The organism is Binatus sp. (SeqCode), assembly GCF_049584895.1.
Classification (GTDB): domain Bacteria; phylum Desulfobacterota; class Binatia; order Binatales; family Binataceae; genus Binatus.
This window is the reverse complement of sequence record NZ_JBAUYR010000029.1, coordinates 115,344-170,063: the sequence shown is the minus strand read 5'-3', so window position 1 is coordinate 170,063 and position 54,720 is coordinate 115,344. Positions and strand designations below refer to the sequence as shown.

Genomic DNA, 54,720 nt, shown 5'->3' with positions numbered 1-54,720 from the left:
AGATAAATCACTCGCGCGATCTTCTTCCCGCGCGAATCGCGGGCGGCTACCGAATGCTTTCGATCTCCGATCCGCGCACTCCCATGCCGCTCCCGATGCAGGACCCCGACGGCAACGACATCGAGCTGGTACCCACCGGCCAGCGCGGCATCAATCAGATCGAAATCCAAATCGGCGTAACCGACGAAGCTGCTTTCGAAAAGTTTTATGCAGAGGCATTGCAGGCCGATCGACTTAGCGCCGGCCGTTTCAAGCTCGGCGAAACTGTGATCAGCTTAAATCGCGATCCCGCGGCCATACGCGCGCCTAAAGCGCAGTCAGCTAGCGCGACCGACGTGGTCGCATCGATGCGCGCAGTCGGGATGCGTTACATTACGGTACAGGTGCGCGACGTAGACGCGGAGCATCGACGCTTCATGTCGATGGGCGTGTGGGAAGGCGCGGCGCCGGTTTCGCTCGGCGCAGTCGCGCGGATCTCATTCATCCGCGACCCCGACGGCAACTTCATTGAGATTTCGCAGCGGGCGTCGTTGACGGGGCCGATCCCGCAGTAGCAGGAGACGGGGCCGCGAAAGGTCCGGCTGACGGGGCTCCTCCCTGATCGGTGCCCGGCACTGCGGGTGCGATCGGCGGTTCCGATACCAGCAGCCCGAGAACCACCGGCACCAGCGACAGATGCGACGGCGGCACGGGACCGATGGCCTTGTCAACGATCTTCTTGAGCTTCCCGCCTGAATAGTTTTCACGCGCGACAATCAGCGGGACGTAACTGTCCTGCGGCGACGCGCTCCCGTGCCATGAATGATACGGCCCTGAGAAGTAATAGCGATCCTGGATCGGACGGTTCAGTCCAGATTTTGTGAGCAGCAGGATGTCGCCGCTCCGATCGCCCCAGGGTCCCACGCTTAGCCATCGCATCCGCCGGTCGAGCTGGATCAAGTCGGGCCGCGGATGGAACAGAAGGTATTCCCAAATCGGCACCAGCCCATGGCCGTCGAAGATTTCGAACTCGTTGGTATCTTTCCCCGGCGGAGTCGGAACCCGCGCAAAGATCAAATCCAGCTTGCCTTTCATATATGCATTAGGCCTGCCGATTTTGTTCGAGTTGTAGAACGCGCGCGCGACCGGCAGCACGTCCTGCTTGTATCTGGGCGGACGCTTCCAATCGCAAGTCGTGCCGGCATTGGGACAGGTCGAGCGGTCGGCCAGGTAGACGTAGCCGATCGCGCCCTGATACGCGAATGCGGCCTGGTAGTCCTGTTCGTTGGCGCCCGGATTCAGCACGAATTTTCGCGGTCGGAATCCCGCGGCCTTGACAACTGCGGCCGGTCCCACGTCCGGATCGGCTCCCAGCGCGTGCTGCGGATCCCTCAAGACGGGAGTATGACCGTGATCGGCAATGATCATGACGTAAGTCTGATCGAGAATGCCGTAGTCTTTGTAGGCCGCGAGAACTTGAGCGACGAGAGGATCGGTTACCCGTTCGAGGTAGCTGACTTCCATCGGCAACGGATCGGCGGCAACATGCGTGGACAAATCGATTCCCGGAAAATATACAACTTGAATTTTCGGAACGCCGTGCTTCTCCATCGAATCGAGCAGCTTGGGCACCGAATCCTGGTCCATCTTCTCGTAGATGTCGGCTTTGCCGGGCGCATTCTCACCGCCACCCTTCGCGATGAATTCCGTGTACAGCTCGACCATCGAGACCGGATCGATGACCGTGAAATAATCTGCCCCTCGATAGACCGCGTTCAGCGAGACTGCGGATTTAACTCCAGCCTGTTGGAACAGTGTCGGGCTCTTGAGCTGCTTGCCGACCAACCCGTCCATGATCATGGCCTTGTTGTCGTCCATTTCTGAGACAGACACGGGCGCCGGCGCGTAAAATTTCATCTCCTCGCGCGCGAACCATTCGTTGCCAGACACCGAATTCCAGGCCGTCGGCGCGCCGGTGAAAATCGCCGACCAGGCGGCAATCGTGGTCGAAGGCAGGATGGTCACAGTGTTCGGCACCGAGTAAGCGTGCTCGTACAATCCGCCGCTTCCCTCGGGCTTGCCAAGCATCGCGGCCATGGCAGGTGCCTGGCCAGAGTTAATCGCTTCCATCAACTGATTGATGCCGACCCCGTCAAAAGCGAAGACCAGGACGTACGGCCCCGGCTCGACCGGCCGAAGATGGTGTTTGACTTGCTTTTCGCCGCCGCTCATCAGAAATTTGACCGTACTGCAGGAAGCCAGGGTGAGCATTGCGACGCAGGTCGAAATCAGTGCGCAGCGGATGAGGTTTGAGACAGGTTTGTGGCGCATCATTTTGATTCTGAAACTCTAACTCAGCACTTCAGTCGGAAAAAGGAAAAACCTGACCGGCGTAAGGCTTGCGGCGGGAGTCGAATCAGTGCACGTATTTTTCGTACTGCCGCGCGAAAAAGCGCCCCGTCGATCCGGGAAAGGAATTTCGCGGAGCGAGGCGTACGCCGTGCGACGTTTCCACCGAGCCAATCGCTTTTGCGATCGGCTCGGCAGTCTTATTCACGTCCGGGAAATTGCGGCGATTACGCCCAGCGGGAGCGCGGGCGGTTGCGGGTCGAGCGATTGCGTGCGCCCGACGAACGGAACACCGTCACCGGCTTGGGTGCGTGAATTTCGATTTTCTCGAAACCCTCGACGTGCTCGCGATCGAGCGCGTTGCCCAGCGTCCGTTCCAGCCGCGCCAGGTTGACGCGCTCCTCCTGCGTGACCAGGCTGATCGCTTCACCCGCCTTGCCCATCCGCGCCGTGCGACCGATGCGATGGATATAGCCCTCGGTCTCGTCGGGCAGGTCGAAGTTAATCACGTGCGAAACGTCAGGGATGTCGAGTCCGCGCGCGGCCACGTCGGTCGCGACCATCACGCGAAACTTGTGTGATCGGAATCCCGCCAGCGCCGCGTTGCGCTGGCTCTGTGAGCGGTCGCCATGAATCTGCACCGCCTTGATATTGGCGCGTATCAGCAGCTTGGCGACCCGGTCCGCGCGGCTCTTGGTGCGCGTGAAAACGATCGCGCTCTCGACCTCGGGACGCTTTAGAATCTCGAGCAGCACCGGCCCCTTGTTCTCGAGCGTTACCGGATAAATCGACTGGCGAATCTGTGACGGCGGCGCGGCTTTGGTGCCGCCGACCGTGACGCGCTCCGGGTTGGTCAGAAATTCGCGCGCGATCATCTCGGGACCAGACGCCATCGTCGCCGAGAACATCATGGTCTGGCGATTCTTCGGCACCATCTTCATGACCCGGCGCAACTGCGGCAGGAAGCCCATGTCGAGCAGGCGGTCGGCCTCGTCGATTATCACGACTTCAATTTTGTCGAGCTTGACGATGCCGCGCTCGATAAAATCGATAAGCCGTCCGGGACACGCGACCAGCACCTGCGCGCCCTTGCGAATCGCGTCGATTTGATGACGCTCGGACTCGCCACCAACGACAGTCGCGCAGCGCATGTGAGTATGACGAGCGATCAAATCGAACTCGCGCGCAGCCTGCGCAGCGAGCTCTCGCGTCGGCATGATCACCAGCGCGGCGAGATGCTTCGTGTGCTTGCGATGCAGCCTGTCTATGGTCGGGATCAGAAAGGCCGCGGTCTTGCCGCTGCCGGTTTCAGCCGTGGCAACCACGTCGCGCCCGGTAAGCGCAACCGGGATAGCTCCGGCCTGGACCGGGGTCGCTGTATGATGACCGCGGTCTTTAATTGAACGATGGATCTCGGGCGATACGGAAAATTCAGAAAACGACAAACAGTATCCTATGGTTCAGTCCCCCGGATTCCAGTTCAGAAAAAAACCGAACTTATGGGTCTGATGAGTTGAGAGGGTGGCGTCACGGAATCCGACGCGCGCATAAAGTCACGATTGACTTGGCAAGAGGGTACAGGAATCAGTGAAGCGACACAATGGCCCTCACGGCCAGCGCGAGGAACTTGATTGTATGTGAAACCCCTCCTGGGTTTCACGCTTCCCTGGGCAGGGGTGACCCCTGCACCCAGTATCCATACTAGGATGCGGGACTTCGTCCCTGTTAGAACTCTCCTTCGTGTCGTTCAGAGCGAAGCGGGGGATCCGCGCTCTTATCTTTCTCTCCAACGTCAGCGACTGGCGACAGAGTCGCCAGTCGCGGGAAAGCACCGCCCACCAAGTTCGAACAGGGACCCTACGAGTACTCAGGGTAAACTCCGTCTCGCATCCTTCCTTCCTAACACCACGGTGCAGGGTTTAACCCTGCCCAGGGAAGCGTGAAACCCAGGAGGGTTTCACTTAAATAAAGTTCCTTCTCTAGAACTTCCCATGCCTCCCAACTCCCGACGCAAATCTCTCCGCCCCTGCGCGCGTCTCGCCCGATTCTATCGTCGCAATTCCATAGCGGTACTCATTCTTAAGCGCGTCGTCGAGCGGCAATGTCCACGCCTCGTACGCGGACATCCGATCTCCGCGCATGCATCTTTGCGGGAAGCTGGCGATCTGCTTGGCGAGTTCGCGTGCAACTGCCAGCGCAGAACCCGGATCGACCACGCGATTCGCCAGGCCCATCGTGAACGCCTCTTCGCCGGAGACGCCGCGGCCCGTGAGGATCATATCCATCGCGCGGCTCATTCCTATCAGCCGCGGCAGTCGAATCGTGCCTCCATCGCAGAGCGGCACTCCGAAGCGCCTGCAATACACGCCGAAGGTCGCATCGCGCGCGGCGACCCGCAGATCGCACCACAGCGCGAGCTCGATTCCGCCCGCTACGGCGAAGCCTTCGACCGCCGCGATCACTGGCTTGCTCAGCAGCATCCGCGTGCATCCGAGCGGACCGTCGCCATTTTCGGTCACGCGATTGCCGCGACTTGTCGCGACCGCTTTCAGATCCGCGCCGGCGCAAAACGTTCCGCCCGCGCCCGTGAGAATCGCCACAGAGAGCGCAACGTCAGCGTCGAAGCGGCGAAACGCCTCGGCGAGCGCTGCCGCGGTTGGTTGATCGACAGCGTTGCGCGCCTCTGGCCGGTTGATAGTGACGATTGCGATTTCGTTTTCGATTGCGAACTCGACCAGGCTCATCGAATGACCTCCGCCGCTGAACTGCGATCTCTAAAAAACCTTTTTCAAAATCTTGCGCGTCGAGGAACGGAGACGCACAACGCCGGAATCCAAAGTGCGATGGCTCTCGAAACCGCTGTGCGCGAACACCTCCAGCATCTGACGGTTCTCGCCGAGCACATCGGCCTCGAATTCCGTGACCCCGTTCGCATCCGCGATGAGACTAAGATGCTCGAGCAGCAGCGTGCCGATGCCGCGGCCCTGGAACCCGTCGAGAATCGCGAACGCAACCTCTGCGCGAGTTGGATCAGCGCCGCAAATGTAACGACCGACGCCGATGAAGCGCTCGCGTCCATTCTCAATCAGCGTCGCCGCGAGACCGACATGATTCCTGAAATCGAGCTCGGTGAGGCGCTTCAGATCCTGCGGCGACAAGTCGCGCCTGATCCCCATGAATCGAAAATAGACAGACTTTTCGCTGAGTCCTTTGAAATGATCATGCAGGCGCTCCTGATCGTCGGGCCGAATCGCGCGAATTCGGATCGCGGTGCCGTCCAGCATCTCTGCATCGACGCAATATTTGCGCGCGTCGCTGAGCATGTTGCGATCATCCATATCGGCCTTCGAGTATACCGCGATTCCATCTACCAGTGGGGCGGGCCGCCGTGCCCGCCGCGCGATTCCGCTTGGAATCTTGCGCGAGTTTCGCTAATCCGAACAGCAGCGGCGCAACGATGAGCGAATTCACAATCAAGGACAAGACTGCGATTGCCGGGCTCGGCGAGACGCAATACTACAAACGCGGCGCTGCTCCGGTCAGCGAATTCCGGCTAGCGCTCGAAGCGATACAGCGCGCGGCCGACGACGCCGGCATTCCGGTGACCGCGATCGACGGCATCGCGTCGTACAGCAACGACCGCAACGATTCGGTCCGCGTCGCGACCGCGCTCGGACTGCCAGAGTTGCGCTTCACCAACATGTTCTGGGGAGGAGGCGGCGGTGGAGGCTCCGGCGCGATAGGCAACGCCGCGGCCGCAATCGTCGCCGGCTTCGCGACTACAGTCGTCGTGTATCGAGCGCTGGCGCAGGGCCAGTTCGGCCGCTTCGGCGCGACACCGCCAATGCGCACGATTTCCGGCCCCATCGCGTACACCTGGCCGTACGGGATGTCGACGCCGGCGCAATGGATCGCGCTGCGCACGCGCCGCTTCATGCACGATCACCACATCACGCAGGACCCGCTCGCCGCGATCGCTATGGCCTGCTATCACCACGCCCAATCGAATCCGCGCGCGATCATGTACGGCCGGCCGCTCACGCGCCAGGCCTACGACGAATCGCGATGGATCGTCGAGCCGTTTCATCTTTACGACTGCTGCCTCGAGAACGACGGCGCCGCCGCAGTGATCCTCACCAGCGCCGAGCGCGCGCGCGACCTCAAGCAGAAGCCCGCGTACGTGATGGCGTCGGCACAGGGCTCCGACTTCCGCCAGGGTGCCGCAGCCGAAAACGGTCCCGACTATGCGACCTCGAACTTCAAGACGCTCGCGCCGCACCTGTACGCGATGGCGGGCATCGAGCCCAAGGACGTCGACGTCGCGCAGGTCTACGAAAATTTCACCGGCGCCGTGATGACCAGCATCGTCGAGCACGGCTTCTGCCATCCCGACGAAGTGATGGACTTCTGCACCTTCGAGAATCTGACAGCGACCAACGGCAAGCTGCCAATCAACACCAGCGGAGGAAACCTCGCCGAATGCTACATGCACGGCCTCGAACTGATCATCGAAGCAGCGCGCCAGATCCGCGGCACGTCCACCTGCCAGGTCAAAGACGCTGAAATCTCGATGGTCGTGTCGGGCCCGATGGTCGCGCCGGTGAGCGATCTGATCCTGCGCAGGTGAGTGCGATGGCAACTGAATCAAAAACCTACTTGCCCTCGGGGATGCCGGCGCCCGAAGCGACGCGCGACGGATTGGATCGAGAATTCTGGGAAGCGGCGAAGCGTCACGAGCTGGTCGTGCAGAAATGCAATTCATGCGGCACGTTCCAGTTCGGCCCCGAGTGGATCTGCCACAAGTGCCACACGTTTGACCTCGGATGGCATCGCGTCTCCGGCCGCGGCCGCGTCTACAGCTGGGAGCGCGTCTGGCACCCAGCGCATCCCGCCCTAAAATCCGCCTGCCCCTATCTGGTGGTAGTGGTAGAACTCCCCGACGCCGGCAACGTCCGCATGGTGGGCAACCTGCTAGGCGACCCAAAGATTGACGTCCCCTTCGACGCCGCAGTCGAGGCAGTCTTCGAGGATCACCCCGAAGGCTTCACCCTGATTCAGTGGAAGCTAGCGAATTGCTGACTGGACATCGTTCGCTCGATGTGGTGGATCGGAAATCAATGCCGCCGCGAGTCAACTACGATCACATCGCCCCCAGCTACGACGCGCGCTATGCGCCCGGCGCATATGACGACATGCAAGAGGCATTGCGCGCTTTCATCATGCCGGAGAACCCGGAGCGCGTACTCGAAGTGGGTTGCGGCACTGGCCATTGGCTCGATGTGCTTCGCGATCTGGTACCGAACATCTTCGGACTCGACTACTCGCTCGAGATGCTGAACAAAGCGCGTGCTAAGGATCCACACGGCTGCCTGCTCAGAGCAACGGCCGAGCTGGCGCCATTTCGCGATCGCACGTTCGACGTGATCTTTTGCATCAACGCTATTCATCACTTCGAACGCGTTGACGAGTTCGTCGCGGGAGCGCGGAGGCTCCTCCGTCCGGGTGGATCGCTGGCCATTTTTGGAATGGATCCGCATCACGGAGGCGATTCGTGGTGTGTTTACGACTTTTTCCCCGAGACGAGGACGATCGATCTTGCTCGCTATCCCTCGTCGGGAAAAATCGCGGACGCGATGCTGCGGGCCGGATTCGATAGCGTCGAATGTCGGGTGAGCGGTCGTTTCGCCGCAAGCCGTGTGGGTCAAGCGGTTTTCGACGATCCGGAGCTACAGCGCAGAGGATGTTCGCAGATGGCGTTGCTAACCGACGTGCAATACGCGGCAGGAATCCAGCGAATAAAGTCTGCGATCAGAAATGCTGGATCGGACGAACCGCCAGTCTTCAAAGCCGACATCGCGATGATTATGCAATGTGGGCGCGTCAGTCGGCGATCGATCTGAACGGACGCGGCGGTGTAACTTACGTCTTGTCCGGTTCGTCGGACTTAACGAACTTAAGCGACGCGGAATTCATGCAATATCGCAAACCCGTTGGGCGCGGGCCGTCGTCGAAGACGTGGCCGAGATGCGCGTCGCATTGCGCGCACATCACCTCGGTGCGCTTCATGAAAAATGAGCGGTCGGTTTTGGTCTCGATGTTCTCGGGCGCGATCGGCTGATAGAAGCTCGGCCATCCCGTGCCCGATTCGAATTTCGTATCGGAGCTGAACAGCGCGTTGCCGCAGCAGATGCATCGATAGAGACCCTTGTCGTGATTCTCGGCGTACAGGTTCTGGAACGGGCGCTCGGTACCCTTTTTGCGCGTGACCTCGTACTGCTCCGGGGTCAGCTCTTTGCGCCATTCCTCGTCCGTCTTAACGAGTTTATCTACCATCACGAGTCCCTTTCTCTGGCCGGCATCGGTGAACTCAACGATCGATACTTTGACTATACCCGACGCGCCCGAATCCGGCGAATCCCCGGACTCATTCGCGCTGAGGCCTCTCTCAGCGTAACCGAATGCGATGATCGCAGGAATCGCGGCAATCGCGGCAACGAACGCACGCCGCCCGATGATATGCGCGTTCTGACTGTTCGAATGACTATTGTTTTCCGCCAACTTCGGATCCGTTGTCTTGATCATTGCATAATAGAAAACAGCATCGAAGCCCGCGCGGTTCCCGGAAGGATGGTCACGGCGGGATCGCGAGCCGCGGTGATTTGTCCTTCGATGCCATCGCCGTGTCATAGCATCAGCTCGATTTCCAAATCGAATATTTCGGCGGCCAGGTGCCGTGACCGCCCGGGTACTTCGCATGCATCACGCTTTCGATGCGGAACTCGAACGGGAGGTCGTCGCCGGTCGAGGTCATACCGCGGCTGACGCAATCGTTGCGAACTTTTTCCTCGATAGCCTTGTCGTCGATAAATGCCGCGCGGCCCATCACGAGGAACTCGTCATCAACATCGACCGGCGGAAAGGTGTGTAGCGCGTAACGGCCGTCGCGCTTCAAATCGCCGCGCTTGGGACTAGGCCCGATGAGCGCATAAAGATGCCCGTCGACAATAGTGGGGCAAATCGGATGCAGCCGAGGCGCCCCGTCCTTGCGCAGCGTCGCAAGAAACGCAAGCCCAACCCCGAACTGATACAGCATCTGCCGCCCAGCCGCCGCAATATCAGGCGCATCGGCCTCGAACTCATTCCAGGTCGCCATGGGGATTTGTCCTCCTTGAAGCGACCTATTTTCGCTATTTCTTCGCTTAAGTCAAGCCTTCAATTCTTCCGTGGGACGAAGTATTGGGTGCCCGTGCCGGCGCGATCGATTTCGCGGATTAGTTGGCCCAGGTCTTCGGGGTTGGCGACGAAGTCGATCTCCGTCGTGTCGACCACCAGCAGCGGCGCTTCGTCGTAGTAGAAAAAGAAATCGCGGTAGGCCGATGACACTCGCTCGAGGTAGTCGAAGCTGATGTGCCTCTCGAAATCGCGGTTGCGCTTGCGCAGGCGCTCGGCCAGCACCTCGATAGTCGCGCGCACATAGACGACCAGGTCGGGCTTGGCCATTTGGGCGTCAAGCAGCTTGTAGACGTTGTCGTAGAGCTTGAGTTCGTCGGGCGCGAGGTTCATCGCGGCGAAAATTTTATCCTTGGCGAACAGGTAGTCGGCGACCGTGGCCTGAGTGAAGAGATCCTGCTGCTTCAGTTCGCGCTGCTGATTGTGGCGGGTCAGCAGGAAATAAAGCTGTGCAGGAAACGCGTACTTGTCGGGGTCCTGGTAGAAGCGCGGCAGGAACGGATTGTTGTCGGCGTCCTCGAGCATCAGGCGCGCGCCGAGTTCGCGCGCGAGCGCCTGCGCGAGACTAGTTTTGCCAACCCCGATTGGGCCTTCGACTGCGATATAGCCGCGCCGGCGCATCGGGGGCGATTGTCGCACTAGCTCATCGCAGTCGCGAACGTGGATTTTCACTTTTTCACTGTTTCACTACCCACGCCTCTCACTTACGATGATGCTTCTTGGCCATGTCGCGGAGCTTGCGGACCTGGTCGTCGGGCGCACCGCCGCGCTCTTCCAGGTCAGCGGCCGTATCGTAGTCAGGCGGAGTCCTGCTGAGATAGATCTGCGCCAATTGGAGGTTGGCGACCTTGTTGTCGGGATAGTCGCCGATCACGTCATTGAACAGCTTGAAGTTTGCGTCAGGCGTGCCCGCGTCCTTGGCGGCCTCAGTGATCTTATTCATCATCGGGTCGGCGTCGGGGCCGAGCGTGTCCATTTTGTGCGCTCTCGCCAGCAGCATCTCGACGCGGATGCCCTGTTCGTAGGTGGTAATCGCATCGGGGTACTTCTTATCCGTCATTTGCTGATCGCCGACTTTTTCGATAATCGGGACAGAATCGGAGAGCGCGCTCAACGCTTTCTGCTGCGCTGTGGCAATCCTGCTGGTCGTGATGATGTCCTTAAGCTGAGCGACGCCCTCGGTGACCTGGCCCGCCTTGATCTTGTCGAGCGCCTGGCCCGACGAATTCGCCATGTCTTGGAGTTGTTTGTAGAGCCGGGCCTGGTCGAGGAGTTTCTGATCGGTGGGATCGAGCGCCGAGGCGGCCATGTATTCCTTGGCGGCGCCTTCCTCATCGCCGAGTGCCTGATCTATATGCGCGAGCGACTTGTGCGCGTCGAGATTGTTGGGGTCGGCTTTTATTGAGAGCTCGAGTTCTTTTTTGGCGCCGTCGAGATCGCGCTTTTCGAACAGATCTTCAGCTGCGTAGAGATGTTTCTTGGACTCCGACTGACATCCGCTGACGAAGGGGATTGCCAGCAGGACCGGCAGTATCAGCGCGCGCGCGATAGCTGTTCGCATCGGAAAGTTCCTCTCAGGGTTCGTCGAAATCCGGATGAGTCTGCAAGCAATGGCGCGGAATTGTCAAGGCGGGACGAGCGAACCGGAGTCGTGGATGATGCGCACAACCTAACCCCTAACCCCTTCCCATGGTGGGAAGGGGAACCACAAAACCATGGAGATCGTCGCGTCCTATCCCCCTAGCCCCCTTTACAGAATGGAAAGGGGGAAACGTCACAGATCAGTCGGCGGGCATTGGGAGGGGGAAATGCACGCGCTCCTTGGCGACGCTCAGCAGCTCGACCTCGGCGCCGGAACGGGCAAATGCGCCGATGATTTCCTCGACCAGCCATTCCGGCGACGACGCGCTTGCGGTCAGGCCGAGCGCGCGCACCCCTTCGAGCATCGAGGGCTCGACGTCTGCGATCGAATCGACCAGGAACGCGCGCGCACCGCGCATCCGCGCAACCTCGACCAGCCGGTTCGCATTCGAGCTTTGCTTGGAGCCGACGACCAGCACCGCGTCGCTGACCTGCACCAGTTCCTTGACCGCGTTCTGGCGGTTCTGGGTCGCGTAGCAGATGTCGTCCGTCTTCGGCGCCTGCATCGTGGGGAAACGCTCCTTGAGCGTCTCCATGATCTCGCGCGTGTCGTCGACGCTGAGCGTAGTCTGCGTGACTGCCGCGATACGGTCGCCATTCTCGACCGCGACCGTGCGCGCCTCCGCGACGCTGCCCACCAGCACTACTTTGCCGGGCGCAACTCCTAGGGTGCCCTTCACTTCCTCGTGGCCGGCGTGGCCAATCAGGATAACCGTGCGGCCCTCGTCGTCGTACTTTTTGACTTCGAGATGAACCTTGGTGACGAGCGGGCAGGTGGCGTCGATAACCCGCAGTTCGCGATCCTTGGCGCGGTCCCATTCGCTGGGCGCAACCCCATGAGCGCTGAAGATGACGCGCTGGCCGGTGGGCACCTCGTCGAGACTCTCGACAAAAATCGCGCCCTCGCGCTCCAGTGCCTCGAGCACGAAGCGGTTGTGCACGATCTGATGACGCACGTAGAGCGGACGTCCGTAGGAGCGGAGCGCGCTGCGGACAGCCTCGACGGCACGATCGACTCCGGCGCAGAACCCGCGTGGCTCAGCCAGGATAATTTTTTCGACAGAAGTAACGCTCAACGCCATGCTCCATTTGTAACTGTTAACTGTCCGGTCGGTCAACGAGGGGTTTCGGGAACCCCTCAATGCCAGAGAATTCCTTGGAAGGGTTATCTACAAGCCCGGAATCAGTTGTCATCCTGAGTGAAGCGAGCGACGCGAGCGCAGCGAAGGATCTCGGACAGCTTCGCGGCAGCGAAGCCGGCACCGGTTCTAAAAATCGCGTAGCGGTCCTTTTGCTTGATGTCGCCAGCACAAGAGTCGATTCTCATTGGATGCAGCATCGCAAAACCGGAACCGGCGGTGCTTACGCCCCGCTGTCCGGAGGCCATAAGCCAGTTCCTGCCGCTCGCGTTGCTCGCTTCGTCAGGATGACAACAAAAACATACTAAGTGTCGAGCTCGGGCGGATGCGAGGTTTGGCAGCCGATCCAGACTTCGCCGCCTTCGAAATGCTCTTTTTTCCAGATGGGGACGATTTCCTTGAGACGATCGATCGCGAAGCGGCATGCTTCAAAGGCCTCGGCGCGATGCGGCGCTGAGACTGCAATCGCGACCGACGTCTCGCCGATTTCGACGACGCCGATGCGATGCGCGATCGCGATGCGCGTGATCTTCCATCGCACTCCTGCCTCGACAGCGAGCTTGCGCATTTCGGATAGCGCCATCGGCTCGTAGGCCTCGTACTCGAGGCGAATCACGACGCGTCCGGCGTTGTCGCGGCGAGTCGTGCCGGTGAACGATACGATCGCACCGGCGGCAGGATCGGCGACCTCGCGCTCCAGCGCCGGGACGTCGATTCGGTTGCGGCCGATTGTAATTTTGCCGACGTAAGCAGGAGTCCCGGCGCCTCCGCTGACCGGCGGAATAAACGCTATCTCGTCGCCCTTGCGTGGTTTGAAGTTGCCCTCGACATATTCCTGGTTGACGGCGAAGCCTACAGAATCGCGATGACCGCCGAGTTCGGGAAACTCGACGACCAGCTGCCGCCAGATGTCGCCGACGGTGGTGCCGTCGGGAAAGTCGCGCGTCAACTCGGCTGTATGCGCGCGCTCACGCAGCGTCGCGAACAGTTTGATCGTGAACTTGTTCATTGGTTCATTTGCTCAGCAGATAAGTGATGTGCCCGAGCTGGGGGATGAGCAGCTTCTCCATCGCGAGCCGGCACGCGGCGGGAGAGCCGGGAAGCGCAGCGATAAACTTGCCGTGACGGACGCCGGCAATCGCACGGCTCATCATCGCCGCCGCGCCGATTTCATTGAACGACAGCATCCGGAACAATTCGCCGAATCCTTCGAGCTCCTTGTCGAGCAGCGATTTCACGACTTCGGTAGTGCCGTCGCGCGCGGTGATGCCGGTACCGCCGTTGACGATAATCGCGTCGAGATTTTCCAGGTTAGTGACGATCGCGGCAGAAATCTTCTCGGAATCGTCGGGCTGGATTTCGTAATAAGCCACCAGGTGACCGGCGTCCTGCAGTAAAGTACGGATGACCTTGCCGCTCTCGTCGGTCTCGGGAGTGCGCGTATCGCTGGCGGTGATCACGCCGACCTTGAGATTCTCTCGCGCGTGTTTTTCGTGCTCGTGGACTGACATACGGATTAGAATTACACAATCCTCGGTGGCATTATAAGCAGTCCGCATCCGCGATGCTCGCCATCACCGGAACCTCAAGATGACTACCGCGACCAGCCGAACTGGGGGTTTCTTCAGTCCGAAAATTCTATTGATCGTCTTCGCGGTCATCGCGATTCTGTATGTAGGGCATCGTATCGGCGCCGGGCCGTGGTTGACCAACGCACTCGACTGGATTCGCGGACTGGGCGCACTGGCGCCAGTCGCATTCATCGCAATTTACATCGCTGCGTGCGTCGCGTTTCTTCCCGGATCGATCCTCACGATCGGCGCCGGCGTGATTTTCGGAGTGGTGCGCGGATCGATCTACGTCTCGATCGCGGCAACGCTCGGCGCCACCGCGGCGTTCCTGGTGGGCCGCTACCTCGCGCGCGGATGGGTCAGCGAAAAACTCGAAGGCAACGCGAAGTTCAAAGCGATCGACGAAGCGGTCGGCAAGGAGGGATGGAAAATAGTCATCCTCACGCGGCTGTCTCCCGTGTTCCCATTCAACCTGCTCAACTACGCGTACGGGCTGACGCGGGTGACGCTGCGCGACTACTTTTTCGCGTCGTGGGCCGGGATGATTCCCGGCACGATTCTCTACGTCTATATCGGATCGCTCAGCGGCGACCTCGCGCGCGCGGCCGGCGGCAGCGCTCATCGCACGCCGGCGGGATGGGCGCTCACGGCAGTCGGCTTCGTCGCGACAGTCACGGTCGCAGTGTACGCAACGCGAATCGGCGCACGCGCGCTGCGCGAAAAGACTTAGCAGACATAAAAGGACACCTCGATGCCATCGCACGCGCTGAAGCATGAGCCGCTCGACGCATACAACCTCGCGCTTACGGAAAATTTGCATCCGACCGGATGGGTCAATCCCACGCCTGCCGACCGCTACAACATGGTGGTGATTGGCGCCGGCACGGCGGGCCTCGTGACTGCCGCAGGCGCTGCGATTCTGGGTGCGAAGGTAGCGCTCGTCGAGCGCGATTACATGGGCGGCGATTGCCTGAACTTCGGATGCGTCCCGTCGAAGGCGCTGATCCGATCGGCGCGCGCCGCGGCCGCGGTTCGCGACGCGGGCCGTTTCGGCGTCGAGGTCCCGCCAGGGATGCGCGTGAATTTCGCCGCCGTGATGGAGCGGATGCGCAAGTTGCGGGCCGAGCTCAGCCCGACCGACTCGGCCAATCGTTTCCGCGGGTTAGGCGTCGACGTATTCATCGGCGATGGACGCTTCGTCGCGCCTGACGTGGTCGAGGTCGATGGCAAGCGGCTCAAATTCAAGAAGGCCGCAATCACAACTGGAGCGCGCGCCGCCTCATTGCCGATCCCGGGACTTGCCGAGGCCGGTTACCTGACCAACGAAACGGTTTTCTCGCTGACTGAATTGCCAAGTCGAATCGCCGTGATCGGCGCCGGACCGATCGGATGCGAACTGGCGCAGACGTTTGCACGATTCGGCGCGCAGGTTTTTTTATTGGAAGTCGCGCCGCAGATCCTGATTCGCGAGGATCGCGACGCGGCCGAACGAGTCGAGCGCGCAATCGTCCGCGATGGTGTCGAGATCATCACGGGATGCAAAATTCACGGCGTCGGGTTGCGCGGCAATGAAAAAACACTCGCGATCGAGCGCGACGGCGTCCGCCGCGAGATTGACGTTGACCTAATACTGATCGGCGTCGGCCGAGTGCCCACGGTCGAAGGGTTGAATCTCGAAGCCGCGATGATCGAATACGACAAGCAAAACGGCGTGAAGGTTGACGACCACCTGCGCACCACAAATCCGCTGGTGTACGCCGGCGGCGACGTCGCGTCGCCATACAAATTTACTCACCTGTCGGACGCGCACGCGCGCATCATCATCCGCAACGCACTATTTTTCGGGCGCCAGCGCGCGAGCCAACTGATTATTCCGTGGTGTACTTATACCGATCCCGAAATCGCGCACGTCGGACTATACGAAGCCGAGGCGAAGCAGCGCGGAATCTCGGTCGCGACCTATACCCAGGAACTGAAAGAGGTCGATCGCGCGGTGCTGGACGGAGAAACCGAGGGCTTCGTGAAGGTGCTGGTGAAAGATGGCAGCGACAAAATTGTCGGCGCGACGATCGTTGCGAGCCACGCCGGCGAGATTATCTCCGAGCTGACGACCGCTATCAAAGCTGGGGTAGGACTGGGCACTCTCGGCGACGTGATTCATCCATACCCGACGCAGGCTGACGCGATTCGCCGCGCCGCCGGCCTGTATACTCGCACGCGGCTGACGCCGTTCGTCGCGGGCCTGATGAAGCGATGGTTCGCGTTCACGCGATGAACGAAAATCAGCTGCGGAGCTAGCGCAGCCGCAGGTTGAATGCCTGCCGCCCCTTCTCGCCCGCGCGCACGTCGAACTGAACTTCGTTGCCCTCGCGCAGGTCGTCGAAATAGACCTTGGGGGACAGCGCCGATCGATGGAAAAAAACCTCGTCGCCGCCGTCGTCCGCGATGATGAAGCCGAAGCCCTTGTCCTTGACTACCTTCTTGATTGTTCCGAACACGCGATCCTCCGCCGAACGATGTTGCGTCGCGCCTTGAGCTTACGACGCTGACAATTTAAGTAAAGAGCGAACTCATACGAGGCGCAGTCATGCTCAAGGCCGTCACGCTCAAGGAAATTGAAAGAATCTTCGCGGTGATCGATCCGATGGGAATCTCGCGGGAAGCGGTCGAGATTCCGCTGCGCACCGAGCATCCGGGACGCGTTTCGATTTTGAAAAACGGAAAACTCGAGATAGTTGTCGAGCGCGACGGCGACTTCGAGGATTGGATCACGGGTCTCGAGGCGCAGATTCGCGACCTGATGAAGCCGGAGGAGGACTAAGCTCGATCAGGACTGCACCGTGATCTACAGACTGCCCCTCCTCGACACGAACATGTTTCACCATCGCCGCAGTCTCAGCCGCTAGCGTCGTTTCCATTTTCATCGCTTCGATCACGACCAGCGGCTGCCCCGCCTCGACGATGTCGCCGTCGCGGACCATCACCTTGAGCACTTTGCCCGGCATCGGCGCGGTGATTTCCGCCGCGGCAAGTCCGCGCACTCGGCGCCGCGCAGCCGCTTCCGCCGGTTTGAACTCGAATGACGCCGGCCCAACTGAAACGAGAATCGAATCCATTCGCCGCGCGCCGAAAATCGGGTAGCGGCGCCCATTGATCGCAAGAATCCCGCCTCCATCCGTATTCGGCGTGAACTCCGCGACAATTTCCCTGTCACCGATACGCACACGAATCGCGCTGCCGTCGCGCGAGATCACCTCGGCGTCGATTTCGTGCGGGGGGCCACCGGCACGGATGAGCTTCATCGCCGCGATCCCCACAGCTCGAAGTTGTTAAGCGCGTCCCACGGCGAACGCCGCTCGTTACTGTTTGGCGGCATCGCAGCGTTTCCGATTTGCGAATCGCCGGCGGTAATCACCGAAGCGACAATCGCCGCATCGATTTCAGACCGGCCGATCTCCCAACCTGAAAAGAATGAGTCGATGAAGTGTGTCGACAGTTGCACGTCGCGAAATTGATCGCTCGCAACGATGTCGCGCAGGTACGCCGCGTTGTTCGTCACGCCCAGCAAGGCGAAGTCGTCGAGCGCGTTGACGAGGCGGGCGCGCGCCTCCTCGCGATTCGCGCCGTAACAGATCAGCTTGCCGAGCAGGCCGTCGTACCATGGCGTTACTTCGGCGCCGGGGGTCAGATGCGAATCGAAACGCACGCCCGGCCCGCCCGGGACGCTCAGATGAAGCACGGTTCCGGTCGCGGGACGGAAGTCATGCTCGGGATCCTCGGCGTTAATTCGGCATTCGATCGCAACGCCGCGTGGCGCCGCAGGCTCCGATACCTTACCGCCCGAGGCAATTCGCAATTGCTCGCATACCAGATCGCATCCGAAACGCATTTCGGTTACCGGATGCTCGACCTGCAGGCGCGCATTCACTTCGAGGAAGTAAAAATTGTTGCCCTCGACCAGGAATTCGACGGTGCCGGCGTTGGTGTAGTGAGCCGCACGCGCGAGTTTCAGCGCGGCGTCGATCATCTTCGTGCGCATCTCGCGGGAGAGTCCGGGCGCGGGCGATTCCTCGACGATCTTCTGATGCCGCCGCTGGATTGAGCAGTCGCGTTCGCCAAGTGCGACCACACTCCCGTGTTCGTCGCCAAGAATTTGTATTTCGATATGTCGCGGATGCGCGAGATACTTCTCGATGAATATTCGGCCGTCGCCGAATGCCGCAGCCGCTTCACGCGCAGCCGCTTCCAGAGCGGTCTCGAGCTGCGACGCGTCGGCAACGACGCGCATCCCGCGTCCACCTCCACCGGCGGCAGCTTTGATCAAGATTGGATAGCTGACCTGCGCGGCAAAATCGCGCGCTGCGGATATTTCCGCGGTCTCGATTCCCGGCACCACCGGAACGCCAGCCGCGACTGCGATTCGCCGTGCCGCGACTTTGTTGCCGAGGGCAGCCATAACATCCGGCCGCGGCCCGACAAAAACGATCTGAGCATCGACGGCAGCTTGCGCGAACTCGGGACGCTCGGACAGAAATCCGTAACCCGGGTGAATCGCGTCGGCGTCCGATTGTTTTGCCGCAGCGACAATCGCCGCGATGTTGAGATAGCTCTTCGCCGCCTCTGCTGGTCCGATGAGAATAGCCTCGTCAGCCGCGACGACGTGTGCACTTTTCGCGTCCGCCACCGAATAGACCGCGACCGTCTTGAGGCCGAACACGCGCGCGCTGCGGATTATCCGAAGCGCAATCTCGCCGCGATTTGCGACGAGTAATTTCGTGAGGGGCGCCATCGACTCGACGAAGTTAGCACAATCAATTGCAACCGGCGCGCCCGTCGTATAATTCCCGATGACGCGCCCGCGCATCGCATCGCATGAACCGCTATTTCGAGGATTTCACCGCCGGCCAGACTTTCAAGCATTGGCCCGGCCGCACGATCACCGACTTCGACAACACCTGGTTCACGCTCATGACGATGAACACCAACCCGCTTCACTTCGACGCCGCTTACGCCGCGACCACGCAGCACGGCCGCCCTCTAGTCAACGGGCTGCTCGTGATGGCGACGGTGGTCGGGATGAGCGTGAAGGACGTGAGCGAGAATGCGATTGCGAATCTCGAATACGAATCAGTGCGTCACACCGGCCCGACCTTCGCCGGCGACACGCTTTACGCGGAAACGAAAGTGCTCGAGACGACCGCGTCGAAATCGAAAAGCGACCGCGGCGTAATTTATGTCGAGACTCGCGGCCTCAATCAACGCGGCGAGGAGATAATGATCCTGCGCCGCAAAATTCTTGTACCGCGCCGTCCCGCTTGAGCCGTAGCGTTATGGATCAGCTCTACTTCGTCGTTCACACGCATTGGGATCGCGAATGGTATCAGCCGTTTCAGCAGATGCGCGCGCGGCTGGTCGCGATGGCCGATCGCATGATTCCGCTGGTCGAGCGCGGCACCATCCCGTCGTTTCACTTCGACGGACAGACAATAGTGCTCGACGACTACCTCGAGATGCGCCCGCGCGCCGAGTCGCGGCTGCGCAATCTGATTCGCGCCAGCAAAATCCAGGTCGGGCCGTGGTACGTGCTCGCCGACAGCTTCCTGGTGAGCGGCGAGTCGCTGATTCGCAATCTCGAAATTGGGATGGCGATCGCGCGACGCTTCGGCCGCCCGCTCGACGTCGGCTATCTTCCCGATCAGTTCGGGCATATCGCGCAGATGCCGCAAATCCTCGCCGGCTTCGGGTTCACGACCGCGGTGCTGTGGCGCGGAGTCGGCGCGGACGTGAATCGCAATCGCTTTACCTGGGAGGCGCTCGACGGCAGTTCGGTGCTGACGGTCTATCTGCCCAACGGCTATTCCAACGGCGCGAATCTGCCGCTCGAATCAGTCGACAGCTTCGTCGCGCGCGCCGAGCAGATCGCGCGCCGCGAGCGCGACTTCGCCGCGGGCACCCCGATCCTGGTGATGAACGGTACCGATCACGCCCCGCCCGACGCGCGACTCTCGGAGCGAATCAACCAGGCGCGAGAGATTTCCGCGATGACCTTCGAGATCGGCTCGCTCGAGACTTACGTGCACCGACTCGCGGAGCTTCCGCTCGACGGCACCCCGCAGCATCGTGGCGAACTGCGCTCGCCCTTGCGATCGCATCTGCTGCCCGGCGTAACCTCCGCGCGCACCTGGATCAAGCATCGCGACTTCGAGAATTGCCGCGAGCTCGAGCGCTACGCCGATCCGCTCGCCGCCCTTGCCAACGCGCTCGGACGCGGCGCGGGGCTCGACGCATTCCTCGAGATGGCGTGGCGCACTGAAATTCAGAACCATCCTCACGATTCGATTTGCGGATGCTCGGTCGACCAGGTGCACGTCGACATGCGCTATCGATTCGATCAGGCTGCGATGCTCGCCGAAACCGCGGTGCGGCGCGCCTCCGCCGCATGCCTCAACGTTCGCAACCTCGACGCGTCCGAACTCGCGGTCTTCAATCCGTCGCTCGTTCGCGGCGCGCTCGTCACCGGCGAGAGGGAAGCCGCCGACCCGGGCGCGCGCTACGGCGTCGAGACAGCAGATGGCCGACGCATCCCGGTCGCCGTCGACAATGCTCGCGAGCAGCGCGCGGTCGATTCCGAGATGCCGGCGGCCGAGTTCAAATCGATCATTGGCAGCTTGAGCCAGCCGTCGGTGTTCGGCCGCACGGTAAATCGTTACGAGATCGCGACCACGCCCGACGGCCGCCCGCAGGTGAACCTTTTTATGAGCCGCGCCGCGTTCAGCGATCTCGATCTCGCGGAATTCCAGCACGCGATTCGCACCCGCATCTCCGATTCGGGTTCGATCCGCATCCATGCGACCAGCGCCGCGCGATGCGCCATCAGTTTCGTCGTCGACGATCTCGCGCAAACCGGATTCAGCTTCTATCGCCTCGTTCGCGACGATTCTTTTGTCGTGCCGGCGAGTCCCGAGGTCGTCACGTCGATTGAGAACGAGTTTTTCCGCCTGACGCCGACGCCGCGCGGCCTGGGGATTAGCGATTTGAAGCGCAATGCGGCGATGGAACTGTATTTCGAAGACGACGGCGATCGCGGCGACGAGTACAACTACGATCCCGTCGGAGACGGCGCGCCAATCGTAACGCCCGCCTCGATCTCCGCGAGCGTTATCGACAACGGCCCGGTACGCAGTCGCATCAAGCTCGCGATGACGTTCGAGGTGCCCGCTTCTTTGACGGCAGATCGACGCGCGCGATCGTCGGAACACGCGAATCTCGACGTCGTTCTCACCGCGACGCTCTATCAGGGTCTCGATCGAATCGACTTTATAGCCGACATCACGAATCGCTCGAGCGACCATCGCCTGCGTGCCGCTCTGCGCACGCCGGTCACCGCCGCCGACGCCGTCTACGACACCAGTTTCGGCGTGATCCGCCGGCCGCTCGCGCCATCGGAACCGCGCGGCACCGAGGACATCTATCCCACCGTGCCTCATCGTACGTTCACCGCGGTCGAGGGCGCCGAGTTCTCTGCCGCGCTCGCGAGCCGCGGCATCCTCGAGGTCGAGGCGCGTCCCGAGCCTGCGGGCGAGACAACGATTCTCCTGACTCTGCTCCGATGCGTTGGATGGCTGTCGCGCTCCGACCTCGCGACCCGCCGCGGTGGCGCCGGGCCGGAGCTGGAGACGCCAGACGCGCAGGAATTGGGTGCGCATCGCTTCGAATTCGCAGTCGCGACCTTTCGCGGCAGCTATCTCGACAGCGACTTGCTGCAACGCGTCGAGGCGTACACTTCGCCACCGCGCATTTTTTCCGGCCGTCGCGACGACCGCGACGCCGCCGCGATGTTGCTGAGCTGCAACAATTCCCACGTAATTTTTTCCACCGCCCGCCCGCTCGCTCGTACGAATTGTTACAAAGTGCGCGCCTACAGCGCGTCGCCGACGCCCGAGATCGCTCGTTTCGCCTTCTGCGCCAGTGGGCGCGCGCGTCTGGTCGATCTGGCAGGACGTCCCGTGAAGCGCGCCGGCCTTAAGCGCTCGCGCGATGGTGCGATCACGCTCGAGCTCAAGCCGTTCGAGCTCGTCACCTTCGAAGTGCGCCCGCGGGCTCGATGACGCTGAAGATTTTTTCCAAATAGATCGTCATAAAGATTGATCGACGGCGCGATTCGAATATGGTGTTTAATCCGAGTTTTGAATTCGGTCGTGCAGTCGGGGAATTGAAACGAAAAAAATCATCGTGCGTAACTATTGACGAGCGAAACCAGTGAACACTGACTCCGGGAGCGCCACCGAATCATGAGCGACAAAATCACGGTCCGTACCGTGTACGATTTCCCCGTCGCCGCTCACTTGTGCGACGACAGAACCGTGCGTTACGTCAAACTGGTGCGCCGCAGCGGCCAGCAACCAGAAGGCACCTGCCCGCTGTGCAAGACTTCGTTTCTGTATCGAAAGCCCAAAGCTTCGAAGACCGCTCGCCACGTCGACGGTGAGGGCATCGTCCACTTTTAGATCCTTTTTGAGAATCGATTCCGCTATTTCGCGCGAGGGGTGCCGTCCTGCTCGGCGCCATGCTTTTTCACCAGCATGATCGGCGGACCTTTGTAGAAGCGTGCCGCTTCGTCACCGACGAAAGTCATCCCGTCATTCGGATCGAACCACGCATGCAGCCTGGGCACGAAGGCCGCGACGATCATATTTAGCAATCCAAAGTCCGGCCGCACTTCGACCCGCATCGCCTCCGCGCCATAGCTGGTCCAGACCGCATTTCCCGGATCGATATTCACGCTGATCGCAAATATCTTCGGCCCCGGCGCGCAGCTGAAGACGTGCAGCGGACGACTAACGCCTCGGTCGCCCGCCCGCAGGAAATTCCGAATCGGAATCACAATGCTCGCGCCCGCCCAGGTGTCTTCCGGGACGCTCAACACTTCGGACTGCTCACTCTTTTGACCGGCTGAGTTGTCGACGCAGGTCCCGGCGCCTGACTTCACGTCCAGGTGCGCGCGTCTCAGAATCGATTTGTCGACATTGTAGAACGTGTGATCGAATTCCGTCAGCTTCGGCTGCCCGCCCGACGCCACCTCGATATGCGCGATCTCGACGTCGGTCTGACCGTCAAAGTATCCATTCTCGCCGCGCAGCACCGCGCCGTCGCGGGTACTTTCGACGCGGTAACGCGCCTGCCCGATCGCGACGCCGGTGCCGGGAGTGACAATCGAAAAACTGGTCGTCGGAAATCTGAGCGCCTCCGCCGAAAACGCGGGCCGCGCCCACGCCGCTGTCATCACTATCCCGATCGTCGCGACCAGCCATCTCAAACCACTGCCTCGATTCATCCTGTCTTCCAATCGTCCCGTCGCACCCGCGATACCTTCTCCTCAAATAGGGCTCTTGCCAATGCGCCCGCTGTCTGGGACCTTGGTCGCGACCTGAGCCACTGTAGTTCAATTGTCTTTACGACGATGGAGCAAAACAACCCCGCCGATGCTTGATACGATCTTCGGCGCGAACCCCGACCTCAAGCGCGTGCAGTCGCGATGCGCCCGCGCTCTGTTCCGTGCCGGCATCAGCGCCAACGCCGCGACGATTCTCGCCGCCGTGGCCGGCATCGCATCTGGCCTCGCGTTCGCGAGCGCGCGCGGGACGTTCGCGATCGCCGCACTCGCAATCAGCGCCGCCTTCGACGCCCTCGACGGCACCATCGCCCGCGAATGCGCCGCGCCCAGCCCGCTTGGCGGCGTGCTCGACCTGTCCGCCGACCGCATCGTCGAGGCCTGCGTAATCGTCGGCATCGCCTGGCGCGATCCCGCCCTCTATTTTCCAGCGCTAGTCCTGGTAGCAACGTGGTACGTGAACATCACGATATTTCTGGCGGTAGGCGCCGCACTTGAAGGTCCTGGCGCAAAACTAATCGAGTACCCACCCGGAATCCTCGAACGCACCGAAGCAATAATCTTCTTCATAGTCTTAGGCCTGCTGGAAACGACGTCGATAACCCGCGCGATAGCCCCGATGCTCTGCTATGCGATGGCAGCGCTCGAGATAGTCACCGGCGCACAGCGGCTCCTGTTCGGCGTAAGGATGTTGCGATCACAATGAATAAGAATGCCACATCTCGAAAAGTGGCAAGGCCCTCTCTTCCATCGCCACCAATCGCTGCCAGGAAACCACACCAGGTCCTATCGCCTAATGGGCCCCGCGACGATAGCTACTACTGGCTGCGAGACGACACTCGAAAGTCGAAAGAGGTCTTGAACTACCTCAATGACGAAAATGCCTACGCTAACTCCTTTCTAGCTCCTACGCAGGCGCTTCAGGATGAGCTATTCGAAGAGCTCGTCGGGCGTATCAAGCAGGACGATGCTTCTGTGCCGGTCCTGCGCCGCGGATGGTGGTACTACACCCGCTATGAGACCGGCCGCGAGTATCCAATCTATGCTCGAAGGCGTCGCACGATGAGCGCGCCCGAGCATGTGATGCTCGACGGCAATACGTTAGCGGCGGGAAAAACCTTCTATCAAATCGGCGCGTGGTCGGTGAGCCCGAACGGACGCATGCTCGCCTATGCCGAAGATGATGTAGGTCGTCGCCAGTACAAACTTAGGGTGAAGAATCTCGACACCGGCAAGGTGCTGGCAGATACCGTGTCCAACATCGAACCTAACCTGGTTTGGGCTAACGACAATAAGACTCTGCTGTACGTCGAGAAAGATCCCGTAACCTTGCTGAGCGTGAGAGTCCGCAAGCACGTAGTCGGCGCTGATCCTGTGAAAGATAAACTTGTGTATGAGGAACGCGATCACAGCTATTACCTGCGTCTCACGCGGAGTAAGTCCGAGAAGTACTTGTTCATCGTGCTTAGAAGCACTTTGCAAAGTGAATGGCACTACGCCAATGCTGACGATCCTAAGCTGAAATTCAGAACCGTGATTCCGCGTGAGCCGAATCATGAGTACCAGGTGGCTCATATAGGTCGCGATTTTGTCCTGCGCACCAACTGGGAGGCCCCGAATTATCGCCTGGTTCGGGCGCCCATCGCCAAGGTCGCCGACAAGCGAACCTGGAAAGACGTTATACCGGCGCGCGACGATGCCTTCTTGCAATCCTTTGAGGTGTTCAGGAACTACGTCGCAGTGAACGAGCGCTCCGGCGGCCTGATGAAGCTGCACGTGCGATCCTGGAACGGAAAGAGAGACTACGTCATAGCTTCCGCGGAGCCTTCGTACACCACCCAGTTGATGCCGACCCCCGGGATCGAGTCGGCCAAAGTCCGCTACATCTATACGTCGCTGACCACACAAAGAACGACCTATGAGTACGACATGACCTCCGATCGAAAGACTGTGCTTAAGACGGAGCCGGTTCTCGGGGGATTCGGTTCCGCCAATTACCGGACCGAGTATCTGCATGCGACCGCGAGCGACGGTGCCTTGATTCCTATCTCCATTGCGTACCGCGTAGGAACGAAGCGCGATGGAACCGCGCCTCTTTACCAGTACGCTTACGGCTCCTACGGCTTATCTACCGATCCGGCATTCATCCCGAACTGGGTAAGCCTTATGGATCGTGGATTCGTCGTTGCAATCGCCCACGTCCGCGGCGGACAGGAGATGGGCCGCGCCTGGTATGACGAGGGCAGACTGCTTAACAAGAAAAACACGTTCACCGATTTCATCGCAGTAACCCGTCACCTGGTACGCGAGAAATATGCCGCACGAGACAAAGTGTTCGCGCAGGGCGGGAGTGCGGGCGGTCTGCTGATGGGCGCGATCGCGAACCTGGCGCCGAGTGATTATCGCGGCGTCGTAGCCAACGTGCCATTCGTGGATATCGTGACTACAATGCTGGATGAATCGATCCCGCTAACCACCAACGAGTTCGACGAATGGGGCAATCCAAAGGACAAGGTCTTCTACGACTACATGATGTCCTACTCACCCTATGACAACGTCATAGCCAAGTCCTATCCGGCGATGCTCGTAACCAGCGGCCTATGGGACTCCCAGGTGCCATACTGGGAGGCCGCCAAGTGGGTAGCAAAGCTGCGCGCCGTGAAGACCGATAGGCACCCACTGCTGTTCAAGATCAACATGCAAGCCGGCCACGGCGGTAAATCCGGCCGCTTCGAGCGGCTACGCGAAACAGCGATCGAGTATCAGTTCATCCTGACTAGCCTTACGAGCTAGCGCTACTCTCCTATTCCACCGTCACTGACTTCGCGAGGTTGCGCGGCTGATCGACATCGGTCCCTCGCTCTGACGCTATATGGTAGGCGAGCAACTGCAGCGGCACCGTCATCAGTACCGGCGTCAGCATCCTGTTAGTCTCCGGCACTTCGATAATTTCCGCGGCGCCGCTTTTCAGCTCCGCGGTCGCGTGATTGGTCACCGCGATTATCCGGCCATTGCGCGATTCGACCTCCTTCAGATTCGACATCGACTTTTCGAACAGGTCGTCGTTGGGAATTATCACCACCACCGGCATCTTGTCGTCGATAAGCGCGATCGGCCCATGCTTCATCTCGCCCGCCGAGTAACCCTCGGCGTGGATATAGGAAATTTCCTTCAGCTTCAGCGCGCCCTCGAGCGCAATCGGGTAATTGATCCCTCGGCCAAGGAAAAGGAAGTCCTTCGCCTGTGCGTACTTGCGCGCGATCTGCTGAATATTCGGCTCACTCTCGAAGATAGTTTTGATTTGCCCGGGAATCGCGAGCGCCGGCTGTAGCAGTTGTGCGGCAACGGACTCCGACAAACGTCCCATCCGTGCCGCCAGATGAATCGCGAACAGATAGTAGGCCTCGAGCTGCGTGAGAAAGCATTTGGTGGTAGTGACGCTCGTCTCCGGACCGCATCGCGTGTACAACTGCGCGTCCGCCTTGCGCGCGATCGACGAATCCACCGTATTGGTGATCGCGAGCAGGTGCGCGCCGCGCGCGCGCCCTTCTTCCATCGCCGCGATAGTGTCCGCAGTCTCGCCCGACTGCGACACCGCGATGATCATCGTGCGGTCATCGATCGGCGGCCGCCGATAGCGGAACTCGGACGAGTAATCGACCTCGACCGGAATTCCCGCGAGGTCCTCGATCATGAACTTGCCCACCAGCGCTGTGATCCACGACGCGCCCGCACCCAGCATCACGATTCGCCCGATCGCCGCAGGACCGCCCGCCGGCAGCAGCTCGCCCTCGAACCGCACTGTCGACGAGGCGCCGTCAGCGCGTCCTGCCATCGTGTCGATCCACGCCTGCGGCTGGTCGTTGATTTCCTTGCGCAGGTAATGCCGAAAGCCGCCCTTGGTCGCGGCGACAGCGTCCCATTCGACTTGACGCGGCGCGCGAGTCACCTCGGTGCCGTCGAACTTCATCAGCCGAATTGCGGTGGCGGTGACCTCGGCCAGCTCGCCGTCCTCGAGCACCATCGCGCGGCGCGTGTGTTCGAGAATCGCGGGAATATCCGACGCGATAAAATTCTCGCCGACGCCCAGTCCCAGCACCAGCGGCGTCGCAGTCTTGGCCGCGACCAGCGTCCCCGGCTCGGTTTCCGACAGCACGACGATCGAGAACGATCCGCGCAGCCGCTGGACAGCCTCGCGCACAGCCTCGATCAGGCCACGACCGCCCTTGAGCTTCTCTTCAATCAGATGCGAGATCAGTTCGGTGTCGGTCTCGGAGCTGAGCTTGTGGCCGCGCGCAAGCAGCTCGGCGCGCAGCTCGATGAAGTTCTCGACGATGCCGTTATGAATGACCGCGACCGGGCCGGCTTTGTGCGGATGCGCATTTTCCTCAGACGGGCGGCCGTGCGTGGCCCATCGCGTGTGCCCGATTCCTATGTGGCCTTGCAGAGGCGAGTCAGCCAACAGCATCCGCAGGTTCTCGAGCTTGCCCTTGGCGCGCCGAATTTCGAGCTTGCCGCTCTCGACGATAGTCGCGACCCCGGCCGAATCGTAGCCGCGATACTCCAACCGTCCCAGCCCCCCGAGCAGGATCGGGTAGGCCTCGCTCGGCCCAACGTATCCGATTATTCCGCACATACTCGTTCGCTCCTTTCCCCGCGATTGCAGGGACGGTTACAAAGTTTTCCGAACGCACTGACGGAGCGAACCGATAGGGAAATAATCTGTCAGGAGAGTTTAGAAAATCACGTCAGAGCCGGATGCTCTGCCACTCGAGGCGGGCTTTGTCGCGCGGTCACCCGCGCGGTTTAACCTTTTCACCTCTATCGACTGTGGAACCGGGAAGCCATCCGCCGAATCTTTCGATACTGCTTCCACCTCGTCAACTCATGCGATGAACATGAGTCCTGGCGCTACTCTCATTCTATATTTTCAATCGCCTCGCCCCTCAACTCATTCGGTTGATTATTCTCGCTCATCCGAACGAGTTCAAGCGACGCCTTTGGTCGGTAGGCCTGCCCACTTGGGATAGGTGCGTTCAAAGAGTTAAGATGCGCTCGCAGCAAGCGCCTCGCGCGGAACGGCGACAACAGGTAATACAGTCGCGCGCGCGAACGCGCATCCGCTTTTCTCCACAACTACAGCTCAAGGAGCCCGGGTGACTGCGGCCTTTCCTCTCATCGGATACTCGTAAACAACCTTCAGCAACATTTCCGCGAAGTCGATTATTTCTCGCGCCTCCGGACTGGTTTTGATAACGATCTCGTGGTTTGCTTCATTGCCTTCGGTCCTGAGTTTGTCTACCCAATCGCTTGCGCCCGCGGGGACGAAGTGATTGTCACCCAGAAATTTCACGTAATTCTGGAATGTGTCTCCCGCTTTCGCCCCTTTCTCTACCGCGACGTGCATCAGCAACTTGCGACACGACATAACTGCGGCCGTGGGTGCTCCTGCACCTACTGCTGTCCGAGATTCCTCGTATAGCTTTTCAATGTCAGGGGGCAGATGCTTGACGGTATTCCCATAACTTACTCCGGGAACTTGGTCGCCTCCGGCTAAGAGAGTTGGTCCGCTGCATTCCGGGCATACGCGCAGAGCGCCATGCGGCATGCCTGCCGCTCTTGTGTTGCCATCCCATCCCTTCTCGCTCGCAACTTGATTTCCGCAATATGCGCAAACAAAAGTGCGCGACCCTACCGAGGCTACGTTCACCCACGTAACATTAAGTATTTTTTTCATAGGTTCACGTTTAGTTATGAGATAAAGCGACCTAGAGGATCTGAGCAGCATCAACATCACGTTGGTGCTGCGTTTCATCGGCGTCAGAATTCAAAACTGACTCACGACCATCTAATCTTAATGCTCTTTCTTGCGCCTTAAGCTGCCGTCGGGGCTGTCGTTGTGGCGCTTGCGCCATGACGCCATCCAGCCGACTTTTTCGCGCTGCGGGTGATGCGACATCACGAGTGAGCCGTCCGGCACCTCGCGAATAATCGTCGTGCCCGACGCGACGTACACATCGCTGCCGACCTTCACCGGCGCGACCAGCTGCGTGTCGCATCCGACCATGCAGCGGTCGCCGATTTCCGTGTGATGCTTGTCGTAGCCGTCGTAGTTCACGGTGATAACGCCGCATCCGACGTTGGTGTCGGCGCCGATGGTAGCGTCGCCGAGGTAGCTCAGATGGCTGGCCTTGGTGCCGCGGCCGAGGCGGGCCTTCTTGGTCTCGACAAAGTTGCCGATGCGATTGTGTCCTAGAAGTTCGGTACCCGCGCGCAGGTTGGCGAACGGCCCGATCTCCGATTCCTCTCCAATGACACAATCTTCGGCGCGCACTCCCAGCTTCAGATGGCATCGCGGGCCAATCGTGACGTTGCTGAGCCACGCGGTGCCGTCGATTCGCACGCCCTCGCCGAGCTTGCACGCGCCGAGAATCTGAACATTGGGACCGATGACGCAGTCAGGCGCGATTTCCGCTTGCTCGGAGATGTAGGCGGTCGCCGGATCGACAATCGTCACGCCTGCCTGCATTAACTTTCGGTTAACGGCGGCACGAATTTCCGCTTCCATATTTGCCAGCTCCTCGCGCGAGTTGATCCCGGCAAACTCCGCCGGGTCGTCAGCAACCCACGCTTCGACTTTTTCGCGACGTGCGCGCGCAATCGCGACGATATCGGTCAGGTAGTACTCATCCTGGGCGTTGGCCGGCTTCAATTCCGCGAGCGCAGAACGAAGCAGGGCGCTATCGACAAGGTAAAAGCCGGTGTTGATTTCCTTGATGGCGCGCTCGACGGGAGACGCGTCGCGGAACTCGACGATTTTCTCGAGGCTACCGGCCGCATCGCGAATCACGCGCCCGTAGGCGGATGGATCCTCGAGAATGATGCTGATGAACGAGAGCTTCGTGCCGCGCTTTCGATGCGCGTCCAGAAACGCGCGCAGCGTCGACGACTTGATGGCCGGCATGTCGCCATAAGTAATCAGCACATCACCGCTAAAGTTCGCAGGAAGCTGATCTAGCGCGCATCGTGCTGCGTCTCCGGTGCCGCGCTGTGGCTCCTGGAGCGCGAATCGCGCTCGGGGCGAGGTTATCGCCGCTTCGACTTCGCGAGCCTGGTGCCCGACGACGATCACGATTGGATCGGGATGTAGTGCAGCGACGGCGCGAACTGCGCGAGCGATCATCGGCTCGCCGCCAAGCTCGTGCAGGACTTTGGCGCGCTTCGATCGCATCCGGGTCCCCTTGCCGGCGGCGAGGATGATCGCGGCGACGTTACTCGTAGTCATCGAAGTTCGAGACTTTCCACGTGTCGGCGTCCTTGCGCGCCGTGATCAGCCAGTTGCGATTGAAGGTGCCGCCTTCGGGCACATCGATAGTCGCGCGAAACAGGAACTCGATATGGTCGGTGGCATCGCGCTCGGCGGTGAGTTTGTAGTGCACCACCGGCTTGCGCGTGTTCGCGTCGATTTTCTGATTGCCGATCAGCGTCATCTCATGATGAAGCTTGTCGAGCGCGAGCCCGGTGCAGAACGGCTCCGCCGCCTTGAGATCGATCGCTACATAGTATTGGTCGATGAAGCGATCGACGACGCCGCGCGCGCTGTTGGCGGGATGGCATCCCGTGGCGACGATAGAGGCGAACGTCGCAACGAAAACAAGCTGCGCGCATCGATCACGAAAGATGAACATCCGCGATGTCATGATTTTTTCTTGAACAGAGCCTCCAGCTTGTCCTGCGCGCCGGTCCTTTTCGCTGCCGGCTTGGCCGCAGTGTCACTCGGGATGAAATATTCGCAGAAGTTGAATCGTTCCTTATCCACCACCCGCTCCGCCATCGGCTCGCGACAACTGTTGTTGTACGCCGGATCGTAGAATCCGCAATTCCGACACGAGTGGATCGCGCGCCCGCATCCCGGACACTCGTCGCGAAAACCGACGCGCTCTCCCGTGACGACTTCTATCTTCGTTGCGCAATGCCAACAGTTCATAGCGCGGCGGCGAGTTCTTCGTGCGGCATGGTGCTCCGCGGGACTGGAATGCAAGGGGCTTGGAAATGCACGCTTTTTCGGCCGAATCGCCGCTGCTAGCATAGCCGCTCGAATGGACGCGCGCGAGATGATGGGAGCCGCGGTCGAGGCGTTTACCGACGCACTGAAAAAAGCCTCGCGCGCCGCAGACAATACGGTGACGAACTATCGCCGCGACCTGCTCGCGTTCCGAAGTTTCCTGCTCGATCGCGCTGCCGTTCTCGGCAAGCGCGTCGACGAGATCGACGTCACGAGCATCACTGCGGATCACATCCGCAGCTACCTGGCTGAATTGATGAAAAACAAAGCCGCTCGCGCCACCGTTCAGCGCCGCCTCAGCGCGATCAAGGCCTTCTTTCGATATCGCGAGACTACCATTGGTGCCGCGAGTCCCGCGCGCACGATTCGCTCTCCCAAGAATGAGCGGCGCCTGCCGTCAATCCTGCAAGAGGACGAAGTTCGCCGCCTGCTCGAATTCTCTTCGACACCCGACGACTCGACCACGCCTGCTGCGCTGCGCGATCGAGCAATCTTCGAGACCCTGTATTCCTCCGGTCTCCGCGTCGGCGAGCTGGTCGGTCTCAACTGGCGCGATATCGATGAAGAGCTCGGCATGGTCATGATCCGCGCGGGCAAGGGCAACAAGGATCGCCTCGTACCCCTCGGCGAGCCCGCCCTCGACGCCTTGAAAAAGTGGAAGACCGCGATGCCGATTGCGTGGGAGCACGACGGTCCCGTGATCACCAATCTTCGCGGCGGACGCCTCACCACCCGCAGCGTCGAGATGCTCCTTCAGCGCCGAATCGAGGCGGCCGGCCTCACCGCCGGCCTCACTCCCCATGGGCTGCGTCACTCCTTCGCAACGCATATGCTTGGTAATGGTGCCGACCTGCGCTCGATACAGGAGATGCTCGGGCATGCGAGCCTCGCCACGACGCAGCGGTATACTCATGTCAGCGTGAATCATTTGAAAGAGGTTTATCGACGTGCCTTCCCACGAGTCTGACCGGGGTATCGAGCCGGGTGCCGAGTTTCGTCACACCACGATTCTGAGCGTGCGCCACGGAGGGCACGTTGTAATCGCGGGTGATGGGCAGGTGAGCGTTGGTCAAACGATCATGAAGAGCAAGGCCAAGAAAGTGCGCCGGCTGCATCAGGATCGCGTCCTGGCTGGCTTCGCGGGATCGACCGCCGACGCGCTGACTCTGTTCGACAAGTTCGAATCCAAGCTGCAGGAATATAATGGAGTGCTGCGGCGCGCCGCCGTCGAGCTGGCCAAAGATTGGCGCACCGATCGAATCCTCCGCCGGCTTGAGGCGATGCTCGTAGTCGCGGACAAGGAAAGCTCACTGCTTATTTCGGGCGTCGGCGACGTGCTAGAGCCCGACGATGGAATCCTGGCGATTGGATCCGGCGGCAACTATGCGCTCTCAGCCGCGCGCGCGTTGATTCGTCACGGCTCCGGGATGACGGCGCGCCAAATCGCCGAGGGCGCGATGAAAATCGCGTCGGAAGTCTGCGTTTACACCAACGACGAATTCGTCTTCGAGGAATTGTAGCCACAACACCTGCGGGAAGTTTTCATCCGATGGCAGTTCCACAAGTGATGACACCGCGCGAGATCGTCTCCGAGCTCGACCGCTACATCGTCGGGCAGCATGACGCCAAGCGGGCAGTTGCGATCGCGTTGCGCAATCGATGGCGGCGGCAGAATGTCGCGCCCGACTTGCGCGACGAAATCGCGCCTAAGAATATCCTGATGATCGGTCCCACCGGCGTCGGCAAGACCGAAATCGCGCGGCGTCTCGCGCGCCTGGCGCAGGCCCCGTTCGTCAAGGTCGAGGCCTCGCGTTACACCGAGGTCGGTTACGTCGGCCGCGACGTCGAGTCGATGATTCGCGACCTCGCCGAATGTGCGGTCAAGATGGTGCGCGACGAAGCGCGCGATCGCGTCGCGGTCAAGGCGCGCGAGAACGCCGAGGAGCGCCTGCTCGATATCCTGTTCCCGGCGCCGACCAAAGTTCGCCGTCCCGCGGGTATCACGCCCGAGGGCAATATCGAGGCGGTCGACAACAACTCGCACAAAGACACGCGCGAGAAGTTGCGCAAGCTGCTCAACGGCGGCCATCTCGACGATCGCGAAGTCGAGCTCGAAGTCAGCGCCAACGCCGTCCCGAACATCGAGGTCTTCACCCCCCAGGGCATGGAAGAGATGGGCCTCAACATGAAGGATCTGATGAATCAGCTCATGCCCAAGAAGACGCGCACGCGCAAAGTGAAAATCCCCGAGGCGCTCGAGCTGCTGACCGTCGAAGAAGCTGCCCGGCTGGTGGATATGGAAGCGGTGGCGCACGAGGCGATCACGCGCGCGGAGCAGTCGGGCATCGTCTTTATCGACGAAATCGACAAAATCGCCGGCCGCGAGTCGCACGGCCCCGACGTCTCGCGCGAGGGCGTGCAGCGCGACCTGCTGCCAATCGTCGAAGGCTCGACCGTCAACACCAAATACGGCGCGGTCAGGACCGATCACATTTTGTTCGTCGCGTCAGGCGCGTTTCACACCTCGAAGCCGTCGGACCTGATTCCCGAATTCCAGGGACGCTTTCCGATCCGCGTCGAGCTCAAGGCTCTGACCCGCGAAGACTTCATCCGCATCCTCACCGAGCCCGAGAACGCGCTGACCCGCCAATACGTCGCCCTGATGGAGACCGAGGGCGTGCACATGCGCTTCAGCGAAGACGGCGTCGCCGCGCTCGCTGAGATCGCGGCAAAGGTAAACGCGCGCTCGGAAAATATCGGCGCGCGCCGCCTGCACACCGTCCTCGAGCGCCTGCTCGAAGAACTATCCTTCAACGCCCCCGAACTCCCTGACCGCGAGCTAACCATAGACGCCACCTACGTCCACGGCCGCCTCGACGAAATCGTCAAAGACGAGGATCTCTCCCGCTATATCTTGTAGCTCCCGCTCGCTGGTTACGGACGAATTAACCGTCCCGCAATGAATGCATTGCGCCGAGCCTGCAATACTGTTTTCATTTCCTTTTTGGGTTTTCAGCGAGGTTCTTTGAGGCGTGAAAGAGGCTACTCACAATCGAGCCGACGTGCTGATCGAGGCGCTGCCGTACATTCGGCGGTTTCGCGGCAAAACCTTCGTCATCAAGTACGGCGGGCACGCGATGCAGACTGAGGAGCTGCGCGAGAGCTTCGCGCAGGAAGTCGTGCTGCTCGATCTGGTCGGCATCAACCCGGTAATCGTCCACGGCGGCGGGCCGCAGATTACCGAACTAATCGGCAAGCTCGGCCTCAAGTCGCGCTTCGTGCGCGGGATGCGCGTGACCGATCCGGCGACGATGGAAGCTGCCGAGATGGTCCTGCAGAGAATCAACAAGGATCTCGTCGCGACCATTTCGCGCATGGGCGGCCGCGCAGTCGGCCTGTCCGGCAAAGACGGCGACCTCATTCGCTCGCGCAAGATGCGGATGGTTGTCACCGACGATAACGGCAAGCGCTCGCGCGTCGATATCGGGCTGGTCGGCGAAGTCGATCGCGTCAATCCGGAGTTGCTGCGCACGCTCGAGGTGAACAACTTCATCCCGGTGATCGCGCCGACCGGGTTCGGCTGCGACGGCCAGACTTACAACATCAATGCCGACACCGCGGCGGGCGAGATCGCGGCTGCGCTCAAGGCGGAAAAATTGATTCTGCTGAGCGACGTCGAAGGCGTGAAGGACAAGGACGGCAAGCTGCTTTCGACCCTCGACGCCGCCGAAGCGCGTCGACTGATCGCGCGCGGCGTGATTCACGAAGGCATGATTCCGAAGGTCGAATGCTGTATCGAGGCGCTCAACAAGGGCGTCGCGAAGACCCATATAATCGACGGCCGCAACAAGCACGCGGTCCTCCTCGAAATCTTTACCCGCTCGGGAATAGGCACCGAAGTGGTCCAGCACCGCGCCAAGGTGTCCGCCCTGAGCGACACCGCTCGCAGCGCGCAGGGCGGTAAATCGCGATGAACAACGCCGAAATAATAGAACTGACCCATCGTCACCAGGTCGATGTCTACGGATGCCTTCCGCTCGCGTTCGCCCGCGGCCACGGCGCGTATCTTTATGACGCCGACGGTAACCGCTATCTCGATTTTTTCTGCGGGCTCGCCGTCACCAGCCTCGGTCATGGAAATCCGCGCGTCGTGCGCGCGATCAAGGAGCAGGCGGAAAAGCTTACGCACGTCTCTAATATTTTTCATACCGAGCCGACCGCGCGACTGGTCGAGCGGCTGGCGAATCATTTCGGCGACGGAAAAGTTTTTTTAGGAAATTCGGGCGCCGAGGCGAATGAAGCTGCAATAAAGCTCGCGCGGCGATGGGGCAGTAACGCAGGTGGCGGACGCTTCGAGATTTTGACGACGCTCGGTTCGTTCCACGGACGCACGCTCGCCACCGTCAGCGCGACCGGCCAGGAGCGCTACCATCAGGGCTTTCAGCCAATGATGCCCGGCTTCAGATTCGTTCCCTTCGACGACCTCCCAGCCTTCGATCGTGCGCGGCGCGACGAAACCGTCGCCGTGATGGTCGAACCGATCCAGGGCGAGGGCGGCGTGGTCGTGCCGCGCGCGGACTACCTGAAGCGACTGCGCGACTGGTGCGATCGCAACAAGCTGCTTTTAATCCTCGACGAAATACAAACCGGAATGGGGCGCACGGGAAAATTCTTCGCGTTCGAACACGTCGGCATCAAGCCCGACATCGTGACTCTCGCCAAGGCGCTCGCCGGCGGCCTTCCGATCGGCGCGATGATCGCGAAGCCCGAGATTGCGTCCAGCTTCACGCCCGGCAGCCACGGCAGCACCTTCGGCGGCAATCCGGTTGCATGCGCCGCGGCGGTCGCCGTGATCGACGCGCTCGAGCAGGACGGTGTGCTCGAGAATGCGTCGAGCGTCGGCGGCTATATCCTCGAGCGGCTGAAAGAATTTGCCCGGTCGTGCGATCGAATCATCGAGGTTCGCGGCCTGGGCATGATCATCGGCGTCGTGCTCAAGCACGATCCGCGTCCGATCGTCGAGGACTGCCTCAAGAATCGCCTGATCGTCAACGGCACCGCGGGCAACGTGCTGCGGCTATTGCCTCCGCTGAACCTCACGCGCGAGGAAGCGGACGCCGGCCTCGCGATTATCGAGAACGCACTCAAGAACGTGCCAGTCCCGAAATGAAACGCGACTTTCTCGATCTCAGTTCGCTCTCGTCAGCGGAACTCAACGGACTGCTCGCGCTCGGCGCGCGGCTCAAGGCCGAGCTCAAGATTGGACTCGAGCATCCGTACCTGCGCGGCCGCACGCTCGCGATGGTATTTCAAAAGCCGTCGCTGCGGACGCGCGTTACGTTCGAGACCGGCATGGCGCAGCTTGGGGGGCATGCGATTTATCTCGCGCCGAATGATATCGGTATTGGCGAGCGCGAATCGGTCAAAGACGTCGCGCGAAACATTTCCCGCGCCGTGGATTTGATCATGATTCGCACATTTTCGCACGAGACCGCGGTCGAACTGGCCCGCGAGGCAAGCGTGCCGGTGATCAACGGGCTTACCGACTTGCTGCATCCATGCCAGGTGCTCGCCGACCTGATGACGTTGCAGGAGCGCTTCGGCCGCGACCTCCGGAAGGTCCGCGTGGCATTCGTCGGCGATGGATTCAATCTTGCGCAGAGTTGGATCGAAGCGGCGTCGCTCGCCGGTTTCGAGCTGCGGCTTGCGAGTCCAAAAGGCTACGAGCCTGAAAAAGATTTTCTCAAACGCCTGCGCAACGAAGAAATCGGCACGATCACCGACGATCCTGTCGAGGCGGTGAAGGATGCGGACGTCGTCTACACCGACACCTGGACCTCGATGGGCCGCGAGAAGGAAGCGGTGCAGCGCCGCCGCGACTTCAAGGGCTTCCAGGTCAATGACGCGCTGCTGAAGAACGCGCGCAAGGGCGCGATCGTGATGCATTGCCTGCCGGCGCATCGCGGCGAGGAAATCACCGACGAGGTGCTCGACGGCCCGCGCTCAGTCGTGCTCGATCAGGCCGAGAACCGCCTCCACGCGCAGAAGGCCGTGATGGTCTGGTTGATACGTCCCGAAATTTTGCAGACTACTTCGCCGTCGCCGGAGTGACGGGCTTAAAAATTGTGGCCACTGAAAAGATAAAAAAACTGGTGCTCTCGTATTCGGGCGGACTCGACACGTCGGTGATGCTGCGCTGGATCAAAGATCATTTCGGATGCGAAGTGATCGCATACTGCGCCGACGTGGGGCAGGGCGACGAGACTGACGGCCTCGAGGAGAAGGCGCTCAAGACGGGAGCGAGCAAACTTTATATCGTCGACCTGCGCGAGGAATTTGCGCGGGACTTCGTCTTCCCGATGTTGCGCGCGAACGCCGTATACGAGGGCTACTACCTGCTCGGCACTTCGATCGCGCGGCCGGTCATCGCAAAGAAGCTGGTCGAGATTGCGCTCAACGAAGGAGCCGACGCAGTGGCGCACGGTGCCACCGGTAAGGGCAACGACCAGGTGCGCTTCGAGCTGACGTTTGCGCGGCTCGCGCCGGACTTGAAAGTTATTGCACCGTGGCGGCGTACTGATTGGCCGTTCGTAGGTCGCGCCGACATGCTCGCATACGCCAACGAAAAGAAAATTCCGGTGCAGGTGACAGCCGAGAAGCCGTACTCGATGGATCGCAACCTCGTCCACATCAGCTACGAGGGCGGTATCCTCGAAGACCCTTGGCGCGAGCCGTACAACGACATGTTCCGCATGACCGTCTCGCCTGAAGATGCGCCCGACAAGCCGGAGTACGTCGAGATCGAATACGCAGGTGGCAATCCGGTTGCGATCAATGGAGAGAAGCTCGGGTCCGCGAAGATTATCGAGCGCGCCAACGAAATCGCGGGGCGCCATGGCATCGGCCGCGTCGATCTAGTCGAGAATCGCTACGTCGGAATCAAGTCGCGCGGAGTTTACGAGACTCCCGGCGTAACGATCCTCTTCCATGGGCATCGCGCAGTCGAGCAGCTCACCCTCGATCGCGAGGTGATGCATCTGCGCGACGGGCTTATCCCACGCTACGCGGAAATGGTGTATTACGGATATTGGTTTGCGCCCGAGCGTGAGGCGCTGCAAGCGTTGGTGGACGATACGCAGAAAAACGTGAATGGTGTCGCGCGGCTGAAGCTCTTCAAGGGCGGCGTGTGGATCGCTGGCCGCAAATCGCCGAACTCGCTGTACGATCCGAAGATCGCGAGCTTCGAGGAAGCCGGCGGTTACAACCAGGCCGACGCCGACGGACTCATCCGGCTCGCGGGCCTGAGGCTTCGAGCGCTCGCGCATGCGAGCAAGAAGGACGGATAGATTTGGGCAAAGTCATCCAGTTCAAACCGCCGCGCACACAGCCCAAGCTCGTGCCCCGTCCGCCCCGCACCGGCGATTGCGATCACTGCCATCACAAGATGGACGTCCACATCACGCATCCCGACGGTTCGATGAGTTGTGCGGCGCGCGGATGCTCCTGCCAGTTGCGGCCGATCAATTGATTCCGCCGTCGCGGACTGCCCAGCTCGTCCGATCGTGAAAGTGCGTCGCAGCCAGAAAAATCTCATCCGAGGAAGATTTGCGCGCGGCCGCCTGCCCGAGGTCGAAGCATTCACGGCGTCGTTGCCATTCGACCGGCGCCTTTTTCGGCACGATATTCGCGGGTCGATCGCGCATGCGCAGATGCTCGCGAAGGTCGGATTGCTCAAAGCGAGCGAGTTGCGCGCGATCGTTGGCGGACTCGAGCGCATCGAAAGTGAGATTGCGAACGGGCGCTTCAAGTTCGATATCGCCGACGAAGACATCCACCTCGCAATCGAGCGCCGGCTGATCGCGTTGATTGGCGAACCCGGGCGCAAGCTGCATACCGGGCGCTCACGCAACGATCAGGTCGCACTCGACATGCGGCTGTATCTCCGCGACGAGCTTTCAAGCGTGATTGGGCTGGTCGGCGAACTGCGCGCGACACTCATTCGACTCGCGCGGCGCCACATCTCTACGATTATGCCCGGCTATACGCATCTGCAGCGCGCGCAGCCTGTGACGCTCGCGCATCATCTGCTCGCATACGTCGAGATGCTCGGGCGTGACCGCGAGCGCTTCGAGCAGGCCGCCGCACGCACTGCTGTCATGCCGCTAGGCGCCGGCGCTTTGGCGGGTTCGACGCTGCCTCTGGATCGCCGGATGGTCGCGCGGGCGTTGGGCTTCAAGGCGATCACTACCAACAGCATGGACGCCGTGTCGGATCGCGACTTCGTGGTGGATTTTCTTTCGGCGGCGGCGCTCACGCAGGTGCATCTGTCGCGGATGAGCGAGGAAATTATTCTGTGGACGAGCGCCGAGTTCGGGTTCGCCGCGCTGCCCGATGAATTTTCGACCGGCAGCTCGATGATGCCGCAGAAAAAGAATCCCGACCTGCTCGAACTGATTCGCGGCAAGACCGGCCGCGTCATCGGCGACCTGGTGGCGATGTTGACCGTTTTGAAGGGCCTTCCGCTCGCTTACAATTCGGATTTGCAGGAAGACAAGGAGCGCGTATTCGACGCGCTCGACGCGCTGAAACCGGCGCTCGATCTGCTTGCGAAGTTTTGGCCAATGCTGCGATTCGATGCGATGCGCATGCGCGCGGCGGCTGGCGGATTTGCGCTTGCCACGGATCTCGCGGAATACCTGGTCGGCCGCGGCATGGCATTTCGTGAGGCGCATGAAATCGTCGGTGCGATCGTGCGCGAAACGGCCGAAGCCGGAAAGACGCTCGAAGATTTGAGTATCGACGATTTGCGACGGCACTCGAGCGCGTTTGGCGCCGACGCAATCGCGATGCTTCGAGCCGAGAACTCGGTCGCCCGGCGCACGATCGAAGGCGGTCCGGCGCCGTCAACAGTCAAGCGCCGCCTGAAGGAGCTCGGACGTTGATGAATATGAAAACCAGTCGCGCGAACCTGCCGGCGATCACCTTTGCGATCGCCACACTTGCCAGCGCGATCGTCCTCGGATGCGGCGTAAAGTCAACGCCGATACCGCCCGAAGCCGCGCGTCCCGAGAAAATCGTGTCGCTCGAGGCGGCTAACGCGAAAGAGGGAATTCGCTTGAGCTGGGATCGTCCCGAAAGCTACGCCGGCGGCGCGAAGCTCAAGGACCTCGGCAGCTTCTCGATTTCGCGCACCGAGGAGGGCAAGCCCGCCGAGAAGATCGGCGACATCCAGGTGCATGACGAAGGCCGATTCCAGGTGCAAAATACATTTGAGTTCATCGACGGCTCGACCGTGATGGGCAAGACCTATCACTACCAGGTCACGTCCAGCACCACCGACGGTTACGTGAGCGAGCCGTCCAACGACGTGGCGATCGTGCGCAAGAAAGTCTCCGCCTCCGCTGAGCCGAATCCCGACACCTTCGTGGTGCCGACCCCCGTGCCGCTCAAATGACGTTTATTCGTTGGGCTGCGCTATGATAAAAACGAAACTTCACCCAATCGCTACAACGCAATGAACTACTTCGAATATCGCAACGATCAACTTTTCGCAGAAGACGTGCCGATCGCCGACTTAGCACGCCAAATCAAAACTCCCTTTTTCGTTTATAGCGCGCGCACGCTCCGGCGGCATTTCCGGGTTTTCGACGAGGCCTTCGCCGGCACCGACCATCTGATCTGTTACGCGATGAAGGCGCTCTCGAATCTGAGCATCCTGAAGTTGTTCGACTCGATGGGCGCGGGTTTCGACATCGTGTCGGTCGGCGAGCTGATGCGATGCCTTCGGGTCGGAGCCGACCCGCGCAAGATTGTCTTCTCGGGCGTCGGCAAGACCGATGAGGAGATCGCAGCTGCGCTGAAAGCCGGCATCCTGATGATCAACGTCGAGTCGCGTCCGGAACTGCATCGTATCGCGGAGGTCGCCGGCCGCATGAAGCATCGCGCGCCGGTCAGTCTGCGCGTGAATCCTGATCTCGATCCGGGCACGCATCCGCACATTTCCACCGGCCATCGCGACAGCAAGTTTGGCGTGCCGCTTTCGCAAGTCGACGAATATTACGCGGAAGCGAGCGCGCTGGCGCAGCTCGAGATCGTCGGACTGAGCACGCACATCGGATCGCAGATAACCGAGATGGCGCCGTTTGCCGAAGCGGGACAGAAGGTTGCCGCGATCGTCGGGCGCCTGCGTAGCGCGGGAATCGAGCTCAAGTATCTCGATCTCGGAGGCGGTCTCGGAATCCCTTACCAGGAGCAGCCGCCGCCTCCATCGGAATATGCGCATGCGCTGCTGAAGCCGATCGCCGGTCTCGGGCTCAAGATAATCACCGAGCCAGGACGCGTGATGGTCGGCAACGCGGGCGTTCTGGTGACGAAGGTCCTTTATAACAAGGAGACCGACGTGAAGCGCTTCGTCGTTATCGACGGCGCGATGAACGATTTGATTCGGCCGGTACTTTACGAGGCGTATCACGAGATCGTTCCGGTAGATCGCAGCAAGCCGGGCAAGACCGTGACTGCGGATATCGTGGGGCCGGTTTGTGAGAGCGGCGATTTTTTCGCGCGCGAGCGTGAGATGGCCGAGCCGGCCGAGGGCGATCTGCTTGCTGTCATGAGCGCCGGTGCTTATGGATTCGTGATGTCGTCGAACTACAACAGCCGCCCGCGCGCGCCCGAACTGCTGATCGACGGCGCAGACGTGCATGTGATTCGCGACCGCGATAGCTTCGAAGATCAGATCCGCGGCGAACATATCGTCAGCCTGAAGTCTGCGTAAGCGCGCGAACAACGAAAACCATGGCAACGCTCGAATTCACCAAGATGCACGGATGCGGCAACGACTACATTTATATTGTCGCGATGCGTGCGCGTCCCGCCGATCCGTCGGCGCTCTCGGTCAAACTTTCTGATCGCCACTTCGGCGTCGGCGCCGACGGCTTGATCATGCTGGCGCCGTCGAGCAGCGCCGACATCCGAATGGAGATGTACAACGCGGACGGCAGCCGCGGCGACATGTGCGGCAACGGAATTCGATGCCTCGCGCGACTCGCCTTCGAGCGTGGCCTCGTGCGCCGCAATCCGATGGTCGTCGAGACCGACGCGGGTCGCAAGACGGTCGCGCTGCGGCTCGAAGGTCGCCGCGTCGTTAGCGCGACGGTCGATATGGGCGAGCCGATTCTCGAGGGCCGCGACATCCCGGTGAAGGCCGACGGCAGAATCATAGACTACCCGCTCGAGGTCGCGGGCCGGCGCGAGTCGATCACCGCAGTCTCGATGGGCAATCCGCATTGCGTCTTATTCGTTGCCGACGACGGTGTTTTCAAACTACAGGATCGCGATTTCGCCGCGCTGGGCCGCGAGTTCGAGCATCACCCGTTCTTTCCCCGCCGTGTGAACACTGAATTCATTCTCGCAACGTCGCGCAGCAATCTTAAGATGCGCGTATGGGAGCGCGGCTCGGGCGAGACCTGGGCGTGCGGCACCGGCGCGTGCGCGGCGTTGGTCGCGGCTGTGCTGACAAATCATTCCGATCGCACCGCGACAGTTGAGCTTCGCGGCGGTAATCTCGAAATCGAATGGCGCGCCGACGGCGCCGATGCGAATCACGTTTTCATGACTGGCAACGCCGTCGAGGTTTTCAGCGGCGCGGTCGAGCTGGGCGCGGACGAAATGGTCCCAGTGAAATAGTGAAAAAGTGAAACAGTGAAATGAAGACGGCTGGAGGCTACGAACGATGTTCCATGGCGCATTGACTGCTCTCGTCACGCCGTTTCGCGACGGCGTGGTGGACGCGCCCGCGTTGCGCGACCATATCGAATGGCAAATTCAGAGCGGGATCGACGGGCTGGTTCCGTGCGGCTCGACCGGTGAATCCGCCACGCTCACGCATGCCGAGCACGACAGCGTGATCAAGCTGACGATCGAGCAGGTGCGAAAGCGCGTCCCTGTTGTCGCTGGTACTGGATCGAACTCGACTGCCGAGGCGATTCGGCTCACTGCCGCCGCGCGCGAGATGGGTGCGGACGGCGCGCTGCTGCTCTCACCCTATTACAACAAGCCCACGCAGGACGGCATCTACCGGCACTACAAAACGATTGCGGCGAGCGTCGATCTTCCGTTGTTCGTGTACAACATCCCCGGTCGCACGGCTTCGAACATCCTGCCGGAAACGATGGCGCGGCTCGCCGAAATCAAGAACATCGTCGGCATCAAGGAAGCGACGGGCTCGATGGATCAGTCGTCCGACATTCTGAAAATGTGTGGCGATCGGATAACGATTTTGTCCGGCGACGACTCGCTCACGCTGCCGCTGATCGCGCTCGGCGCGAAGGGCGTGATCTCGACCTGCAGCAACGTTGTGCCGCGCGAGATGCACGATCTCGCGGCAGCCGCGCTGGCGGGAGATTTCGCGAAGGCGCGCGAGATCCATTTCCGGCTGCTGCCGCTGATCCGCTCGCTGTTCGTCGAGACCAATCCGATTCCGATCAAGCAGGCGCTCGCGTTCATGGGCAAATGCGCCAACGAGTTGCGGATGCCCTTGGTGCCGATGACCGCCGGTCCGGCCGACAAATTGCGCGTCGCGATGAAGGAACTCCGCCTCGTCTGATCGCGTATCTGCCATGGCAGAGCCCTACTACAAGCAGCACTGGGTCGATATCGATTCCGACCGACACAGTGCTTACGACAAGATCCTTGCCTACCATCCGGCGATGGAACCGCTCCTGCGCCCGCTCGATCTCAAACCAGGGCTGCGCGTGCTCGACGTGGGTTCCGGCCCCGGTCACACCACCTTCGAACTGGCGCGGCGCGTGGCTCCCGGCGGCAAGGTCACCGGTATCGATATCAATGGCGAGTTCGTCGAGCGTTCCGGCGCTCGCGCACGCGAGGCCAAGCTCGCTGCGGAGTTCGTGCACAATGCTTTTCCGCCGCTGCCGTTTCCCGACGCTTCGTTCGATCGCGTGTGGTGCAAAAATGTTCTTGAGTATGTTGATTCCGCCGCCGATACTGTCGCGGAGATGGCGCGGGTGACGGCACCAGGCGGAATCGTAGTCGCGGTCGACAGCGACTGGGACATGCTAGCGCTCGACATCGGACGGGACGGGCGCGAGCGCAGCGATCGAATCATCGCGGCGTCGAAAGCGATTGCGATCAAGGAGCCACAGATTGGCCGCCAGCTATATCGGCTGTTTCGCGCGGCCGGTCTCGATGACGTGAAAGTCGAGATTCACGCGGGCGCGGACACCGCCGGACGCTCGTTGCCGATGCTGAAAGCCAGCTTCGCGCGATACGCTCGCGACTCCGGCAAGATCGCGGCAGCCGAGGTCGAGGGTTGGTTCGCCGACATCGATCGCGCCGTCGCGAGCGGATCGTTTCTGTTCGTATTGCCGCAATTTGTGGTGCGGGGGATCAGGAACCAGGCAGGCCGGTAGTGTGAACGCAAATCTCTTTCGGGGGAAAGACGAATGACTTTTGCATGGCTCGCATTTTTCGACGCCATCCTGGCGATAGCGATGATCGGCGCAGGAATGGTCGGCGCGCACTTCCGCCTGATCGCGCCGTTCATGGGGTTCCAGCTATTCGCGCTGGGATTCCTGCTGAGCGTTATCGGTACGCTGGTCGGGCTCCTCGCGATTTTCCTGACGCGTACGCCCCAGGCACAAGCCGGGCGCAAGCGCGCCGTGCTCGCTACGGTGGTATGCGTGCTGATCGCAGTGCCGATATTCCTCACCTTGATAAGCAGTCGCAAGTACCCGCCTATCAACGACATCACGACCGATTTTGACAATCCCCCCGAGTTCACGTACGCGGAGCAGCTGCAGCATGAACCGAATCGCGACATGAAATACAACAAGACGAAATATGCCGACCGACAGGTGCAGGGTTACGGCCCAATCGGTCCGATTAAGGAGCACCTCGATCCGACGGCGGCATTTGCGCGCGTAACCGAGGTCGCCAAGGCCTCCCCGAGCTGGACGATTACCTATAACGATCCGGCTACGAAGACGATCGAGGTCGTCGCGACATCAAAGCTGTGGCATTTCAACGATGACGTCGTGATCCAGGTCCGGCCGGCCCCCGACGGCACTAGCTTGATCGAGATGAGATCGAAATCGCGCGACGGCATCGGCGATTTCGGCGTCAATGCCCGGCGTATCCGGCATTTCTTCGATCGCGTCGCGCTCGCTCGCAGCCCGAGCGATCAGAATCCCACCACTGACGAAGACCAGCCGTAGTGGCTATTGCTTGAGTGCGCGAATCGTCCGCATTGCGGCGGCGTTGCGATCTTCGTTGACCGGATTTGTGAACACGATCGCGGTGCCGATTCCTGGCGCGCATAGCTCCTGCAGACGTTCGCGGACGCGCGACTCCGATCCAACCAGCAGGGTCGCATCGATCAGTTCATTGCTGACCGCATTGATTGCCGCGTCGGCATCGCGGCCCGCCGCGCGAATCGCCGAGATTTCCCGCTCGAAGCCCGAATGCGCCATCATGTTGCCGTAGAACTTCAACGCTCCGTAGCGTGACAGCAGCTTGCGCGCCGGACGTCGGGCGGCTTCGAGGTCATCTGAAATAAATGCGGTCGCGAACAGCGTCGGCTCGATCTGTTTGACGTCGCGGCCCGCGATCTTTGCGCCTTCGGCCAGCTCGCCAATGGCTTCCTTGACCCGCGCCGGCGGAAAGAAATTGAAGATGACGCCGTCGCCGATTTCGCCGGCCAGCTTGACCATCGGGCGCGACACGCCCGCCAGGTAAAGCGGCAGCTTCGCGCCGACGCGCGGTCCGGTCTTGCCGCCGTCGAGCATCGCGCGCAAGGTCTTCACCGTTTCGCGCATCCTGGTCAGCGGAACTCCCATCTCGATTCCGAGCGCCGAATTGCCTTCGCGATGCCCCGTGCCGAGGCCGAGAATAAATCGTCCGCCGGTAAATTCCTGGACCGCCGCGGCTTCATTGGCGAGCAGATTCGGATGGCGCAGATAAATGTTCGTGATGGCGGTGCCGAGCTTGATGCGCTTGGTATGCAGGCCGAGCGCGAGCGAGCACGCCAGCGAATCGTTGTTCGCCTCGGTCATGAAGACGCCGGAAAAGCCCGCGTCCTCAGCTGCGCGCGACCATTCGATCAGGCGCGCCGGCGGGCTGTCCGGAAGAATCGTGCAAGCAATCGCAATTTTGGCCATGATGAAAATTCCTTTCGACTGACTTCACGCGACACTTTCATCATGCGGCAGTTTCCGTCAAGCGTGTGGCGCTAAGAACCCCGCACGCTGGACTTTTTTGGTCGACGCATCGTAAACATAAATCTGGATTGCCAACGATGCGGCCGTTTTCATGGGTCACATCTCAAACCGGAGGACCAGTGATGAAACGATTTGCTGTGGCATTGATCGCGACAAGTATGCTGATGACCGCGGTCGGTGCGGGACTCGCAAAAGATTTGAGTCCGACCGGGGCCGAGGAGGCCTTCGTCGACGCGGTCGGAGTATGCGGCCCGTCGAGCAACATCGCGGGCTCACTCGGCAAGAGTAACGATCCGCAGGTGAAGATCGCTCTTCGCAACGCTCTGATCACCGAAGCTGCCGACGATGCCGCCGGTGTCGCGGGCGCCAATCAGCCGCACGCCGAATGCCTCAAAAAGGAGCTCACGTCGCGCGGATATACAGAGGACGAGCTCGGTGCGTTGCCCTATTGCATCACTCACGACTGGCCGGATCCGTTCACCGGCCTGGGCCAGTGCGTAAAGAGTCACGGCCGTCTCGAGGGCGCCATCAGCAAAAAACCCTAGCGCAGATCTCTCGCTTCGAATGCCGGCGCAATCTTAGGTTCCGCTGCTCACGCGACTTTCGGTAGTGGGTCAGTTTGAAATCGGTCGGCGGTGCGTTCGCGCTGAACGTGTGCGATAATACTTGCATGGCAGAGAGGCGCAAGAAACGTCCGCGTGATCCATTATCATTAGCGAAAATGATCGGCGACATAGCATCCACCAGACGACCAGAGTGACGCCAGCAATGGCTGCAGGCGTCACCGATACTCTGTGGTCGCTTGATGATATGGTGCGGATCGTGGACGAATGGGAAGCGAGTCAGAAGGAACAGACTGAGTAAAATGTACTGGCTAACACTAGCCGCGGCGATCGTGTTTGGTTCGTTGGCCGCATGGTTTTTGATTTGGCCTGAAGGCGTCTTTCGCGTTAATCCCAGGATGAGGGAGAATTACAGCATCACGACGCTTCGAATGACTGGACTGGCCGTCCTGATCTTACAGGTTTTCTACTTTTATTTTCAGCGTTCAAACTGACCCACTACCCGACTTTCCATGCTGCGCGCAACTGATAGTTTAGTTCGTCATGATGTCCGATTGCCGCCGCTGTCGATTCTGCGCGGGCGCTCGTCTGGCAACTAGACTGTTCGTCTACGCTGCATCTGCGTTCTTCTTCAGTGGATGCGCAATGCAAGCGCCAAGGCTGCCGATCTCCTACCTACCGCAACAAACGGTGCAGCCGGTCAAGGGAGCCGACGCGGTTTCGGTACAAGTGAAGGTGGAAGACGTGGAGCCAGAGACGTTCAACTATTTCATGGGCAACCTGCATTACCAAGTCAAAGACGCTCCTGAGACTCTACAAGGTGCGGCCGAGAGTGAACTAAAGGCGCGCGGGTTCAGAATCGCTGATGGTGGCGGAGTTGTCTCAATCCAGCTCAGCGCATTCGGCGCGACGTGTGATGTCGATAACTTTTCGACGGACGTCACCTCGCGCGGTTCCCTTTCGATGCGCGTTGAGGTTCAGTCGCAAACCGGGAAAGTTCAATACTCTCGAGTAGTCGGAGGGGAGGCCATCCCCGCTTACGCTTTCCTATGGATGAAGAAGTGCGCCACTCCTGAGCTTCAGGGCGCCCTCGAGGACGCATTCAAGCGACTGTTCGCGGATCCAGCCTTCACAGCCGCGATCCTCTCGACGCGTCAGCAGCCTCCTCCGAAACCGGTCAGTCCAGGCCGTATCGCCGGCGCTTTCGCCATAATGTCGCGACGTTGATTCCCAGCATCTCGGCCGCTTCTTCCAGCGTCATCGCCTGTTCGAGCACGATCTCGATATGCTTTCGTTCCATCTGCTCCAGCGTGTTGCTGTGATCGAGTTTGTCCGGTGATGCGAGAATCTTGTCCGGCAGATCGCTCAAATTGATCGTCTCGCCACGGCTCAGTATCACCGCGCGCTCCATCACGTTGCGCAGCTCGCGGATATTGCCCGGCCACGAGTACGACAGCAGCGCTTCGCGCGCCTCGGCCGCGATAGAATGCGCCGGTTTATGATGCGTCTGTGCAGCTTGAGCCGCGAAGTGCTCCGCCAGCTTCAGGATTTCTCCCGGCCGGTCGCGCAGCGCCGGCACCTGCAATTCGATCACGTTGAGCCGGTAGTAGAGATCCTCGCGGAACCGCTTCTCCTTGACCAATTGCTCGAGATGCTGATTGGTTGCGGCGATTATGCGCGCGTCCACCTTAATCGTCTGCGCGCCGCCGACGCGCTCGAACGTCCGCTCCTGCAGAAAACGTAAAAGCTTCGATTGAACCACCGGCGTAAGGTCGCCTATCTCGTCGAGTAACACCGTGCCACCCTCGGCCGCTTCGAGGCGCCCGGGCTTGTCTTTGATCGCGCCGGTGAACGATCCACGCACATGGCCGAACAGCTCGCTCTCGAGCAGATGCTCGCTGAGCGTCGTGCAGGCGACCTGGACGAACGGCCCGTCCTCGCGCGGACTCAAGCGATGAATGTACGAGGCCAGCATGCTCTTGCCGGTGCCGCTTTCGCCGGTGATCAACGCGGTCGCGTCGCTGTCGGCCACTTGCGCCGCAATCTCCGCGAGCTTTCGCGAATGCGGACTGTAGGTGAGAAACGGCTCGGGCTCGGTCAGGCTCTCGATTCGATCGCGCAACTCCTTGTTCTCGGATCGAAGTTCATGCACCTCGAGCGCCCGCGCGACGACATGCACTATATGGTCCGCCGTGAACGGCTTGGTGACGTAGTCGTATGCCCCCAGGCGCATCGCCTCGACCGCGTCGGGAATCGATCCGAATGCCGTCATCATCACGACCGGCATCGTGGGGTTGAGCCGTTTGATCGACTCGAGCAGCTTCAGCCCGCCCATCCCCTCCATGCGGACATCCGTTATGACTATCGCTGGCACCGACGGCCCTAAAAGTTCCAGTGCGCGTTCCGCATTCTCAGCGACGGTCACCTGATGACTCGCCGACTCAAGACTCGCCGCCAGTACTCGACGGATATTGCGGTCGTCATCGACGACAAGAATGTTAGCCAAGCGCGTCCTCGATTAGCTGTTCAGGTCCCATTCTAATGCTCGATTGGCTGGCAGCATCAAGAGTCAACCGCGGCGGATAATTGCAAATTGCATGACCATAGTCGCTAAAGCCATTGCGTTCCGCACATCGAACTTTCCAAAAAGCAACTAGATCATGGTGAATCATTGCGGTCTGCATCTTGCACTTTGAAACCCTTGGCAAGCCCGGCTTTTCCGGCGTTTGCTCGGGGAGATTTGATACTTGGCAGCCACTCCAAAAGTTCTCGGCGCCGAGCGGGCTCAGCCGCAGGCGACCTTCGGCAAACAAACTAAAGCAATCGTAGTAACCACCGGGATGCTCGCCTTCATCTCTTTCTGGCGAGCCTCCGCGGTCGTGCTATGCGACCTCGCGTCCTCAGCCTACTACATCGGCGGCATTGTCGAGACCGCATGCGGCCGCTCCGCGCCGTACTTCATCCTCGCCGTCATGCTGTTCTCGTACGCGGTGCGGGCAGTGTACGTGGAATCGTGCTCGATGTTCACCCGCGGCGGCGTTTATCGCGTCGTCAAAGAGGCGATGGGCTCGACGCTCGCGAAAATTTCGGTGTCGGCCCTTATGTTCGACTACATCCTGACCGGCCCCATCAGCGGCGTTTCGGCCGGCCAATACCTGGTCGGTCTGATTAACGAGCTGCTCAAGCTCGGGCATTCCTCCATTATACTGCCGCCCGACTTCACCGCCGCCTTCTTCGCCATTGCCGTGACCGTATATTTCTGGCGCCAGAATATTCTCGGCATCGAGGAATCCAGCGGCAAGGCGATGCGCATCATGCAGATCACGACCGTGATGGCCGTGATCATGATCGTGTGGTGCGGGCTGACGATTTATACGCGCGGTGCTCATCTGCCGCCGTTCGAGTTGAAATTCACCAACGACTCGCTCGGATGGCTCAAGCACTTTCCGGGTGCGCGCACCATCGGCACCTTGGGAATTCTGATCGCATTCGGCCATTCGATCCTCGCGATGTCGGGTGAAGAATCTCTCGCACAAATCAACCGCGAGATCGAGGCGCCCAAGCTCAAGAATCTGCTTCGCGCCGGCATGGTCATTTTCATCTACAGCCTGCTGCTGACCTCGCTGGTCTCCTTCTTCGCAGTCATGATCATCCCTGACAGCGTCCGCATGTCCAACTACGGCGACGACCTGATCGGCGGCCTCGCGATGTTCATGATTGGGCCGCTATGGGCGCGAATCGCGCTGCGCGCGTTCGTCGTCTTCGTCGGATTCCTTATTCTGGCCGGCGCTGTTAACACCGCGATCGTCGGTTCGACCGGCGTGCTCACGCGCGTCGCGGAAGACGGCGTACTGCTCGACTGGTTCCGTCATCCGCATAGGAAGTACGGCACCAACTACCGCATCGTGAACATGGTCGCGATGCTCCAAATCGCCACCATCGTGCTCTCGCGCGGCGACATGTTCGTGCTGGGCGAGGCCTACGCCTTCGGCGTGATCTGGAGCTTCGTCTTCAAGACTCTCTCCGTGCTGATTCTGCGCTACAAGGACAAGTATCATCGCTTGTGGCGGATGCCGCTCAACCTGAAATGGTTTCGCCCCGGCGGTAAGGATTTCCCGCTCGGTCTCGCCTTGACGTTTACTGTTCTGTTCGCGACCGCGGTCATTAACCTCTTCACCAAGCAGGTGGCGACGATCTCCGGCATAAGCTTCACGCTCGCGCTATTCGTGATTTTCGAGATCTCGGAAAAGATCAACGGGCAAGTCGCGCACGAATACGGCGAGGAGCCTGAGAAGTTCAATCTGCAGCTGATCGAGGAAAGCCAGGTCGATTCGATCGGCTTGGGCCTGTTCGCCCCGCACAAGAAGCTGATAGCGATTCGCGATCCCGGTAATCTCGCGCATCTGCATCGCTACCTGTCGGAGCGCGACGACGCCGAGCTGATCGCGCTGACGGTGAGAACCGAAAAGGGTCTTGCATCAAGCGACGGCGGTCAGATTTTCAGCGACGCCGAGGAAAAACTTTTCAGCAAGGTGGTCAAGGTTTGCGAGGATCACGGGCGCGCCGTCACCCCGCTGGTGGTCGTCTCCAACGATCAGGTCTACGCGATCGCGCGCATGGCGTTCCTGCTCAGCGTCGACGAAGTCGTGATGGGCGTGTCGGCGCGCTTTAATCCCGACGTCCAGCTCGAGAACTTCGCGATGCATTGGGGATCGCTCGGCGACTCGGACGAGCGTCACGTAAACGTCCGCGTGCTCTCCGACGACCAGGACATCCGCGCCGAAATCTGATTCGCGATTCCATTTTTCATTTCCCCTCTCCCTGAAAGGGAAAGGATCGAAGAGCCTGCCCTGAGCTTGCCGAAGGGTGAGGGTCCTCCTGAAGTGGCACAGGCTTTAGCCTGTGATTCTTCTTTCGCGCGACCATCTCTCGAAGGGCCGCCCTTTGTCGGGCGCGCGGTGGTCTGCTAACTCAAGGTTGATGAATGTCCGCCACGCAGCCGCTCTCACGCTTGTGGGCTGGTATCTCATGGTCGTTCCTACAACGACCAATGCTCAACCATCTCCCACCCCCACACCGCCAAGGAAAGCAGCGGATGTCTGGCCTACCGTCTCTCAGGCTCAGGCGGAGGGCGATTATCCGCAACTGTGGAAAGCAGAGCACCGGGCGGAAGCCGCCATCGCCGCGAATGCTTGGGTGGTAACGGTGCCGCACGTCAAATATATGGCGCCAGATTTCATCATTGATGAGAATGCCCGCCAGAAAGGGGTCGGCGAGGCGGGGATTGGGGTCTTCGTGGACAAATCAGAAAACGTGCGCGAGGTCGCAGGTAAAGTACCGCCGCAATTGAATGGCGTCCGCGTCCTTGTGAGAGCGATTCCTGTCGCGGTCTTGTGTCTAAGTGTTAGATTAGGGAAGGACGTCGCCAAAGACTGTTCCGACTGCGCAGTTACTACGGAGAATGAAGCATACAGTTGTCTGACAAAATTTAAGACAGAGGCTCAATGTGAATTAGACGCGGCGAAGTACAGGCAGGATTGGTACGCAGACGCAGACAAAAAAGGCGATGTGGTGGTCCTCGCGCCGAGAGCGGAATGCGTAGAAAACACAGCACGGCACCGGGCGGAAGCCGCCATCGCCGCGAATGCTTGGGTGCTAAAGGTGCCGCACGTCAAATATATGACGCCAGATCTCATCCTTGATAAGAACGCCCGCCCGAAAGCGGTCGTCGAGACGTGGATTGGGGTCTTCGTGGACAAATCAGAAAACGTGCGCGAGGTCTATGGTAAAGTACCGCCGCGATTGGATGGCGTCCTCGTCCTTGTGAGAGAGATTCCTGTCTTGGTCTGGTGTCTAAGCGTTGCCGAAGGAAGCGACTGCTCCAAAGATTCTCCAAACTGCGTCACTTTGGAGGGCGAGGCTCACAGTTGTGAGAAGGAATTTAAGACGCAAGCCCAATGTGAATTAGGCGCGGCTAAGTACGTGCACGATTCGTACGTAGACGCAGACAAAAACGGCGATGTGGTGGTCATCGCGCCGACAGTGCACTGCTGGGAAAACACGGATCCCACAAGTTCGCAGTGGGACCCGACTTGGGATCCAACCACTGAGAAAGCCGTGCCGTACAAGCAGTAGGACACGCGCGATTTCAAACCAGGACACTCGACCTGAAATTAATACAGCGTCGAACGGTTGAGGATGAACTAGTTCACCCTGACCGTCACTGGATATTCTGTGTTACTTTGTAGCGATGCGTCAGGCCTTCCTCATCCCCCATCTGGTTCGCCTTCCCACAATGGGAAGGATTAGCGTTAGGTCGCTGGATGCCATCAGCGAAGCAAAAAATCATTTTTGACGGAACGAAGCTACCCTTGGTACCTCAGCGATCCCGAAACTACTACAGGTGGTATATCTTGCAACGCGCTCCATTTCGCGACTGCTCCCTCTTCTCAAAAGAAAGACTTGGGTTGGGTGGCGATGCGACTCCAGCTATGATCGCTTTCGCTGGATTTCACCCATGATTGCAATCGTCGATTACAAGGCCGGCAACCTGACCAGCGTTCAGCGCGCGCTCGAATTTCTCGGCCATAAGTCGGAAATCACCGATCGCGCCAAGCGCATCGTCGCCGCCGATCGCGTGATACTCCCCGGCGTCGGAGCGGCCGGCGCCACGATGGAAAATCTGCGCGCGCTCGGACTCGTTGAGGTTCTGCGCAACGACGTCGCCCGCGCGGGCAAGCCGTTCCTCGGCATCTGCATCGGTATCCAGGTCCTGTTCGATCGCAGCGAAGAGGACAGCGCCGAATGCCTCGGCATCGTCACGGGCCGCGTCGCACGCTACCCGCGCTCAATTGACGGCCGCCCGCTCAAGGTTCCGCAGATCGGATGGAACCGCGTGCGCCAGGCGCGGGCGCATCGCGTCTTCGCTGGTGTGCCCGACAACACCCACTTTTATTTCGTAAATTCGTTCTATCCGATTCCCGACGACCCTTCGATCGCGATTGGCACGTGCGACTACGGCGTTCCATTCACCGCGGCAGTCGCGCGCGACAATGTGATCGCGACTCAATTCCATCTCGAAAAGAGCGGCGCCGCCGGCCTCAAGCTGCTCGACAACTTCTGCCGGATCAATTGCTGACGATGCTCGCGAAACGAATTATCCCGTGCCTCGACGTCCGCGACGGCAAAGTCACCAAGGGCGTGCAGTTCCTCAAGAACGTCGACGTCGGCGATCCGGTCGCGATGGCGCGCTACTACTACACCGAAGGCGCCGACGAGATCGTTTTCTACGACATCACCGCTTCCAATGAGCGCCGCGGCATCATGCTCGATGTCGTGCGCGCAGTGGCGCGCGAAATTTTCATTCCTTTCAGCGTCGGCGGCGGACTGCGCACCCTTGAAGACATGCGCTCCGTTTTGCTCGCGGGCGCTGAGAAAGTCTCGATCGACTCCGGCGCGGTGCGCAATCCCGCAATCATCTCGGAGGGCGCGCGCGCATTCGGCAGCCAGTGCATCGTGCTCTCGATGCAAGTGAAGAAAACCGGGGTGCGTCCCGAAGT

57 protein-coding genes and 1 pseudogene (1 of these 58 cut by a window edge) are annotated in these 54,720 nt (G+C 60.4%); 34 read left to right on the top strand and 24 right to left on the bottom strand.

Annotation, left to right across the window (positions count from 1 at the left end; all coding sequences use genetic code 11):
- Positions 1–554, top strand: a 554-nt coding sequence (locus WB650_RS04995) for a VOC family protein (RefSeq protein ID WP_423959648.1), incomplete at its 5' end; no start/stop codon positions are given.
- On the opposite strand, the gene WB650_RS04990 is transcribed toward WB650_RS04995, so the two are convergent.
- From WB650_RS04990 to WB650_RS04975, 4 genes are all read right to left on the bottom strand, one after another.
- Positions 505–2,211 (bottom strand): alkaline phosphatase family protein, encoded by a 1,707-nt coding sequence (locus WB650_RS04990; RefSeq protein WP_422303650.1) that lies wholly within the window; start codon positions 2,209–2,211, stop codon positions 505–507. The genes WB650_RS04995 and WB650_RS04990 overlap by 50 nt on opposite strands.
- A gap of 344 nt (positions 2,212–2,555) precedes the next feature.
- Complete coding sequence (locus WB650_RS04985; RefSeq protein WP_422303649.1) at positions 2,556–3,773, bottom strand: DEAD/DEAH box helicase; 1,218 nt, start codon at positions 3,771–3,773, stop codon at positions 2,556–2,558.
- Between the two features lie 534 nt (positions 3,774–4,307).
- Positions 4,308–5,072: a crotonase/enoyl-CoA hydratase family protein gene (locus WB650_RS04980; RefSeq protein WP_422303141.1), complete on the bottom strand. Its 765-nt coding sequence runs from the start codon at positions 5,070–5,072 to the stop codon at positions 4,308–4,310.
- Between the two features lie 30 nt (positions 5,073–5,102).
- A complete protein-coding gene (locus tag WB650_RS04975; protein ID WP_422303142.1) occupies positions 5,103–5,666 on the bottom strand; it encodes a GNAT family N-acetyltransferase in 564 nt (187 codons plus the stop codon).
- A 119-nt stretch (positions 5,667–5,785) separates the two neighbouring features.
- Between WB650_RS04975 and WB650_RS04970 the strand changes: the two genes are divergently transcribed.
- From WB650_RS04970 to WB650_RS04960, 3 genes are read left to right on the top strand one after another with little or no spacing between them, the layout of a single operon-like run.
- Positions 5,786–6,955, top strand: coding sequence for a thiolase C-terminal domain-containing protein (locus WB650_RS04970; protein ID WP_423959644.1), 1,170 nt, complete (start codon positions 5,786–5,788; stop codon positions 6,953–6,955).
- A gap of 5 nt (positions 6,956–6,960) precedes the next feature.
- Positions 6,961–7,407: a Zn-ribbon domain-containing OB-fold protein gene (locus WB650_RS04965; RefSeq protein WP_422303144.1), complete on the top strand. Its 447-nt coding sequence runs from the start codon at positions 6,961–6,963 to the stop codon at positions 7,405–7,407.
- Positions 7,408–7,430: 23 nt separating this feature from the next.
- Positions 7,431–8,228 (top strand): class I SAM-dependent methyltransferase, encoded by a 798-nt coding sequence (locus WB650_RS04960; protein ID WP_422303145.1) that lies wholly within the window; start codon positions 7,431–7,433, stop codon positions 8,226–8,228.
- Between the two features lie 19 nt (positions 8,229–8,247).
- Here the strand turns inward: WB650_RS04960 and msrB are convergent, their stop codons facing one another.
- The 8 genes from msrB to WB650_RS04920 form a co-directional block, all read right to left on the bottom strand.
- Positions 8,248–8,910 carry a peptide-methionine (R)-S-oxide reductase MsrB gene (gene msrB, locus WB650_RS04955; RefSeq protein ID WP_423959642.1) on the bottom strand — a complete coding sequence of 221 codons (663 nt, stop codon included), beginning with the start codon at positions 8,908–8,910 and terminating at the stop codon, positions 8,248–8,250.
- 109 nt (positions 8,911–9,019) lie between these two features.
- Entirely contained in the window at positions 9,020–9,481 is a 462-nt protein-coding gene (locus WB650_RS04950; protein WP_422303147.1) for a hypothetical protein, read from the bottom strand.
- A 59-nt stretch (positions 9,482–9,540) separates the two neighbouring features.
- The gene (locus tag WB650_RS04945) at positions 9,541–10,179 is read right to left on the bottom strand and encodes a deoxynucleoside kinase (RefSeq protein ID WP_422303158.1); all 639 of its coding nucleotides are present in this window, start codon (positions 10,177–10,179) and stop codon (positions 9,541–9,543) included.
- Between the two features lie 79 nt (positions 10,180–10,258).
- Positions 10,259–11,119, bottom strand: a complete 861-nt coding sequence (locus WB650_RS04940) for a tetratricopeptide repeat protein (protein ID WP_422303148.1) — start codon at positions 11,117–11,119, stop codon at positions 10,259–10,261.
- A gap of 220 nt (positions 11,120–11,339) precedes the next feature.
- Positions 11,340–12,275 (bottom strand): 4-hydroxy-3-methylbut-2-enyl diphosphate reductase, encoded by a 936-nt coding sequence (gene ispH, locus WB650_RS04935; RefSeq protein WP_422303149.1) that lies wholly within the window; start codon positions 12,273–12,275, stop codon positions 11,340–11,342.
- 107 nt (positions 12,276–12,382) lie between these two features.
- Positions 12,383–12,586, bottom strand: a complete 204-nt coding sequence (locus WB650_RS04930) for a hypothetical protein (protein WP_422303150.1) — start codon at positions 12,584–12,586, stop codon at positions 12,383–12,385.
- 56 nt (positions 12,587–12,642) lie between these two features.
- A complete protein-coding gene (moaD, locus tag WB650_RS04925) occupies positions 12,643–13,347 on the bottom strand; it encodes a molybdopterin converting factor subunit 1 (RefSeq protein WP_423959640.1) in 705 nt (234 codons plus the stop codon).
- A gap of 4 nt (positions 13,348–13,351) precedes the next feature.
- Entirely contained in the window at positions 13,352–13,849 is a 498-nt protein-coding gene (locus WB650_RS04920; protein ID WP_422303152.1) for a MogA/MoaB family molybdenum cofactor biosynthesis protein, read from the bottom strand.
- A gap of 79 nt (positions 13,850–13,928) precedes the next feature.
- On the opposite strand from WB650_RS04920, the gene WB650_RS04915 reads away from it, so the two are divergent.
- Positions 13,929–14,639 carry a TVP38/TMEM64 family protein gene (locus WB650_RS04915; RefSeq protein ID WP_422303153.1) on the top strand — a complete coding sequence of 237 codons (711 nt, stop codon included), beginning with the start codon at positions 13,929–13,931 and terminating at the stop codon, positions 14,637–14,639.
- 21 nt (positions 14,640–14,660) lie between these two features.
- On the top strand, positions 14,661–16,184 hold the full coding sequence (locus WB650_RS04910) for a mercuric reductase (protein ID WP_422303154.1): 1,524 nt from the start codon (positions 14,661–14,663) through the stop codon (positions 16,182–16,184).
- Positions 16,185–16,203: 19 nt separating this feature from the next.
- On the opposite strand, the gene WB650_RS04905 is transcribed toward WB650_RS04910, so the two are convergent.
- The gene (locus tag WB650_RS04905; protein ID WP_422292503.1) at positions 16,204–16,407 is read right to left on the bottom strand and encodes a cold-shock protein; all 204 of its coding nucleotides are present in this window, start codon (positions 16,405–16,407) and stop codon (positions 16,204–16,206) included.
- A gap of 89 nt (positions 16,408–16,496) precedes the next feature.
- On the opposite strand from WB650_RS04905, the gene WB650_RS04900 reads away from it, so the two are divergent.
- The gene (locus WB650_RS04900) at positions 16,497–16,730 is read left to right on the top strand and encodes a hypothetical protein (protein ID WP_422292504.1); all 234 of its coding nucleotides are present in this window, start codon (positions 16,497–16,499) and stop codon (positions 16,728–16,730) included.
- Here WB650_RS04900 and WB650_RS04895 read toward each other — a convergent pair.
- Both WB650_RS04895 and WB650_RS04890 read right to left on the bottom strand, forming a co-directional pair.
- Positions 16,678–17,211: an acetyl-CoA carboxylase biotin carboxyl carrier protein subunit gene (locus WB650_RS04895; protein WP_422303155.1), complete on the bottom strand. Its 534-nt coding sequence runs from the start codon at positions 17,209–17,211 to the stop codon at positions 16,678–16,680. The genes WB650_RS04900 and WB650_RS04895 overlap by 53 nt on opposite strands.
- Positions 17,208–18,698, bottom strand: coding sequence for an acetyl-CoA carboxylase biotin carboxylase subunit (locus WB650_RS04890; protein ID WP_423959637.1), 1,491 nt, complete (start codon positions 18,696–18,698; stop codon positions 17,208–17,210). The genes WB650_RS04895 and WB650_RS04890 overlap by 4 nt, the downstream gene beginning before the upstream one ends.
- Before the next feature lie 83 nt (positions 18,699–18,781).
- Between WB650_RS04890 and WB650_RS04885 the strand changes: the two genes are divergently transcribed.
- The 3 genes from WB650_RS04885 (at position 18,782) to WB650_RS04875 (ending at position 22,416) form a co-directional block, all read left to right on the top strand.
- Positions 18,782–19,228 carry a MaoC family dehydratase gene (locus WB650_RS04885; protein ID WP_422303157.1) on the top strand — a complete coding sequence of 149 codons (447 nt, stop codon included), beginning with the start codon at positions 18,782–18,784 and terminating at the stop codon, positions 19,226–19,228.
- 11 nt (positions 19,229–19,239) lie between these two features.
- Positions 19,240–22,017 (top strand): glycoside hydrolase family 38 C-terminal domain-containing protein, encoded by a 2,778-nt coding sequence (locus WB650_RS04880; protein ID WP_423959635.1) that lies wholly within the window; start codon positions 19,240–19,242, stop codon positions 22,015–22,017.
- Positions 22,018–22,200: 183 nt separating this feature from the next.
- Positions 22,201–22,416: a hypothetical protein gene (locus WB650_RS04875; protein WP_422304278.1), complete on the top strand. Its 216-nt coding sequence runs from the start codon at positions 22,201–22,203 to the stop codon at positions 22,414–22,416.
- Between the two features lie 23 nt (positions 22,417–22,439).
- Here the strand turns inward: WB650_RS04875 and WB650_RS04870 are convergent, their stop codons facing one another.
- Positions 22,440–23,243: a hypothetical protein gene (locus tag WB650_RS04870; RefSeq protein ID WP_422304279.1), complete on the bottom strand. Its 804-nt coding sequence runs from the start codon at positions 23,241–23,243 to the stop codon at positions 22,440–22,442.
- A gap of 148 nt (positions 23,244–23,391) precedes the next feature.
- Between WB650_RS04870 and WB650_RS04865 the strand changes: the two genes are divergently transcribed.
- Together WB650_RS04865 and WB650_RS04860 are read left to right on the top strand one after the other, a co-directional pair.
- Complete coding sequence (locus WB650_RS04865) at positions 23,392–24,006, top strand: CDP-alcohol phosphatidyltransferase family protein (RefSeq protein WP_423959633.1); 615 nt, start codon at positions 23,392–23,394, stop codon at positions 24,004–24,006.
- On the top strand, positions 24,003–26,093 hold the full coding sequence (locus tag WB650_RS04860) for a S9 family peptidase (RefSeq protein ID WP_423959632.1): 2,091 nt from the start codon (positions 24,003–24,005) through the stop codon (positions 26,091–26,093). The genes WB650_RS04865 and WB650_RS04860 overlap by 4 nt, the downstream gene beginning before the upstream one ends.
- A gap of 10 nt (positions 26,094–26,103) precedes the next feature.
- On the opposite strand, the gene glmS is transcribed toward WB650_RS04860, so the two are convergent.
- From glmS to WB650_RS04835, 5 genes are all read right to left on the bottom strand, one after another.
- Positions 26,104–27,936, bottom strand: coding sequence for a glutamine--fructose-6-phosphate transaminase (isomerizing) (glmS, locus tag WB650_RS04855; RefSeq protein WP_422304067.1), 1,833 nt, complete (start codon positions 27,934–27,936; stop codon positions 26,104–26,106).
- A gap of 507 nt (positions 27,937–28,443) precedes the next feature.
- Positions 28,444–29,115: a DUF4145 domain-containing protein gene (locus WB650_RS04850; RefSeq protein ID WP_423959630.1), complete on the bottom strand. Its 672-nt coding sequence runs from the start codon at positions 29,113–29,115 to the stop codon at positions 28,444–28,446.
- A gap of 39 nt (positions 29,116–29,154) precedes the next feature.
- A complete protein-coding gene (gene glmU, locus WB650_RS04845; protein ID WP_423959629.1) occupies positions 29,155–30,585 on the bottom strand; it encodes a bifunctional UDP-N-acetylglucosamine diphosphorylase/glucosamine-1-phosphate N-acetyltransferase GlmU in 1,431 nt (476 codons plus the stop codon).
- The gene (locus WB650_RS04840) at positions 30,572–31,000 is read right to left on the bottom strand and encodes a hypothetical protein (RefSeq protein WP_422303540.1); all 429 of its coding nucleotides are present in this window, start codon (positions 30,998–31,000) and stop codon (positions 30,572–30,574) included. The genes glmU and WB650_RS04840 overlap by 14 nt, the downstream gene beginning before the upstream one ends.
- Positions 30,997–31,287, bottom strand: coding sequence for a hypothetical protein (locus WB650_RS04835; protein ID WP_422303541.1), 291 nt, complete (start codon positions 31,285–31,287; stop codon positions 30,997–30,999). Before WB650_RS04835 ends, WB650_RS04840 begins: the two co-directional genes overlap by 4 nt.
- Before the next feature lie 112 nt (positions 31,288–31,399).
- On the opposite strand from WB650_RS04835, the gene WB650_RS04830 reads away from it, so the two are divergent.
- The 8 genes from WB650_RS04830 (at position 31,400) to WB650_RS04795 (ending at position 38,893) form a co-directional block, all read left to right on the top strand.
- Positions 31,400–32,332 carry a tyrosine recombinase XerC gene (locus WB650_RS04830; protein WP_422303542.1) on the top strand — a complete coding sequence of 311 codons (933 nt, stop codon included), beginning with the start codon at positions 31,400–31,402 and terminating at the stop codon, positions 32,330–32,332.
- A complete protein-coding gene (gene hslV / locus WB650_RS04825; protein ID WP_422303543.1) occupies positions 32,313–32,885 on the top strand; it encodes an ATP-dependent protease subunit HslV in 573 nt (190 codons plus the stop codon). Before WB650_RS04830 ends, hslV begins: the two co-directional genes overlap by 20 nt.
- 29 nt (positions 32,886–32,914) lie before the next feature.
- Positions 32,915–34,285 (top strand): ATP-dependent protease ATPase subunit HslU, encoded by a 1,371-nt coding sequence (gene hslU / locus WB650_RS04820; protein WP_422303544.1) that lies wholly within the window; start codon positions 32,915–32,917, stop codon positions 34,283–34,285.
- A 112-nt stretch (positions 34,286–34,397) separates the two neighbouring features.
- The gene (gene argB, locus WB650_RS04815; protein WP_422303545.1) at positions 34,398–35,339 is read left to right on the top strand and encodes an acetylglutamate kinase; all 942 of its coding nucleotides are present in this window, start codon (positions 34,398–34,400) and stop codon (positions 35,337–35,339) included.
- The gene (locus tag WB650_RS04810) at positions 35,336–36,535 is read left to right on the top strand and encodes an aspartate aminotransferase family protein (RefSeq protein ID WP_422303546.1); all 1,200 of its coding nucleotides are present in this window, start codon (positions 35,336–35,338) and stop codon (positions 36,533–36,535) included. Before argB ends, WB650_RS04810 begins: the two co-directional genes overlap by 4 nt.
- Positions 36,532–37,476, top strand: a complete 945-nt coding sequence (argF, locus tag WB650_RS04805; RefSeq protein ID WP_422303547.1) for an ornithine carbamoyltransferase — start codon at positions 36,532–36,534, stop codon at positions 37,474–37,476. The genes WB650_RS04810 and argF overlap by 4 nt, the downstream gene beginning before the upstream one ends.
- A gap of 14 nt (positions 37,477–37,490) precedes the next feature.
- Positions 37,491–38,711: an argininosuccinate synthase gene (locus WB650_RS04800; protein WP_422303548.1), complete on the top strand. Its 1,221-nt coding sequence runs from the start codon at positions 37,491–37,493 to the stop codon at positions 38,709–38,711.
- Between the two features lie 2 nt (positions 38,712–38,713).
- A complete protein-coding gene (locus tag WB650_RS04795; protein WP_422303549.1) occupies positions 38,714–38,893 on the top strand; it encodes a hypothetical protein in 180 nt (59 codons plus the stop codon).
- On the opposite strand, the gene WB650_RS04790 is transcribed toward WB650_RS04795, so the two are convergent.
- Entirely contained in the window at positions 38,886–39,068 is a 183-nt protein-coding gene (locus WB650_RS04790) for a hypothetical protein (RefSeq protein ID WP_422303566.1), read from the bottom strand. The genes WB650_RS04795 and WB650_RS04790 overlap by 8 nt on opposite strands.
- Between WB650_RS04790 and argH the strand changes: the two genes are divergently transcribed.
- The 7 genes from argH to WB650_RS04755 are packed head-to-tail and all read left to right on the top strand — an operon-like array spanning position 38,985 to position 45,596.
- Positions 38,985–40,307 carry an argininosuccinate lyase gene (argH, locus tag WB650_RS04785; protein ID WP_422303565.1) on the top strand — a complete coding sequence of 441 codons (1,323 nt, stop codon included), beginning with the start codon at positions 38,985–38,987 and terminating at the stop codon, positions 40,305–40,307. The two genes, WB650_RS04790 and argH, sit on opposite strands and share 84 nt — an antisense overlap.
- Before the next feature lie 5 nt (positions 40,308–40,312).
- Entirely contained in the window at positions 40,313–40,819 is a 507-nt protein-coding gene (locus WB650_RS04780; protein WP_423959625.1) for a hypothetical protein, read from the top strand.
- Between the two features lie 60 nt (positions 40,820–40,879).
- The gene (gene lysA, locus WB650_RS04775) at positions 40,880–42,139 is read left to right on the top strand and encodes a diaminopimelate decarboxylase (RefSeq protein WP_422303551.1); all 1,260 of its coding nucleotides are present in this window, start codon (positions 40,880–40,882) and stop codon (positions 42,137–42,139) included.
- Between the two features lie 20 nt (positions 42,140–42,159).
- Complete coding sequence (dapF, locus tag WB650_RS04770; protein ID WP_422303552.1) at positions 42,160–43,050, top strand: diaminopimelate epimerase; 891 nt, start codon at positions 42,160–42,162, stop codon at positions 43,048–43,050.
- Between the two features lie 46 nt (positions 43,051–43,096).
- The gene (gene dapA, locus WB650_RS04765; protein WP_422303553.1) at positions 43,097–43,969 is read left to right on the top strand and encodes a 4-hydroxy-tetrahydrodipicolinate synthase; all 873 of its coding nucleotides are present in this window, start codon (positions 43,097–43,099) and stop codon (positions 43,967–43,969) included.
- A gap of 13 nt (positions 43,970–43,982) precedes the next feature.
- Positions 43,983–44,792 (top strand): methyltransferase domain-containing protein, encoded by an 810-nt coding sequence (locus tag WB650_RS04760; protein WP_422303554.1) that lies wholly within the window; start codon positions 43,983–43,985, stop codon positions 44,790–44,792.
- Between the two features lie 33 nt (positions 44,793–44,825).
- Positions 44,826–45,596: a DUF1499 domain-containing protein gene (locus WB650_RS04755; protein ID WP_422303555.1), complete on the top strand. Its 771-nt coding sequence runs from the start codon at positions 44,826–44,828 to the stop codon at positions 45,594–45,596.
- A 3-nt stretch (positions 45,597–45,599) separates the two neighbouring features.
- Here WB650_RS04755 and WB650_RS04750 read toward each other — a convergent pair whose 3' ends face one another.
- A complete protein-coding gene (locus tag WB650_RS04750) occupies positions 45,600–46,538 on the bottom strand; it encodes an LLM class flavin-dependent oxidoreductase (RefSeq protein WP_423959622.1) in 939 nt (312 codons plus the stop codon).
- Between the two features lie 182 nt (positions 46,539–46,720).
- Here WB650_RS04750 and WB650_RS04745 point away from each other — a divergent pair, with 182 nt between their 5' ends.
- The 3 genes and pseudogenes from WB650_RS04745 to WB650_RS04735 all read left to right on the top strand — a co-directional run bounded on the left by WB650_RS04745 (position 46,721) and on the right by WB650_RS04735 (position 48,388).
- On the top strand, positions 46,721–47,143 hold the full coding sequence (locus WB650_RS04745) for a hypothetical protein (RefSeq protein ID WP_422303557.1): 423 nt from the start codon (positions 46,721–46,723) through the stop codon (positions 47,141–47,143).
- A 193-nt stretch (positions 47,144–47,336) separates the two neighbouring features.
- Positions 47,337–47,462: pseudogene (locus WB650_RS04740) on the top strand (IS1 family transposase); the annotation flags it as partial.
- Between the two features lie 344 nt (positions 47,463–47,806).
- Complete coding sequence (locus WB650_RS04735; protein WP_422303558.1) at positions 47,807–48,388, top strand: YajG family lipoprotein; 582 nt, start codon at positions 47,807–47,809, stop codon at positions 48,386–48,388.
- Here WB650_RS04735 and WB650_RS04730 read toward each other — a convergent pair.
- Positions 48,339–49,667: a sigma-54-dependent transcriptional regulator gene (locus WB650_RS04730; protein ID WP_422303559.1), complete on the bottom strand. Its 1,329-nt coding sequence runs from the start codon at positions 49,665–49,667 to the stop codon at positions 48,339–48,341. The two genes, WB650_RS04735 and WB650_RS04730, sit on opposite strands and share 50 nt — an antisense overlap.
- Positions 49,668–49,908: 241 nt before the next feature.
- On the opposite strand from WB650_RS04730, the gene WB650_RS04725 reads away from it, so the two are divergent.
- The 4 genes from WB650_RS04725 to hisF all read left to right on the top strand — a co-directional run.
- A complete protein-coding gene (locus tag WB650_RS04725) occupies positions 49,909–51,951 on the top strand; it encodes an APC family permease (protein WP_422303560.1) in 2,043 nt (680 codons plus the stop codon).
- Positions 51,952–52,141: 190 nt separating this feature from the next.
- Entirely contained in the window at positions 52,142–53,296 is a 1,155-nt protein-coding gene (locus tag WB650_RS04720) for a hypothetical protein (protein WP_423959620.1), read from the top strand.
- 382 nt (positions 53,297–53,678) lie between these two features.
- Positions 53,679–54,299: an imidazole glycerol phosphate synthase subunit HisH gene (hisH, locus tag WB650_RS04715; RefSeq protein WP_422303629.1), complete on the top strand. Its 621-nt coding sequence runs from the start codon at positions 53,679–53,681 to the stop codon at positions 54,297–54,299.
- 2 nt (positions 54,300–54,301) lie between these two features.
- A protein-coding gene (gene hisF, locus WB650_RS04710; RefSeq protein ID WP_423959618.1) for an imidazole glycerol phosphate synthase subunit HisF crosses the window boundary here: on the top strand, positions 54,302–54,720 show its 5' portion. It continues 385 nt past the right edge of the window; 419 of the gene's 804 nt are visible here — the first part of the coding sequence; its start codon is at positions 54,302–54,304; its stop codon lies beyond the right edge, outside the window.

Excerpts from the sequence above, each read along its gene's own strand:
- WB650_RS04860 (WP_423959632.1), top strand. The coding sequence starts at position 24,003 with ATGAATAAGAATGCCACATCTCGAAAAGTGGCAAGGCCCTCTCTTCCA.
- WB650_RS04875 (WP_422304278.1), top strand. The coding sequence starts at position 22,201 with ATGAGCGACAAAATCACGGTCCGTACCGTGTACGATTTCCCCGTCGCC.
- WB650_RS04880 (WP_423959635.1), top strand. The coding sequence starts at position 19,240 with ATGGATCAGCTCTACTTCGTCGTTCACACGCATTGGGATCGCGAATGG.
- WB650_RS04850 (WP_423959630.1), bottom strand. The coding sequence starts at position 29,115 with ATGAAACGCAGCACCAACGTGATGTTGATGCTGCTCAGATCCTCTAGG.
- WB650_RS04975 (WP_422303142.1), bottom strand. The coding sequence starts at position 5,666 with ATGGATGATCGCAACATGCTCAGCGACGCGCGCAAATATTGCGTCGAT.
- WB650_RS04890 (WP_423959637.1), bottom strand. The coding sequence starts at position 18,698 with ATGGCGCCCCTCACGAAATTACTCGTCGCAAATCGCGGCGAGATTGCG.
- dapA (WP_422303553.1), top strand. The coding sequence starts at position 43,097 with ATGTTCCATGGCGCATTGACTGCTCTCGTCACGCCGTTTCGCGACGGC.
- WB650_RS04830 (WP_422303542.1), top strand. The coding sequence starts at position 31,400 with ATGGACGCGCGCGAGATGATGGGAGCCGCGGTCGAGGCGTTTACCGAC.
- dapF (WP_422303552.1), top strand. The coding sequence starts at position 42,160 with ATGGCAACGCTCGAATTCACCAAGATGCACGGATGCGGCAACGACTAC.
- WB650_RS04790 (WP_422303566.1), bottom strand. The coding sequence starts at position 39,068 with ATGCGCGATCGACCCGCGAATATCGTGCCGAAAAAGGCGCCGGTCGAA.
- glmS (WP_422304067.1), bottom strand. The coding sequence starts at position 27,936 with ATGTGCGGAATAATCGGATACGTTGGGCCGAGCGAGGCCTACCCGATC.
- WB650_RS04900 (WP_422292504.1), top strand. The coding sequence starts at position 16,497 with ATGCTCAAGGCCGTCACGCTCAAGGAAATTGAAAGAATCTTCGCGGTG.
- WB650_RS04930 (WP_422303150.1), bottom strand. The coding sequence starts at position 12,586 with ATGGCCTCCGGACAGCGGGGCGTAAGCACCGCCGGTTCCGGTTTTGCG.
- argF (WP_422303547.1), top strand. The coding sequence starts at position 36,532 with ATGAAACGCGACTTTCTCGATCTCAGTTCGCTCTCGTCAGCGGAACTC.
- WB650_RS04720 (WP_423959620.1), top strand. The coding sequence starts at position 52,142 with ATGAATGTCCGCCACGCAGCCGCTCTCACGCTTGTGGGCTGGTATCTC.
- WB650_RS04980 (WP_422303141.1), bottom strand. The coding sequence starts at position 5,072 with ATGAGCCTGGTCGAGTTCGCAATCGAAAACGAAATCGCAATCGTCACT.
- WB650_RS04750 (WP_423959622.1), bottom strand. The coding sequence starts at position 46,538 with ATGGCCAAAATTGCGATTGCTTGCACGATTCTTCCGGACAGCCCGCCG.
- WB650_RS04865 (WP_423959633.1), top strand. The coding sequence starts at position 23,392 with ATGCTTGATACGATCTTCGGCGCGAACCCCGACCTCAAGCGCGTGCAG.
- WB650_RS04835 (WP_422303541.1), bottom strand. The coding sequence starts at position 31,287 with ATGAACTGTTGGCATTGCGCAACGAAGATAGAAGTCGTCACGGGAGAG.
- moaD (WP_423959640.1), bottom strand. The coding sequence starts at position 13,347 with ATGAACAAGTTCACGATCAAACTGTTCGCGACGCTGCGTGAGCGCGCG.
- WB650_RS04870 (WP_422304279.1), bottom strand. The coding sequence starts at position 23,243 with ATGAATCGAGGCAGTGGTTTGAGATGGCTGGTCGCGACGATCGGGATA.
- WB650_RS04970 (WP_423959644.1), top strand. The coding sequence starts at position 5,786 with ATGAGCGAATTCACAATCAAGGACAAGACTGCGATTGCCGGGCTCGGC.
- WB650_RS04810 (WP_422303546.1), top strand. The coding sequence starts at position 35,336 with ATGAACAACGCCGAAATAATAGAACTGACCCATCGTCACCAGGTCGAT.
- WB650_RS04840 (WP_422303540.1), bottom strand. The coding sequence starts at position 31,000 with ATGACATCGCGGATGTTCATCTTTCGTGATCGATGCGCGCAGCTTGTT.
- WB650_RS04915 (WP_422303153.1), top strand. The coding sequence starts at position 13,929 with ATGACTACCGCGACCAGCCGAACTGGGGGTTTCTTCAGTCCGAAAATT.
- WB650_RS04735 (WP_422303558.1), top strand. The coding sequence starts at position 47,807 with ATGCAAGCGCCAAGGCTGCCGATCTCCTACCTACCGCAACAAACGGTG.
- hisH (WP_422303629.1), top strand. The coding sequence starts at position 53,679 with ATGATTGCAATCGTCGATTACAAGGCCGGCAACCTGACCAGCGTTCAG.
- WB650_RS04990 (WP_422303650.1), bottom strand. The coding sequence starts at position 2,211 with ATGAGCGGCGGCGAAAAGCAAGTCAAACACCATCTTCGGCCGGTCGAG.
- WB650_RS04780 (WP_423959625.1), top strand. The coding sequence starts at position 40,313 with ATGAAAACCAGTCGCGCGAACCTGCCGGCGATCACCTTTGCGATCGCC.
- WB650_RS04885 (WP_422303157.1), top strand. The coding sequence starts at position 18,782 with ATGAACCGCTATTTCGAGGATTTCACCGCCGGCCAGACTTTCAAGCAT.
- hslU (WP_422303544.1), top strand. The coding sequence starts at position 32,915 with ATGGCAGTTCCACAAGTGATGACACCGCGCGAGATCGTCTCCGAGCTC.
- WB650_RS04745 (WP_422303557.1), top strand. The coding sequence starts at position 46,721 with ATGAAACGATTTGCTGTGGCATTGATCGCGACAAGTATGCTGATGACC.
- WB650_RS04945 (WP_422303158.1), bottom strand. The coding sequence starts at position 10,179 with ATGCGCCGGCGCGGCTATATCGCAGTCGAAGGCCCAATCGGGGTTGGC.
- WB650_RS04910 (WP_422303154.1), top strand. The coding sequence starts at position 14,661 with ATGCCATCGCACGCGCTGAAGCATGAGCCGCTCGACGCATACAACCTC.
- lysA (WP_422303551.1), top strand. The coding sequence starts at position 40,880 with ATGAACTACTTCGAATATCGCAACGATCAACTTTTCGCAGAAGACGTG.
- WB650_RS04920 (WP_422303152.1), bottom strand. The coding sequence starts at position 13,849 with ATGTCAGTCCACGAGCACGAAAAACACGCGCGAGAGAATCTCAAGGTC.
- WB650_RS04760 (WP_422303554.1), top strand. The coding sequence starts at position 43,983 with ATGGCAGAGCCCTACTACAAGCAGCACTGGGTCGATATCGATTCCGAC.
- WB650_RS04965 (WP_422303144.1), top strand. The coding sequence starts at position 6,961 with ATGGCAACTGAATCAAAAACCTACTTGCCCTCGGGGATGCCGGCGCCC.
- WB650_RS04950 (WP_422303147.1), bottom strand. The coding sequence starts at position 9,481 with ATGGCGACCTGGAATGAGTTCGAGGCCGATGCGCCTGATATTGCGGCG.
- WB650_RS04755 (WP_422303555.1), top strand. The coding sequence starts at position 44,826 with ATGACTTTTGCATGGCTCGCATTTTTCGACGCCATCCTGGCGATAGCG.
- glmU (WP_423959629.1), bottom strand. The coding sequence starts at position 30,585 with ATGACTACGAGTAACGTCGCCGCGATCATCCTCGCCGCCGGCAAGGGG.
- msrB (WP_423959642.1), bottom strand. The coding sequence starts at position 8,910 with ATGATCAAGACAACGGATCCGAAGTTGGCGGAAAACAATAGTCATTCG.
- WB650_RS04940 (WP_422303148.1), bottom strand. The coding sequence starts at position 11,119 with ATGCGAACAGCTATCGCGCGCGCGCTGATACTGCCGGTCCTGCTGGCA.
- WB650_RS04895 (WP_422303155.1), bottom strand. The coding sequence starts at position 17,211 with ATGAAGCTCATCCGTGCCGGTGGCCCCCCGCACGAAATCGACGCCGAG.